A 57059-nucleotide genomic window follows, 5' to 3' on the forward strand; every position below is an offset into this window, starting at 1 on the left:
TTAACCAGTCCGGCGATACGTCTACGAGACCGGTTTCCTTTTTTTCGGGATCGACTATCCTCCTGTTATCCGCGAGGGACCGCGATCAGCGACCGGCGCGCGGCCGAGGGGAGCCATGAGCAGGAACGTGACATCGTCCGTCTCGCCGCCATCCGCCAAAACTCCCAGCCTTTTGTCTTTTCCAGCCGCTTCAATTCTCGCCTGCACGGCCCTGGCGCTGCTCGCCGGTTGCCAAAAGCAGGCGGCGGCGGACAAGAAGCTGCCGGTCATGGTGCGCACCGAAACGGTGGCGATGGCCGACTATGCGCCGAGAACCTCGCTGACCGGGGTGATCGCGGCGCGCACGCTGAACAATCTTTCGTTCCGGGTTGGCGGACGCGTCGCCGAGCGGCTTGTCGATGTCGGCCAGCATGTCGATCAGGGGACAGTGCTTGCCCGCATCGATCCGCAGGAGCAGGAATCCGATCTGCGATCGGCGCAGGCCGATCTCGATGCCGCGCAGGCGCAACTGACCCAGGCCGCGGCCACTTTCGAGCGGCAAAAGACGCTGCTTGCCCAGGGCTTCACCACCAGGCGCGATTATGACGCGGCCGACCAGGCACTGAAGGTGGCGCAAGGCAGCGTCGATGCCGCGCAGAGCGCACTCGCCAATGCCCGGCAGAACCTGTCTTTCACCGAACTCAAGGCCGGTGCCGCCGGCGTGATCACCGCCCGCCAGGTCGAAGCCGGCCAGGTGGTGCAGGCGGCGCAGACCGTCTTCACCGTTGCCGAGGACGGTGACCGCGACGCCGTGTTCAACGTGCAGGAGACGCTGGTTGCCAGGACGCCGGCCTCGCCGGCGGTGACGATCACGCTGTTATCCGATCCGCAGGTCAGAGCAACGGGCAAGGTGCGCGAGATCTCACCGGCGGTCGACCCGGGTTCGGGCTCGATAAGGGTCAAGGTAGCCATTCCCGAGACGCCCGCCGGCATGCCGCTTGGGGCGGCCGTCATCGGCTCGGTCGGCGCCAAGCCGGCGAAGGCGATCCTGTTGCCCTGGCAGGCCCTGACATCCAGCTCCGGCAAGCCGGCGGTCTGGATCGTCGATCCCGCGACCAAGGCAGTCGCGACGACGCCGGTCGAGGTGCTGGCGTTCGATTCGGGTACCGTCGTCATTGCCAAGGGACTTAACGAAGGCCAGAGCGTCGTTACATCAGGCGGGCAATTGCTCAGCCCCGGCCAGATAGTCGAAATATCGGGAGCGGCGCAATGAAGCGGCTCCTGCTTGGCCTTGCCGCGCTTGGCACGCTCGCAGCCTGTTCGAAATCGGAGGAAAAACCGCCGGAGATCGTCCGGCCGGTGCTGTCGGTCGTGGTCGAGCCGCGCACCACCCAGATCTTCGGTTTCGCCGGCTCGGTCGAACCGCAGGTCAGTGCCGATCTTGCCTTCCGACTGCTCGGTCGCGTCGTCTCGCGCGACGTCAAGGTCGGCGACATCGTCAGCAAGGGCACGACGATCGCGGCACTCGACCCGACCGCGCTGGAGCTGGCCGTCCAGGCGGCCAGGGCCGAACTCTCCAATGCGCAGGCGCAGTTCGCCAATGCCGCGGCCAGCGAGGAGCGCCAGCGCCAGTTGCTCACCTCGGCCAATACGTCGCAGTCCGTCTTCGATGCCGCGCAGCAGGCACGCAAAGCCGCGGAAGCCAGCGTCGAGCGGGCCAAGGCTTCGCTGGCCAAGTCCCAGGAGCAGCTCGGCTACGCCAGGCTGTTCTCGGATTTCGACGGCGTCGTCACCGCCGTCGGCGCGGAGGTCGGCCAAACCGTCTCGCCGGGCCAGACGGTCGTCACCGTGGCACGTTCGGACCCGCGTGAAGCGGTTGTCGATATTCCCGACCAGTTGACCGGCGATCTCTCGGCCGGCACGCCCTTCCAGGTCATCTTGCAGTCGCTGCCGACAATCCAGACAGAGGCCAAGCTGCGCGAGATCGCGCCCCAGTCCGAAGGCTCGACCCGCACCCGGCGCGTCAAGCTGACGCTCACCAATCCGCCGCAAGCCTTCAGGCTCGGTTCGACGGTAACCGCGACCCGGATGACCAAGGTCGTACCAACGATCGAACTGCCCATCTCGGCGCTGCTCGAAAAAAACGGTTCTGAAAAAGTGTGGATCGTCGATCCAAAGACGTCGAGCGTGAGCGCACGCGATATCAAGGTCGCGTGGAAGGCTGGCGCCACCTTCACCGTGGCGGAAGGGCTCGAAGCCGGCATGCGCGTCGTCACCGCCGGCGTTCACAGCCTCGTCGACGGCCAGAAGGTCAAAGTCCCCGCGGGAGGGGCCTCATGAAGGGCTTCAACCTCTCCGACTGGGCGCTCAACCACCGCTCGCTGGTCTGGTATTTCATGCTGGTCTTCGTGGTGGCCGGCGTATTTTCCTATCTCAATCTCGGCCGCGAGGAAGATCCCAACTTCACCATCAAGACCATGATCATCCAGGCCAACTGGCCGGGTGCCTCGGTCAAGGAGACGGTGCAGCAGGTGACCGATCGCATCGAGAAAAAGCTCGAGGAACTCGACAGCCTCGACTTCACCAGATCCGTCACCACCGCCGGCCAGACCGTCATCTTCGTGAACCTGAAGGACACCACCAAGGCACGCGACGTCGTGCCGAACTGGCTTCAGGTGCGCAACATGGTCAACGACATCAAGGCGCAGTTTCCGCAAGGCGTGCAGGGACCGTTCTTCAACGACCGCTTCGGCGATGTCTACGGCAACATCTATGCCTTCACGTCAGACGGGCTGACGCCACGCCAGTTGCGCGACTATGTGGAGGATGTCAGGACCAAGATCCTGACCGTGCCCAATGCCGGCAAGGTCGATCTGGTCGGCGCGCAGGACGAGGCCATCTATCTCGAATTCTCGACGCGCCAGATAGCGGCGCTTGGCCTCAACCAGCAGCAAATCGTCGCCAGCCTGCAGGCCCAGAATGCGATCACCCCGTCCGGCGTCATTCAGTCCGGGCCGGAGCGCATCAGCGTGCGCGTCGGCGGCCAGTTCACCTCCGAGGAGAGCCTGCGCGCCATCAACCTGCGCGTCAACGATCGGTTCTTCCGGCTGAGCGACGTGGCGACGATCACGCGCGGTTATGCCGACCCGCCGACGGCCTTGTTCCGCTTCAACGGCCAGAACGCGATCGGGCTTGCCATCGGCATGAAGCCCAACGCCAATCTGCTCAAATTCGGCGAGGCGCTGCATGAGGAGATGAACAAGGTGCTGGCCGACCTGCCGGTCGGCGTCGGCGTGCATCTGGTGGCCGACCAGCCTGTCATCGTCGAGGAGGCGGTCTCAGGGTTTACGCGTGCGCTGTTCGAGGCGGTGGCGATCGTGCTTGCCGTCTCGTTCATCAGCCTTGGCATGCGCGCCGGCTTCGTGGTGGCGCTGTCGATCCCGCTGGTGCTGGCCATCACCTTCACGGTCATGGAGTATCTGGGGATATCGCTGCAGCGCATTTCGCTCGGCGCTCTGATCATCGCGCTCGGGCTGCTGGTCGACGACGCGATGATCGCGGTCGAAATGATGGTAGCGCGGCTGGAGGTCGGCGACAGCCTGCGCAAGGCGGCGACCTATGTCTACACCTCGACCGCCTTCCCGATGCTGACCGGCACGCTGGTGACGGTCGCGGGCTTCATCCCGATCGGGCTCAACTCGAGTGCTGCCGGCGAATACACCTTCACCTTATTCGTCGTCATCGCGGTGTCGCTGCTGGTGTCATGGATCGTGGCGGTGCTGTTCGCGCCGCTGCTCGGCGTGACCATCCTGCCGGCGACGATGAAGACCAAGCATCATGACCAGCCAGGACGCTTCACGTCGCTGTTCCGGCGCGTCCTTGTCGGCTCGGTGCGCCATCACTGGCTGACGATCATCGTGACCGTGCTTCTGTTCGCCGCCTCGATCGCCGGCTTCGGCCTGGTGCAGCAGCAGTTCTTCCCACCTTCCGACCGGCCGGAGCTGATCGTCGATTGGAACCTGCCACAGAACTCCTCGATTACCGAGACGCGCGACCAGATGGAGCGCTTCGAACAGCGGGCGCTGGTCGGCAATCCCGACATCGACCACTTTTCCTCCTATATCGGTCAGGGCGCCGTGCGCTTCGTACTGGCCTATGACGTGCAGCCCGCCAATCCCTATTTCGGCCAGACGGTGATCGTCACCAAGAGCATCGAGGCGCGCAACCGGGTGAAGCCGGCGCTGGAGAAGCTGCTGCGCGCGGAGTTTGTCGGCACCGACGCTTTTGTCAAGCCGCTTGAACTCGGACCGCCGGTCGGGCGGCCTGTGCAGTACCGCGTCGGCGGCCCCGACATCCAGACGGTGCGAGAACTGGCGCAGCAATTCGCCGGCGTGATCTCGGTCAATCCGAAACTCGCGGCGCCGACTTTCGACTGGAACGAACCGCAGCGTGTGCTGAGGGTCGACGTGCTGCAGGACAAGGCGCGCCAACTCGGCATCACCTCGTCCGACATCGCCAGCACACTGAACAGCACGGTGGGCGGCGCGACGATCACGCAGGTGCGTGACGCGACGTACCTGATCAACGTCGTGGCTCGCTCGCGCGAGGCCGAACGCGGCTCGATCGAGACGCTGCAAAACATCCAATTGCCGACCGGAAATGGCGAGGCGATCCCACTCGCCGCGGTGGCCAATTTTCGCTACGATCTGGAGCAGCCCACCGTATGGCGACGCGACCGCATCCCGACCATCACCGTGCGCGCCGGCTTGGTCGGCGACGTGCTGCCGGCGACCGTCGTCAACGAGTTGAAACCGTCGGTCGACGCCTTTATCGCCAAGCTGCCGGCCGGCTATTCGGTCGAGACCGCCGGCTCCGTCGAGGAAAGCGCCAAGAGCCAGGGGCCGATCGCGGCCGTGGTGCCGCTGATGCTGTTCGTCATGGCGACCATCCTGATGGTGCAGTTGCAGAGCTTCCAGCGCCTGTTCCTGGTGGTGGCGGTGGCGCCACTCGGGCTGATCGGCGTGGTCGCGGCCCTGGTGCCGAGCGGAGCGCCGCTCGGCTTCGTCGCCATTCTCGGCGTCTTGGCGCTGATCGGCATCCTGATCCGCAACTCGGTCATCCTGATCGTGCAGATCGAGGACCTTGTCGCCGAGGGCAGGGATCGCTGGGCCGCGGTCATCGAGGCAACGGAGCACCGCATGCGGCCGATCGCGCTGACGGCGGCCGCGGCCAGCCTGGCGCTGATCCCGATCGCGCGCGAAGTGTTCTGGGGGCCGATGGCGTATGCGATGATGGGCGGCATCATAGCGGGTACCGCGATCACGCTCTTGTTCCTGCCGGCGCTTTATGTGACGTGGTTCAGGATCAAGGAGCCGAAGCGGGAACAGGGCGGCGAAGTAGACCTCGCCGCTGTTGCGGAAACTTAAGGCGAGGTCGAGCTCCCTGGCGTGACGCGGAGAACTATCGTCAGATCTGCTTCGGAGCCGTCCTCACAAACCCGTCACTGGCCCGCAACAGGTTGCGCGTATAATCCTTCGTCACACGGCGCTCGACGAGATCGTTGGCCACCAGATTCTCCACCGCCTCGCCGCCCTGCATCACCATCAGCCGCTCGCACATATGGGTGATGATTGCGAGGTCGTGGCTGACCATCAGGAAGGTCAGCTTGCGCCGCCGGCGGACTTCCTCCAGCAGGTTGAGGACTTCCGCCTGCACCGAGGCGTCGAGGGCCGAGGTCGGCTCGTCGAGCAGCAGGATCGAGGGCTCGAGGATAAGCGCGCGCGCGATCGCCACGCGCTGGCGCTGACCGCCGGAAAGCTGGTGCGCGTAACGGAAACGAAAGCCGTTGCCGAGGCCGACCTCGTCGAGCGCGCGTTCGATCCGCTTTTCGCCATCGGCAAAACCATGGATGGCGAGCGGCTCCTGCAGCAGGCGGTCGACGGTCTGGCGCGGGTGCAGCGAGCCGTAAGGATCCTGAAAGACCATCTGCACTTCGCGGTAAAAGGCCTTGTCGCGGCGCGCGCCGAGCGTCTTGCCATTGACTGTGATGCTGCCCGAGGCGACCGGCGCGAGGCCGGCTATGGCCCGCAGCAATGTCGATTTGCCCGAGCCGGATTCGCCGACCAGGCCGAAGGATTCGCCCTGCTGCACGTCGAGGCTGACGCCCTTCAGCGCGCGGAAGCGGTCGAAGATCACCTCCAGCCTGTCGACGGCAATCGCAGAAGTCATGCCGCCCACTCCGGCTTGCGGTCGAGCACCGGCAGCGGGTGACGGTCGGCGCCGATTTTTGGCATGCAGTTGAGCAGCCCCCGCGTGTAGGGATGCTGGGCCTGACTCAATTCCGACGCCTTGAGCTGCTCGACGACCTTGCCGGCATACATGACGATGACGCGGTCGCAGAAGGACGAGACCAGGCGCAGATCGTGCGAGATGAAGATCAGGCCCATGCCGCGCTCCGCGACCAGCCTATCGAGGATGCCGAGCACGTCGAGTTGCACCGTGACGTCGAGCGCCGAGGTCGGCTCGTCGGCGATCATCATTTCCGGTCCGGCGATCAGCATCATGGCGATCATGGCGCGCTGGCCCATGCCGCCCGACACTTCGTGCGGATGCAGGTCGAAGATGCGTTTGGGATCGCGGATCTGCACCGCCTCGAGCATGGCCAGCGCGCGCTCGCGCGCCTCGGCCTTGCCGACCTTTTCGTGGGTGCGCAGCGTCTCGACGATCTGGCGGCCGATGCTCATCACCGGATCGAGCGAATATTTCGGGTCCTGCAGGATCATGGCGATGCGGTTGCCCCGCAGCGCCCGGCGTTGGCGCGGCGAGATGCCGAGCAGGTCGATGCCGTCGAAAGTCAATCTATTGGCCGATATCCGGGCCTGCGGCGGTGTCAGGCCCATGATGGCGCGGCCCGTCTGCGACTTGCCGGAACCGGACTCGCCGACGATGCCGAGGCGTTCGCGGCCAAGCGAAAAGGAAACGCCGCGCACCGCCTCGATCATGCCGGTGCGGGTCGGAAAGGTGACGCGCAGACCCTCGACGTCGAGAAGCGTGCTCTTGGATCGCTGCTGATCAGGGGGGTCACTCATTGGTCACCGCTGCGGGGATCGAGTGCGTCGCGCAGGCCGTCGCCAAGCAGGTTGAAGCCAAGGCTGACGATGAGGATGGCGAAGCCCGGCGCACCAGCCACCCACCATTGGTCGAGGATGAAGCGGCGACCCGAAGCGATCATGGTGCCCCATTCCGGCAGCGGCGGCTGCGCGCCAAGGCCGAGGAAGCCGAGGCCTGCGGCCGTCAGGATGATGCCCGCCATGTCGAGCGTCACGCGGACGATCAGCGAGGAGATGCACAATGGCATGATGTGGCGAAGCACGATGCGGAAAGGCGAGGCGCCCATCAATTGCACGGCCTTGATGTAGTCCGAGTTGCGCACGGTGAGCGTCTCGGCGCGGGCGATGCGCGCATAGGGCGGCCAGGAGGTGATGGCGATCGCCAGCACGGCGTTCTCGATGCCGGGGCCAAGGGCGGCGACGAAGGCCAGCGCCAGCACCAGCTTGGGGAAGGCAAGGAAGATGTCGGTGATGCGCATCAGTATGGCATCGGTCCAGCCGCCGGCATAGCCGGCGACGGTGCCGACCAGGAGACCGATGGGAGCGGCGATGATGGCGACCAGGACGACGACATAAAGCGTCCAGCGGGAGCCGTAGAGGATGCGCGAATAGATGTCACGGCCGAGGTCGTCGGTGCCGAACCAGTGCTGCGCACTCGGCGCCAGCAGCCGCGCGTTCTTCAGGTCACCGAAGGTCGGCGAATACGGCGCCAGCATACCGGCAAGGACGGCGACGAGCAGCAGCGCGATGATGATCAGCAGGCCGACAAAGGCCAGCCGGTTGGCGGAAAAGCGCCGCCACGCGACATAGGCGCGGCCGAGCCTTGCCTGCAAGCGCGATGCCGGCCGCTCCGACAGCAACCATTCGCGACGGGAGAAGGTGCGGGCGTCGGAGGCGGTCATGACGATGCCTCTTTAAGCTGTCGACCCCCACTCCGGTCTGCTTCGCAGACCACCTCTCCCCCGTTCGACGGGGGAGAGGAAAGGCGCCAAGCCTGCGACCGCGTTTTCCTCTCCCCCGGGCAGGGGGAGAGGTGGCCCGAAGGGCCGGAGTGGGGGTGACTAGCGGCAGCCAAGCCCGAAAGTGCAATACCTCTACTCATCCTGTCTTCGTCCTCGGGTCGAGCACACGGTAGAGCAGGTCGGACAGAAGATTGATGGCGATGAACACCGAGCCGATGACGATGGTACCGCCGAGAACGGCGTTCATGTCGGCGTTCTGCAGCGAGTTGGTGATGTAGAGGCCGATGCCCGGCCAGGAGAAGACGGTCTCGGTCAGCACCGAGCCCTCGAGCAGCCCGGCATAGGACAACGCGATCACGGTCACCATCGGCACGGCGGCATTGCGCAGCGCGTGGCCCCAGATGATGCGGGTTTCCGACAGGCCCTTGGCGCGCGCGGCGACGACATATTCCTGGGCGAGTTCGTTGAGCATGAACGAGCGCGTCATGCGGCTGATGTAGGCCAGCGAGAAATAGCCGAGCAGCGAGGCCGGCAGGATGATGTGACGGAAGGCGTCGTAAAAGACGTCCCACTGTCCCTGCATCGCGGAGTCGAGCAGGTAGAAACCGGTGATCGGCGTGAACGTGTATTCGTAGACGACGTCGAGCCGTGCAGGGAAGGCCACCCATTGCAGCTTCGCGTAGAACAGCACCAGGGCCAGCAGACCCAGCCAGAAGATAGGTACGGAATAGCCGATCAGGCCGATGATGCGCACGATCTGATCGACGAAGCTGCCGCGTTTGACCGCGGCCAGTACCCCGAGCGGCACACCGAACAGCGCGCCGATCAGTGTCCCCAATGTCGCCAGTTCCGTGGTTGCCGGAAGAGCGCGGCGGATATCGGTCATGACAGGGTTGGTGGTCAGCACCGAGGTGCCGAAATCGCCGCTCAGCGCATGTTTCACATAGATGTAGAACTGCTCGATCAACGGCAGGTCGAGGCCCATCTCGCGGCGCGTGCGCTCCACGACATTGGCGGGTGCCCGGTCGCCGAGAACGGCCAGCACCGGGTCGATCGGGATGACACGGCCAATGAAGAAGGTGACCGCGAGAAGACCAAGATAGGTCGTCACCGCAATGACCAGGAATCGGCCAAGCGAAGATGCAAGGGCTACGGCGCGGGCGCTGCCGCGCCCGCCCTCGTTTTCAATCGCGCTCATGCGGGCGTGTCCGCGAACGCTATTCCTTGGAGACCGGCCCGACGAAGTTGGTATCGAAGCTCGGACCAAGCGCGAAGCCCTTGAGGTTCTTGCGCAGACCGGCGACTTCCAACTGCTGGTGGATGACGACGAAGGGGCTGGTGTCGAGGATCTTCTTTTCGAGATCCTTGTACATATCGGCGCGCTTGCCAGAATCCTTCTCGAGCAGGGCTGCTTCCGTCTGCTTGGTCAGGTCCGGAATGTCCCAGGCATTGCGCCATGCCAGCGTCTTCGACTTGCCAGCATCCGAATTGTCCGGGTTCGAGGCAAAGGTCTGGGCATTGGAATTCGGATCGAAATAGTCCTGGCCCCACTGGCCAATATAGATGTCGTGGTTGCGGGCACGGTATTTGGTCAGCGTCTGCTTGCCGTCGCCGGGGATGATCTCCAGCTTGATGCCGGCCTGGCCAAGCGTCTGCTGGATGGATTCCGCCATGCCGGTGGTCGGCTGGCCGGTGCGTACGTCCATGGTTACGCTGAAGCCGTCGGGCAGGCCGGCCTTGGCCAGCAGCTCCTTGGCCTTGGCGACATCGAGCTTGAACGGGTTCTCGTCCAGTTCGCCCAGAACGCCCTTGGGCAGGAAGGTCTGGTGGATCTCGCCGATGCCCTTGAGGATGGTCGTGCTCAAGGCATCATAGTCGACAAGGTATTTGAAGGCCTGGCGCACCTCGGGCTTGGCGAGGTTCGGGTTCTTCTGGTTGAGGCTGATATAGTAGACGGTGCCTTTCGGCGCGCTGGTGGTGGTGAGGTCGGCATTCTTGGCGATGGCGTCGAGGTCGTTCGGCTCGAGGTTGCGGGCAACGTCGATGTCGCCGGCTTCGAGCGCCAGGCGCTGCGCCGAGCTTTCCTTCATGTTGCGGTAGATGACGCGGGCGAGCTTGGCCTTTTCGCCGTAATAATTGTCGTTGCGCTCCATGACGACCGCCTCGTTGGCACGCCATTCACGCAGCTTGTAGACGCCCGAGCCGGCGTAGCCCGTCTTCAGCCAGGCGTTGCCGAAGTCGTTGTCCCATTTGTAGTCGGCGCTCGGCGTCACCGCCGCGACGTGTTCCTTGACCAGCTTGGCGTCGACGATGGAAGCGACGGTGGCCGACAGGCAGTTCAGCACGAAACTTGGCGCATAGGCCTTGTCGACGGTGAACTGGAAGGTTGTGTCGTCGACCGCCTTGGCCTTCTCGGTGACGTTGTCGCCGCTGATGCCGAACTGATCGATGATGAAGGCCGGGCTCTTGTCCAGCTTGACGGCGCGCTCGAACGACCAGGCGACATCGGCGGCGGTGATCGGGTTGCCGGAGGCAAATTTCAGGCCCGGCTTGAGCTTGAACGTATAGGTCAGGCCATCGTCGGAGACGGTCCAGCTTTCGGCGAGATCGGGCTTGACCTTGGAAGTGTCGCTGAGGTCGAGGCGGACAAGAAGATCATAGGTGTTGCCGGTGACTTCGGCGGTCGACAGCTCGAACGCCTCGCCCGGATCCATCGAGATGATGTCGTCGATGGCAAAACCTTCGACAAGCGTATCGGCGGGGGTGACCGCGCCAGCCGGCGCTCCGGCCAGAAGCAGCGCCGACATGGCGGCGCCCGCAAGCAGGATACGGGATCGTAGAGCAAGCTTTTCCATCATCATGATGATTGTTCCCTGTTTTGTTGTTGGTTGACCTGAGTTCCCGGCTCAGGGTTACGGTGTTCTTTCAAGGCTCGACGAGAGCCTCTGCCCCACTAACGTCGTGGTTTTTGTCCAGTTGGTCAACAGCATATCCGGCGGCCCAGCGGTGGGCAACGAGCATTTATGCGATGGTTCATTGGACCAGAATGGCGGGCGGGCGTGTCGAGGCATACATCAGCCAATCGAGGCACCGATCGAGAAAAAATCTGCTAAATTAGAAGCTATTTCAGCGCCGCGACGAGGCCGGCATCGGGAAAACAGGTGGCGGCCTGGCCATTCTTTTCCTGCCATCTACCGATTGAGCGGCGGGTCTTGAAGCCAGGCAGGCCGTCGGCGCTGCCGACATCGTAGCCCTTGGCTTCCAAGGCACGCTGCAGGGCGGCGATATCGGACCGGTGGACATCGCCGACCGGACCCCAGCCACCGGTAAAATTCTGATCGCCATGGGCGATGCGGTCGGCGCCATGGCCGATGAACAGCGCATAGAGGTCGCTGGTGTTGTATTCCTTCAGCACGTAGAAATTGGGGGTCGCGATGAAGGCCGGACCTCTGCGCCCGGCCGGCATCAGCAGGAAACCTTCCGCCTTCAGCTCGCTTGCCGGGAACGCCTTGCCGCCGACGCGCTCGACGCCCATGGCAGCCCATTGTGCAATCTTTTTGCCTTGGTCCGGGCCCTCCAGCGAACAGGAGACGCTCTGGGGCACCATCACCTCGAAACCCCAGCTGCGTCCCCTCACCCAGCCGTAGTGGACAAGATAATTGGCGATCGAGGCCAGCACATCGGGCGTCGAATTCCAGATGTCGACGCGGCCGTCGCCGTCGAAATCGACGGCATGCTTGAGCAACGAGGTCGGCATGAATTGCGGCTGGCCGAGCGCGCCGGCCCAGGACGATTTCATCGCGCCGACCGGCGCCAGCCCACGCTCGACGATTTCCAGCGCCGCCAGCAGTTCTGTGCGGAAGAAATCCTTTTTCGTCGACATGAACGCCTTGGTGCCCAGCACCTCGAAGGCGTCGTAGGGCATCTTCGCCGCGCCGAAGCCGGTTTCGCGGCCCCAGATCGCCAGAAGGATTTCGCCCGGCACGCCATAGCGCTTCTCGATCGAGGCAAGCGTGCGGGCGTTGGCGGCTTCGCGGGCGCGTCCACCCGATGTCACCGCACGAACCGTCTTCTCGGCGAAATAGGCGCCGGGCGATCCGAACTCGGCCTGATGCTGCTTCTGCGGCGTCTTCGGCTTCTCGCCCGGCATGACAAGGTCGGGGAGTTTGAGATTGGGCTTCACGCCGTCGAAGGCGGCGTCGAAGGTGTTTTTGGAAATGCCTTTGGTTTTGGCTTCCGGCCAGAGGTCGTTTTGCAGCCAGGCGCGGAACTGGTCGTCAATGGGGGCGGCGTGGGTGGGGACGGTGAGGACCATCCCCACTAGAGCAGCCAGAAAAAATGCAAGGCTGAATTTGCGAAAGTCGCGTTCCGTCGCACCCCCCTCTGTCCTGCCGGACATCTCCCCCGCAAGGGGGGAGATCGGCTGTCGGCTCGGCTTTCGCCAATCACCAACGTTGAAAGGAGTTCGCCGACGCCGAAGCTGCCAATTTCCCCCCTTGCGGGGGAGATGTCCGGCAGGACAGAGGGGGGTGCCTGGCACAGACAGGTGAATGACGGCCATAGAATGCACCTTCCCCACCAATAACGTTAAAACGCCGTCCGCGAGCGCAGTGCCGCGGCCAGCGTGCCTTCGTCGAGATAGTCGAGTTCGCCACCGACCGGCACGCCGTGCGCCAGCCGCGTTATCTTGACCTCGAAACCGGAGAGCTGATCGGTGAGGTAGTGCGCGGTGGTCTGGCCCTCGACCGTCGCGTTGACGGCGAGGATGATTTCCTTGATTTCGCCGCCGGCGACGCGATCGATCAGCGAGCGGATGTTGAGCTGGTCCGGGCCGATGCCGTCGAGCGGCGACAGCGTGCCGCCGAGCACATGGTAGCGCACGTTCATCGCCGCCGCCCGCTCCAGCGCCCAGAGATCAGAGACGTCCTCGACGATGATCAGGGTGGCGGCATCGCGGCGTGGGTCCGTGCAGATCATGCAGGGGTCCGAGGTGTCGACATTGCCGCAGGTCGAGCAGATGCGCACCTTGTCGGCGGCCTCGCCCATGGCGGCGGCCAGCGGCGAAAGCAGCTGTTCCTTCTTCTTAATCAGGTGCAGCGCGGCGCGCCTGGCCGAACGGGGGCCAAGCCCCGGCACCTTGGCCAGGAGCTGGATCAGGCGTTCGATCTCGGGACCGGCGATTCGCTTGGACATCGCTCTGATCTAGGATTTTTCAGAGCGCTTTGAAACATCCCCCGTCGACGCACGGTTCGCCATGCTGCCATGCGAGAATTAGTTTGTTTCGAGCGGGCGGCCCTGGCTGACAATCATCGCGCCTATGGCATCGGTGTTTTCAGGCGTCGACTGGAATCCCATCGAGGCTTCCTGTGGAGCGTCCTGGATCGAGGAGATGACCCGTTTGTTCGAGGTTCCGCTGTTCAGGGTTCCGCCAAAACGGGCGGCATCCGGCTCTTCCATCGGCTCCTGCATGGCAACTTCCACCGGCTTCGCCGAGACCCGCGCGGATTTTGCCGTCGGCGCCGCGGCCGCGGTCAGATAGGTCTGCTGCGCGGGGGCGGTACGGACGGGCTCCGGCTTGGCCGCCGGTTCCGCCGCGGCGGTCATGTAGACTTGCTGGGCTGGAGCGTTGCGAACTGATGCCTTGGCCGGGCGCACTGTCTCGATGGATGCGACCCGTGTCGCGGGTACCCCCGGCAACGCCGCCGGCTGCTCGGCCGAGGCAATCATCGGCTCATCCGGCAGCGGCTGCCAGTTGCGGCCGCGCTTCTCGTAGAAGGCGTTGCCGCCGGCTACCATGGTGTAGTGCATGTTCTTGTAGGGGAAGCGCAGGCCGGCGGTGTGGAAATACATCGTGTTCTTGAGCTTGGTCTTGCGCTCGCCCTTGAGCACGGCGTCGGCGGCCTCTTCGACATCGGGCATTGCGCGCGAATTCATCGATCTGGTCATGACGCCCGGCGCGAATTGCCCGGGCTCACCGACCACTTGGCAGATGGTGCTGCCATGGTTGCCCGAGCGCAGCCGGTTCATCACCACCGTGCCGACCGCGATCATGCCGTCGCGGCTCGACCGGTTGGATTCGAAGAACATCGCCCGTTCCAGGCATTCCCTGTCCTTCGGCGTGTGACTGTAGGCGCGCGAACTCAGAAAGCTCGGCGTGATGGCGTCGGTCAGGCTGGCGACGGACATGCCGTGCGAGGTTGTCTGGCTGCAAGCGGCCAAGAAAAGGGGAGACGTAATGACGCCGAGCAACAGCGGCGTCTTCCATCGCATCGCGATCAACAGGTAACCCTCTCACTTCAACGCCCGCCCCCAGGCTGCGGCAAGAATGAGACACTTTCGGGCAAAATGATGGCCAAAACGTTATTAACGGCATACTGTTGCCGAATTGACACAAAATCGAGGCTTTCCAGATAGATCGAGCCATCGTTTCACATGGATGATGACCGTTCTCTCTTCGTTTTGCCGCAATTCCCTTGGGGAAACGCCAAGTGCTTTTCCCGGCAAGACCGCGCCATGCGTTCCAAAACGGCCTATTGCCCGGCGGCGATTGCTGCCGGCCGGCCGGGCTCGATCTCTTCGATCTTCTCTGAAAACAGGCCGCGCCTGAGAAACAGCGCACGCGCCTCCCTGGCCGTCGGCGCGATCTTGCCCGGCCAGTCGCTGTCGATGAACTCGGCCTTGGTGAAATCAGGATTTGTTTCGGAGGCCGCCTCCAGGAATTCGGCGATTTCCAGCACGATCGCGCGTTCGTCCCTTGAAAGCGCCGACGTGCCGGCCTCGATCGACGGCCGATGCACGAAATCCTCGAACAGGTTGAAGTAGCCCTTGATGCCGACGAGATCGACACCGGCGTCGCAATTGGCGAGGATTTCCAGAATCTCGTAGATCCTGTTGCGGATACGCTGCTCGATCAGTCTTTCGGACGGCTCGTCGATCATGGGCGCCGGTCTCAGCTTTCATGCATATCGTTGCCTGCGCACCTCAGGGCCGAGCCCGTGGGCATGCTTTTGGGCGACATGCATCAGAAAGGCAGTTTCATTCCCGGGGGAATGGGCAGGCCGGCGGTCAGCGCCTTGGTCTTTTCCTGCATGATCTGCTCGACCTTGGCCTTGGCGTCATTGTGCGCGGCAAGAATCAAATCCTCGAGGATTTCGACGTCGTCCTCCTTGAACAAGGACGGGTCGATCTTCAGCGACTTGATATCGAATTTTCCGCTCAGCGTGACGCTGACCAGGCCGCCGCCGGCCTGGCCGAGGGCTTCGACCGTCGCAATCTCATCCTGCATGGCCTGGAACTTGGCCTGCATTTCCTTCGCCTTGCCCATCAGGCCGAGAAGATCTTTCATGGTCCGATCCTTTGCGGATTAGTGCTGGATATCAGGGTTCGTCGTCATCGGCCGGCGGCTCGACCGGCATTTCGGCCTCGCTCGCGTCGGCGTCGGGCGTGTCGGGAATGCGCACATCAATGATCTTGGCACCGGGAAAGCGGGCCAGGATGGAGGCCACGGTCGGGTCGTTCCTGGCATCGAGGAAAGCGTTTTCACGCTTCGTCGATTCCATCTCGGCCAGCGTCTGGCCGCCCTCCTCCTTCGACAGCGACACCAGCCAGTTGCGGCCGGTCCAGGCGCGCAGCTTGGTCGTCAGGTCGTTGAGCAGCATCTTGGGCGCATCGTCGGTCAGGCTTACGTCGATGCGGCCCGGTTCGATGCGCACGAGACGGATGCAGCTCTTGATCAGCACCTTGAAGGCGATGTCGCGTTTCGCGTCGGCAAGGGCAACGATGTCGGCCAGCGATTTCAGCGGTACGGCTTGCGTCTCCGGCGCCGGTTGCGGGGGCGCGACGAAGGCAGTCGGAGTAGGCGTGGCCTCGACCAGCCGCATGGTCTGGGCGCCGCCCGAGCCGCCAGGCATGCGCGCCTGCGCCAGGGCGCCGGCGCCATTGCCGCCATTCACGGGGCCGGGGCTCATCGGCGCGCCGTTCGGGCGCGGCGCGGCGCCAGTTGCCGAGGCGCCGCTCTCCAGCGATCTCAGCGCCTCGTCCAATGTCGGGAGGTCGGCGGCATGCGCCAGCCGGATCAACACCATTTCGGCGGCACTGACCGGCCTGTTGGAGGACTGCACCTCGGGAATGCCCTTGAGCAGCATCTGCCAGGTCCGCGACAGCACCCTGACCGACAACGCCCGGGCGAAATCGGCACCGCGCTGACGCTCGTCCTGCGACAGCGAGGCATCGTCCATCGCGGTCGGCACGAAGCGCAGCCTGGTGACGAGATGGTTGAACTCGGCAAGATCGGTGAGCACGGCGGCCGGATCGGCGCCGGTATCGTATTGCGCGCGAAACTCCCCAAGCGCTGCCGCCACATCGCCCTTCATCACATGTTCGAACAGATCGACGATACGGGCGCGGTCGGCCAGCCCCAGCATGGCGCGCACGGCCTCGGCGCTGACCGAGCCGGCGCCATGGGCGATCGCCTGGTCGAGAATGGAGAGCGAATCGCGGGCGGAACCTTCCGCCGCGCGCGCGATCATCGCCAGCGCGTCGTCGTCGACCGAAATGCCTTCCTTGCCGGCGATCGAGGAGAGATGCGAGACGAGCGCGCCGGCGTCGATGCGCCTCAGGTCGAATCGCTGGCAGCGCGACAGGACGGTGATCGGAACCTTGCGGATTTCGGTGGTGGCGAAGATGAACTTGACGTGCGGCGGCGGCTCTTCCAGCGTCTTCAGCAGGCCATTGAAGGCCTGCGTCGACAGCATGTGCACTTCGTCGATGATGTAGACCTTGTAGCGGGCCGAGACCGGCGCATAGCGCACGCGCTCGATGATGTCCCTGATATCGTCGATGCCGGTGTGCGAGGCGGCGTCCATCTCGATGACGTCGACATGGCGGCCTTCCATGATCGCCTGGCAGTGCTCGCCAAGCACGGCGAGGTCGACCGAGGGCTGATCCGTGGTCGCGGTTTTATAATTCAGGGCACGCGCCAAAATGCGCGCGGTGGTGGTCTTGCCGACGCCCCGCACGCCGGTCAGCATCCAGGCCTGGGCAATGCGGCCGGTGGCAAAGGCATTGGTGAGGGTGCGCACCATCGGCTCCTGGCCGACGAGTTCGGAAAAATTCGACGGACGGTATTTGCGCGCCAGCACGCGGTAGGCAGCGGCCTTGCCCGTCGCCAGACTATCGGGGCCCGAATTTCCGGCTTCGCTCATTCGCCCGTTAAGCTCCAAAAGGCCGCGCCCACAGGCGCCGATTCCTGCGCATAGTCTCGCCCGCGCTGCAATGCGTCGTCAATGTCGCGAGGAGGGCCGATGAGGTGGGAGGCTGGAACAATGACCCGTTCCGGGCTCGTTAGGGCTGCTTCCTTCCGGACCTGACCCGGTTGGCGAGTGGATCGTCCACCACCAACCTCCCGCTGTCCATATCGGCAATTGCGCGACGAAATGCAAGTGCGCAGGCAAATCGGCACCGCGAACGACCAGATTCGCTTGCAGCACCGGTGCAGCCGCTCTAGCGTCCATGGTTTGAGGAAACCAAGAAAAGCAAGGGAAACGCCGATGCTGCCGGGCCTGAAGGCCGGATTCACGCTGGATGCCCGGCTGGAGGCCGACAGCGAGCAATTGATGTGGCTGGGGCTGTGCGAATTGCGGGTGATGAACGACCGCCGTTGGCCATGGCTGCTCCTGGTGCCGCAGCGGCCGGGCGCGGAGGAGATCCATGACATGACGCCGCTCGACCAGGCGATGCTGACCTTCGAGACCAATATGGTGGCGCAGGCGCTGAAGAAAGTGAGCGGCTGCACCAAGATCAACACCGGTGCGCTCGGCAACATCGTGCGCCAACTGCATGTCCACATCATCGCACGGTCCGAGGGCGATCCCGGCTGGCCCGGCCCCGTCTGGGGGCATGGCCTGCGCGAGCCCTATCAGCGTTCCGACCTGCGCCGGTTTGCCGAAACGATAAGGGCAGCGCTATAAGCCTTGCCGTGTCCATCCCAAGCGTGTCCATCCCAAAGCACCAGAGTCCACATGACCTTCCGCCTGTTTGACGCGCCCGTGCGCGAGCCGAGCCAGTTCGTCGGCTTTGCCGGCAACACGATCGACCGGCAATCCGAGAACCGCGCCGACGATTCGGTCGACAAGGCGCTGGCCGACCCGACGACGCGGCTGCTGTTGATGAATGGCGGCAGGCTCCTGCTGAAGCCCGGCGAGGGCGGCCGCCTCGACCCATGGTTCGGCATCGCCGAAAGCGAGCCCTTCAGCCCTTCGGTCGACCAGGGCGTGCTGCTCGGCTTTTCCGAACAGGGGCCGGTGCTGGCGGTGCTGGCGGGCATCGATGCCGAACAGCTGCCCGAAACCGTCAAGGCGATCGATTACCGCTCCGTCTATATGCAAGGGCTGATCGACGAGGCCGCCGCCGGCGCGATGGCGCAGGGCGCCGCCCTGCTTGCCTGGCACGCCAGTCACCGCTTCTGCAGCAAATGCGGCACCCAATCGCAGATGCGGGCAGGCGGCTACAAGCGGCATTGCCCCAATTGCGGCACCGAGCATTTTCCGCGCACCGACCCGGTGGCGATCATGCTGACGACGACGCGGGAGAAATGCCTGCTCGGGCGCGGCCGGCATTTCGCGCCGGGCATGTATTCGGCGCTTGCCGGCTTCATCGAGCCGGGCGAGACGATCGAGGCGGCGGTGCGCCGCGAAACGCTGGAAGAGGCGGGCATCCGGCTCGGCCGCGTCGTCTACCACGCCAGCCAGCCCTGGCCGTTCCCCTATTCGCTGATGATCGGATGCTTCGGCGAGCCGCTCAACGAGGACATCCAGGCCGATCTCGACGAACTGGAGGACTGCCGCTGGTTTTTGCGCGACGAGGTGCGCCTGATGCTGGACCGAACGCATCCCGACAATCTGGTCACGCCGCCGAAAGGCGCCATTGCGCACCACCTCATCCGCGCCTGGGTCGACAGCGAATAACGAATATCGAAGTCATTGCAGGAGAGACAAATGATCCGTCACACCGTCGTCTTCACGCTGAAGCACCCACCGCATTCGCTGGAGGAAAAGCGGTTCCTCGTCGACGCCAGGAAAATCCTGTCGGCGATCCGGGGCGTCACGCATTTCGAGCAATTGCGGCAGGTCAGCCCGAAGAACGACTATCAGTTCGGCTTCTCGATGGAGTTCGCCGACCAGGCCGCCTACACCAGGTACAACGACCATCCCGACCATGTCGCCTTCGTGCGCGACCGCTGGGTGCCGGAGGTCGAGGCCTTCATGGAGATCGATTACGTGCCGTTGGGCTGGTAGCTCAATCCGCGACCTTCCACTGCTCGCGTGACTCGCTGGCTGGATAGACGCCGAGGATCCGCACTTCGCGCGAAAAGAACCGCAGCTCGTCGAGCGCCAGCTTGACCAGCGGATCGTCGGGGTGGCCCTCGATGTCGGCGTAGAACAGCGTCGCCGTGAAGGCGCCGAGCTGGTAGCTTTCGAGCTTGGTCATGTTGATGCCGTTGGTGGCGAAGCCGCCCATGGCCTTATAGAGCGCGGCCGGCACGTTGCGGACGCGAAAGATGAAGGTCGTCATCATCTTGACGTCGGGTGACGGGCGCTCGGCCCATTGCTTGCTCTTGGTCAGGACGACGAAGCGGGTGACGTTGCTGTCGGTGTCCTCGACATTTTCCTCGATGATGTCGAGCCCGTAGAGCGCTGCTGCCAACGCCGGCGACAGCGCGGCCATGGTGCGGTCCTTGACCTCGGAGACCATCTTGGCGGCGCCCGCCGTGTCGCCGGCGACCACTCCCTTCCACCCGTTCTTGCGGATGTATTTGCGGCATTGGCCGAGGGCGTGGATGTGGGTGTGCACGGTCTTGATCTCGTCGCGCCTGACGCCCGGCAGCACCATCAGCTGGAAATGGATCGGCAGGAAATATTCGCCGACGATGTGCAGCTTCGATTCCGGCAGAAGGTGGTGGATGTCGGCGACGCGCCCGGCGATGGTGTTCTCGATCGGGATCATGGCAAGATCGGCCTTGCCGGTCTCCACGGCATTGAACGCGTCCTCGAAGGTCGGGCACGGCAACGGCTCCATAGAGGGATAGACGTTGCGGCTGGCGGTGTCGGAATTGGCGCCGGGCTCGCCCTGGAAGGATATTCTATTGGTCTTTTCAGGCATGCTGATATCTCAGTTGGAAAGGATTTGCCTGGCACGGTCCAGGTCTTCAGGGGTGTCGACACCAAGCGGCAGCGACTGCACGATCTCGGCGTCGATGCGCATGCCGGCTTCCAGGGCCCGCAGCTGCTCCAGCCGCTCGCGGCGCTCAAGCGGCGACGGCTTCAGCGCGACGAAACGCTCGAGTGCCGCGCGTCGATAGGCGTATAGGCCGACGTGGTGATAGAGCGGCCCCTCGCCCCAGGGTGCCGTGGCGCGGGTGAAGTAAAGCGCCCGCAACCGCGTGCCGGTGAGCGGCGACCCGACGATCTTGACGACGTTAGGATTGGTCTTTTCCCCCTCGCGGACGATCTCGACACCGAGCGTGGCGATATCCACCAAGGGGTCGTCGAACGGCCTGAGCGAAGCGGCGATGATGCCGGGATCGATGGTCGGCAGGTCGCCCTGCACATTGACGATCGTTTCGACTTCGCCCCGGGGATCGAGTGCCAACAGTGCCTCGTGGATGCGATCCGAACCCGACTCATGATCCAAGCGCGTCATCACCGCCTCGAAACCATGCGCCCGCACCGCTTCGGCCACGCTTTGCGTGTCGGTCGCCACCACCACACGACCAAGCCCGGCCTCGGCGGCGCGGCGCGCTACGTGGACGATCATCGGGGCGCCGGATATGTCGGCCAGCGGCTTGCCCGGGAGCCGGGTCGAGGCCATGCGGGCGGGGATCAGGATCAAGGTTGACATCGGTCTGGCAAGGCGTTCGAAACGAGGAGGGGAAAAGTGGCAAAAGGTCTCACTGGAAGCGCCCTTATAGGTGTTGCAACGCCGGAGCAAAAGACCTAGTTTCCGCCCGATTTGACCGGCTCTGGAGGGCAGGTCTCGATACCGACGGACGGAGTGGACGGATCGGTCCGCCGGAAAAGGGAGCAAGGGGCGTATGGATTCCAACGAAGTCAACAAGCTGCTCGCCGGATTGCTCGGAACCATTTTCGTGGTCTTCTCGGTCGGCATCGTGTCGGACGCGCTGTTTGCCTCGCCCGCTCCGGAAAAGCCCGGCTTCGCCATCGAGGCCGCCGAGCCCGCCGAGGGCGGCCCCGCCGGGCCGGCAGCAGCCGAAAAGCCGATCGCAGATCTTCTGGCCAGCGCAAGTGTCGAACAGGGCGCCGCCATCTTCAAGAAATGCCAGGCCTGCCACTCCGGCGAGAAGGGCGGCCCCAACAAGGTCGGCCCGGATTTGTGGGATCTCATCGACCGCCCCGTCGCCGCGCATGAGGGCTTCGCCTATTCGGCCGGCATGAAGGAGTTTTCCAAGGGCGGCGCCGAGAAGTGGACCTACGACAACATCAACCACTTCATCACCTCGCCGAAGAAATTCGTGAAAGGCACGGCGATGGGCTTCGCCGGCCTGCCCAAGGAAGAGGACCGCGCCAACGTCATCGCCTATCTGCGCACGCTGTCGGACAATCCCAAGCCGCTGCCCGCGCCGGGCGCTGCCGCCGACGCGACGGCGCCGGCCAAGCCGGCTGAAGGTGCCGCACCGGCCAAGCCGGCCGAAGGGGCTGCTCCCGCCAAGCCGGCGGCACCTGCGGCTCCCGCCGCACCAGCTCCGGCCGCCCCAGCACCGGCGCCTGCTCAATAACCCAAATATCGTCTCGACGACCTTGAAAAAGCCGGGTTCAGCCCGGCTTTTTCGTTAGGAAAATCGCATATGCGGCGACAAAGCCGCGCATGGCGGTTTTCACGCGCGACAAATCATCTAGATTGCCTTTCTGGATGATGGCACGCATCGCGAAGAGGACAGTGGATGACGCTTGGCCGGGTGCTTCTCAAATCATTGCTGGCGGCGGCCCTGCTGGCCGCGGGGTTGCAGGCGGCCCTGGCCGACGAGTGGCGCACGACATCATCGCTGATCGGCGAATCCAAATATGGCGACAACTTCCAGCACTATGATTACGTCAATCCGAACGCGCCCAAAGGCGGCACGCTGAATTCGGTGGTGCTGGGCACTTTCGACAGCTTCAATCCCTATATCGTGCAGGGTTCGCCGGCCGCCGGCCTGGTCGGCTTCGGCGGCGGCCTGCTCTATGACACGCTGATGGAGCAGGCGACCGATGAGGGCAGCGTCAGCCATCCTCTGATCGCCGACGCCTACAAATTCCCGGCCGACTATTCCTCGGCGACTTACCGGCTCGACCCCCGCGCCAAATGGCATGACGATCAGCCGATCACCGTCGACGACGTGATCTGGTCGTTCCAGATGCTGAAGGCGAACAGCCCGCAATACAGCCGTTATTTCGAGAACGTCACCGATGCGGTGGCGATCTCCGACCGCGAGGTCGAGTTCCATTTCAACCAGAAGGGCAACCGCGAACTGCCGAAGATCCTTGGGGATCTCGCCGTGCTGCCGAAGCATTGGTGGGAAGGCACGGACGCCAATGGCAAGAAGCGCGACGTCACCAGGCCGACGCTGGAAATTCCGCTCGGTTCGGCTGCCTACAAGATCGCCAGCTTCAAGCCGGGCTCGGAGATCGTCTGGCAGCGCGTGCCCGACTACTGGGCGGCCAAGCTGCCGGTGAAGATCGGCCGCGAGAATTTCAACACGCGCCGATACACCTACATTCTCGACGACAATGCCGCCTGGCTTGCCTTCACCAAGGGTGGGCTGGAAGACATCAACCGCGAATACAGCTCCCGCAAATGGGCTACAGCCTATAATTTCCCGGCCATTCAGGCTGGCGACGTCATCAAGAAGGACTTCCAGACCCGGTCGCCGCAGCCGATGCAGGGCTTTGTGCTAAATCAGAGGCGGCCGCTGTTCCAGGACCGACTGGTCCGCGAGGCATTGACCATACCCTTCGATTTCGAGAGCATGAATCGCACCTTGTTCTTCGGCTTCAACACACGCACATCGAGCTATTTCCAAGGTACCGAACTGGCGTCCAGCGGATTGCCGCAGGGCAAGGAACTGGAAATCCTGGAAAAGTATCGCGACAAGCTGCCGCCAGAACTCTTCTCTCAGGAGTTCAAGCTGCCCGTCTACGACTCGCCGCAAGCGGAACGAAAGTATCTGAAGCAGGCCGTCGATCTCTTCGCCAAGGCCGGATGGATCATCAAGGGCGGCAAGATGCTCAACGCCAAGACAGGCGCACCGTTCAAGTTCGAGATCCTCGGCTGGAACGACACAGACCAGGTGATCGCCAGCCCCTACATCGCCAACCTGCGCAAGATCGGCGTCGACGCTACCCTGCGTATCATCGACCAGACGCAGTATATCAACCGCGTCAACAATTTCGATTTCGATGTCGTGACGGGTCTGTTCGGCCAGTCGGAGTCGCCCGGCAACGAGCAGCGCGATTTCTGGAGTTCCAAGGCCGCCGATGCGCCTGGTTCGCGCAACCTGATGGGTATCAAGGATCCAGTCGTCGACGCGCTTGTCGATCGCATCATCTTCGCCACCGATCGCGATGATCTCGTCGCCGCCACCCACGCACTCGACCGCATCCTGCTGTGGAACTTCTACGTCGTGCCGCAATATTACCGTTCAGCGGTATGGCTGGCCTATTGGAACAAGTTCAAGTTCCCCGACAAACAGCCTGCCTATGTCGGCGCCGACATCGATTCATGGTGGATCGACCCGGACAAGGAAAAAACGCTGGCGGCCAAATACAAGGGCGGCAATTGATGGGGCGGCAATTGATGGCGGCCCTGCCCCGCCGCGATTTCCTGGCTTTGGGTGGCGCTGCCGCTGCAGCAGCGCTGATGCCGGGCAAAGCCTTTGCAAACGTTGCGACCGGCACCAAGCTGCACGGCCTTTCCGCCTTCGGCGACCTCAAATACAAGCCTGATTTCCCGCATTTCGACTATGTCAAAGTCGATGCGCCCAAGGGCGGCATCTTCAATTTCTCGCCGCCGAATTGGGGTTACAACCAGGATACGCAGACTTTCAACACGCTGAACTCCTTCGCCAACAAGGGCGATGCGCCGCCACGCATGGAGATGTGTTTCGACGCGCTGATGGTGCGGGCGCTCGATGAACCCGACGCGGTATATGGCCAGATCGCGGATGGCGTGACGCTCTCCGACGACCGCAATGGCTTCACCTTCTCGCTTCGACCCGAGGCGCGTTTCCATGACGGCACGCCGCTGACGGCGCAGGATGCTGCCTTCACCTTCAAGCTCTACAAGGAGAAGGGCCATCCCGACCTATCGCTGTCGCTGACGCACATGGTCGATGCCGTTGCCGTCGATGACCGCACACTGCGGCTTACTTTTTCCGGCAAGCAATCCGCCCGGACCGTGCTCAACGTGGTGGAATTCCCGATCCTGTCCAAGGCCTTCTACACGGCAAATCCCTTCGATTCCTCGCAATTGAACCCGCCGCTCGGGTCCGGCGCCTACAAGGTCGGGCGTTTCTCGGCCGGCGCATGGATCGAGTACGATCGGGTGGCGGACTATTGGGGTCGCGACCTCGCGTTCAATCGCGGCCAGAACAATTTCGATCGTATCCGCATCGAGTTCTACCAGAACCGCAACGCCGGATTCGAAGCCTTCAAGAAGGGTGAGATCGCTTATCGCGAGGAATTCGTGTCTCGCGTTTGGGCCACCGCCTATGACTTCCCTGCAATGACCGCGGGCAAAGTGGCCAAGCATGAATTCCCGGCCGAAAAGCGACCCTCGATGCAGGCCACCGCGGTCAATCAGCGGCGAGAGCAGTTTCGCGACCCTAGGGTGAGGCGGGCGCTCGCGCTATGTTTCGATTTCGAGTGGACGCGCCGCAACTTCTTCTACGGCTCGTACGAGCGTTCGCAATCCTGCTTCGAGAAATCGGACTTTCGCGCCGAAGGGACACCGTCGCCGCAAGAACTGGCTCTGCTGGAGCCGCTGCGAAGCCAGTTGCCGGCAGAGGTCTTCGGCGAGGCAGTGACCCAGCCCGCATCCGACGGCTCCGGTCGCGACCGCAAGCTGCTTGGCCAAGCGGCAAAACTTCTGTCCGCCGCCGGGTGGAAGCGATCAGGCGACTTTGTCGTTAACGACAAGGGAGGCCGGCTTTCAGCCGAGTTCATGGTCGATGACGACACCTTCGTCCAGGTCTATTCGCCCTGGGTCGCCAACATGAAGGCGATCGGCATCGACGCCACGATACGGTTGGTGGATTCGGCGCAATACCAGTCCAGGCAGGCGAGTTTCGACTTCGACCTCTTGTCTGCTGCCTTTTCGTTCAGCGCGACGCCGACTCGGGATGATCTCGAAGTCTTCTTCCATTCGAGCACCGCCGGCGTCTCCGGCTCCCGCAACTTGCCGGGTATCTCCGATCCCGCTGTCGACACGCTGATCAATGCCGTGGGCGCGGCAAAGGACCGTGAAAACCTGACGGTGGCGATGCGGGCGCTCGACCGGGTCTTGCGTGCGCGATGCGATTGGATTCCTAGTTGGTTCCTGGCGAATCATCGCGTTGCCTATTGGGACATGTTCGGCTTTCCCGAACAAAAGCCCGATTTCGGCTTTCCGGTCGAGACGCTGTGGTGGTTCGATAAAGGCAAGGCGGCAAAAATTGGCAAAGGCTGAATTCCTTGGGGGTGTTGGCGCTGCCCCTCACCTGCCTGCCGGCATCCTCTCCCCGTATAGTGAAGGGGAGAAGGGCGCTCTCATCGATAGTTTCGTCAACTACAAGCGTTGCAATAAAAGCGCCGAGATCGCGGCCAGCCCCTTTCTCCCCGTTACTATACGGGGAGAAATGTCCGGCAGGACAATGAGGGGCGGCGCCCGCGCCGACAATTGGCCTGAAGCGATTGCCTTGGGGGTGTTGCCGGACGCGGTGGCTCTCCTCGAGGAGGATGACACCTGATGGGCGCCTATATACTGCGCCGCATCCTTTTGATGATCCCGACCCTGTTCGGCATCATGGCGATATCGTTCGCCGTCATCCAGTTCGCGCCTGGCGGGCCGGTCGAGCAGGTCATCGCCAAGCTGACCAACCAGGGCGGCAGCGACCGCCTCGGCGGTGGCGGCGGCGATGCAGGCGGCTCCAATTTCGACGTCGCCGGCGATGTCAGCTCGAAATATCGCGGCGCCCAGGGCCTCGATCCGGAATTCATCAAGAAGCTGGAGAAGCAGTTCGGTTTCGACAAGCCGCCGCTCGAGCGCTTCGGCATGATGCTGTGGAATTATGCCAGGTTCGATTTCGGCAACAGCTATTTCCGCGATATCTCGGTGCTCGACCTGATCCTGGAAAAGATGCCCGTATCGATTTCGATCGGGCTCTGGATCACCTTGTTGTCCTATCTGATCTCGATCCCGCTCGGCATTCGCAAGGCGGTGAAGGACGGCACGCCCTTCGACGTCTGGACCAGTGGGGTCGTCATCGTCGGCTATGCCATTCCAGGCTTCCTGTTCGGCATCCTTTTGATGGTGCTGTTCGCCGGCGGCTCGTTCTGGGACTGGTTCCCGTTGCGCGGCATCGTCTCGGACAATTGGGACCAATTGTCGTGGCCGGCCAAGATCGTCGATTATTTCTGGCACATGACGCTGCCGCTGACGGCGCTGGTGTTGTCGGCCTTCGCAACGACCACGCTTCTGACCAAGAACTCCTTCCTGGAGGAAATCCGCAAGCAGTATGTGGTGACGGCGCGCGCCAAGGGCCTGTCGGAACGGCAGGTGCTTTATGGCCACGTTTTCCGCAACGCCATGCTGATCGTCATCGCCGGCTTCCCGGGTGCCTTCATCTCGGCCTTCTTCACGGGATCGCTGCTGATCGAGAACATCTTTTCGCTCGACGGGCTCGGCCTGCTCGGCTTCCGGTCCGTGGTCGAGCGCGACTATCCGGTGGTGTTCGCCAACCTTTATATCTTCTCGCTGCTTGGCCTCTTCGTCGGGCTCCTGTCCGACCTGATGTACACCTGGGTCGATCCGCGCATCGATTTCGAGCGGAGAGACATCTGATGTCGGAGGCAAGCGTGACCGCCGGTGTCTTGCCGGAGCGGCTCCCACGGCCGTTCCTGTCGCCGCTCAACAAGCGCCGCCTGCAGAATTTCAAAGCCAACCGCCGCGGCTACTGGTCGCTGTGGATTTTCCTCGTCCTGTTCGTGCTGTCGCTGTTTGCCGAATTCATCGCCAACGACAAACCGATCATCGCTTCCTACAAGGGCGAGATCCTTTTCCCGGTGATGGTTGCGTATCCCGAGGAAAAATTCGGCGGTTTCTATGCCGTCACGGATTATCGCGACCCGGTCATCCAGGACGAGATCAACGCCCATGGCTGGATGATCTGGCCGCCGATCCGCTATTCCTACCAGACCGTCAATAACGCCATTCCGGAAGCAGCGCCGGCCAAGCCATCATGGGAATATGACGCCAAGACGCGCTGCAACCAATATCCACGAGGAGCCGATGACCCGGCCTGCAATGTCGGCAACTGGAACTGGTTCGGCACCGACGACCAGGCGCGCGACGTGCTGGCGCGCGTCATTTACGGCTTCCGCATTTCGGTGCTGTTCGGCCTGATCCTGACCGCGGGTTCGGCGCTGATCGGCGTCGGCGCCGGTGCCTTGCAGGGCTATTTCGGCGGCTGGACGGATCTGCTGTTCCAGCGCTTCATCGAGATCTGGTCGGCCATTCCCGTGCTCTATCTGCTGCTCATCGTCGCCGCCATCCTGCCGCCGGGCTTCTTCATCCTGCTCGGCCTGATGCTGCTGTTTTCCTGGGTGGCGCTGGTCGGGGTGGTGCGGGCGGAGTTCCTGCGCGCCCGCAACTTCGAATATGTCAACGCGGCGCGCGCGCTCGGCGTGCCCAACCGCACCATCATGTTCCGGCATCTGCTGCCCAACGCCATGGTGGCGACATTGACCTTCCTGCCCTTTTTGCTGAGCGGCTCGATCTCGACGCTGACCTCGCTAGACTATCTCGGCTTCGGCCTGCCGCCCGGCTCCGCCTCGCTCGGTGAACTGCTCAAGCAGGCGCAGCGCAATCTCAACGCGCCCTGGCTCGGCATTTCCGGCTTCGTCGTCATCTCGCTGATGCTGTCGCTGCTGGTATTTGTCGGCGAGGCGACGCGCGACGCCTTCGATCCGCGCAAGACGTTCAAATGAGCGATGCTCCCTTGCTCAGCGTGCAGGACCTCAGCGTCTCCTTCAGCCAGGGTGGCGGCCAGTCTGTCGCCGTCGACCACATCTCGTTCGACATCGCCAAGGGCGAGACGGTGGCGCTGGTCGGCGAATCCGGCTCCGGCAAATCGGTCTCGGCGCTGTCGGTGCTGAAGCTCTTGCCCTATCCCAGCGCCAGCCACCCCTCAGGCAAGATCCTGTTCCAGGGTGCCGACCTGCTCGCCATGAGCGAGAAGCAATTGCGCCAGGTGCGCGGCAACAAGATCACCATGATCTTCCAGGAGCCGATGACCTCGCTCAATCCGTTGCACACGATCGAGCACCAGATCGTCGAAATCCTGAAGCTGCATCAAGGCATGGGCGACCGTCCGGCCAAGGCGCGCACGCTGGCCCTGCTCAACGAGGTCGGCATTCGCGATCCGCAGAAGCGTCTGGACGCCTATCCGCATCAGCTGTCCGGCGGCCAGCGCCAGCGCGTCATGATCGCCATGGCGCTCGCCAACGAGCCGGAACTGTTAATCGCGGACGAGCCGACGACCGCGCTCGACGTCACGGTGCAGGCACAGATCCTCGAACTGCTCGCGGGCCTCAAAAGCCGCAAGGGCATGTCGATGCTGTTCATCACCCATGACCTCGGCATCGTGCGCAAGATCGCCGACCGGGTCTGCGTGATGACCAAGGGCAAGATCGTCGAGACCGGACCGACCAAGGACATCTTCGCCAACCCGCAGCACCCCTATACGCGCCATCTTCTGGCCGCCGAGCCGAAAGGCAAGCCGCCGGCCGCCAATGCCGACGCCAAGCCTGTCATGACCGGCAAGGACATCAAGGTGTGGTTTCCGATCAAGCAGGGGTTCTTCCGACGCACGATCGATCATGTGAAGGCGGTCGACGGCATCGACGTCACCGTGCGCGCCGGCCAGACGCTGGGCGTGGTCGGCGAATCCGGTTCGGGCAAGACGACGCTCGGCCTGGCGCTGGCGCGCATGATCTCGTCGACCGGGACGATCCAGTTCAACGGCCGCGACATCAACCAGCTCACCTTCAACGCGATGCGACCGCTCAGGCGCGAATTGCAGATCGTCTTCCAGGATCCGTTCGGCTCGCTCAGCCCGCGCATGTCGATCGCCGAGATCATCGAGGAAGGGCTTAAGATCCACGAGCCGAAGCTGTCGCCCGACGAGCGCGACGACAAGGTGGCCGCCGTGCTGAAGGAAGTCGGGCTCGATCCGGCGACCCGCAACCGCTATCCGCACGAGTTTTCCGGCGGCCAGCGCCAACGTGTCGCCATCGCCCGCGCCATGGTGCTCAACCCGCGCTTCGTCATGCTGGACGAGCCGACATCGGCGCTCGACATGAGCGTGCAGGCACAGGTCGTCGATCTGCTGCGCAATTTGCAGGCCAAGCACGACCTCGCCTATCTTTTCATCAGCCACGACCTCAAGGTCATCCGGGCGCTGGCCAACGATGTCATCGTCATGCGCAACGGCCAGATCGTCGAAGCCGGCCCTTCCGAACAGATTTTTGGAAATCCGCAAACCGACTATACTCGGGCGCTGATCTCGGCCGCCTTCAAGATCGAGACGGCGCCGACAGGGGTGGTCAGCGAGTGATCCGCACAAGGAAGGACTGAACGAACCGCGATGGAAAAAGGCCGCATCCTGCTTGCCGTCACCGGCTTTCATCCGCAGCGCTGGCGCGACCTGCTGTCGGCCGAACGCGAGGTGGTGCTGGAACCGGACGGAGCCAAGGATCCCTCGATCACCTATGCGGTGGTGTGGAAGCAGAAGCCCAATTTGATGTCGTCGCTGCCCAATCTGCGCGCCATCTTCTCGATCGGCGCCGGCGTCGACCATATCTTCGCCGATCCCGGCCTGCCCGACGTGCCGATCGTCAAGGTCGTCGCCGACAACCTCACCCAGTACATGACCGAGTACGTCGTCTGGCGGGTGCTCGATCACCATCGCCAGGGCCTGCTCTACCGGTCGCAGCAGCCAAAGAAGATCTGGCACGAGCCACAGCAGAGGCCGGCCGGTGACATTTCCGTCGGCATCATGGGACTTGGCAGTCTCGGCCGCGCGGCAGCCTCGGCGCTGCTGTCGCTGGGCTTTGCGGTCAATGGCTGGTCGCGCACGGACCGGCCAATGGAAAGGGTGGCGACGTATGGCGGCGAAGCCGGGCTGATCCCATTCCTCAACGCCACCGACATTCTGGTCGTGCTTCTGCCGCTGACGCCGGACACGCAAGGCATCATCAACTACGGCGTGCTGAAGGAATTGAGGAAACGCAACGGCCTCGGCGGCTCGGTGCTGATCAATGCCGGACGCGGCCGCCTGCAGAAGGACGCCGACATCGTGCGCGCGCTGGATGACGGCATGCTGAAGGAGGCGAGCCTCGATGTGTTCGAGGTGGAACCACTGCCGAAGACCAGCCCGTTGTGGAACCACCCGAAGGTGTTCGTGACGCCGCATGCCGCGGCGACTTCCGATCCAGCCCATCTGGCGCCGCTCATGCTGCGCCAGATGGACGCTTTCGAACGCGGCGAAAGGCTCGACAATCTGGTGGACCGCAAGGCAGGATACTAGAGCGGTTCAGCGTTTTATGGAATCGCCGACCCGCTCTAATTCTTTGTTTTTACGCAATTCCGGACGGAAAACCGCTACGCACTTTTCCTGGAGTTGCTCTAGCCAGACGTCCCCGTCACCTGGCCAAATCCCAGTCCTGAAAACATTTCTTGATCGCATTGGCGGACGACAGTTGCAGCTTCGGCAGGTTGACCTGCTCGAACGTCACCCGGTATCTCGAGCGGTTTTTCGGCGTGGTCACGGCAATGTGGTGGATCATGTCCCATTTGATGCTGTCGCGCCCACCCTCCAAGGCTCCGCGTCTCTCCTTCTCGAACAAGGTACGCCTGAAATAGCGCAGCAGACTTGCCGGGGTGGAAATGTCCAGCAGGATCAATCCGGTCGCGCGCTGGAAGCGTTGCGGCATGCAAACCGAGTAATTTCCGTCCATCACCCACCGTTCGCTGGCGATCGCTGCGTCATGCAAGGCAATGAATTCGTCCCTCGGACGCTGCAGCCAATCCGTGTTGGGCAGGTGAAAGAGCAGATCAAGATGAATGGGTGTCAGGCCACGCTTGCGCGCGATCGCGTCGGCAAGCGTCGACTTGCCGCTGTTCGACGGGCCCAGGATACAGATGCGGTCGCCGAAGTCCGAGAGCTTCATTTGGGCAACACGCATCAGCCAGGCAGCGCGAACTTCTTCTGCTTGTCCGGTTTGCCGCAGTCGCGGCGATCGATCGACCGGTTCATGGCATCGATTTCGCCTGACGCCTTGTCGCTGTCGCGCCGAGCCTTGGAACGCATGTCGGGCGTGAACGGGCCAAAACCCATGGCAGGATTGGAAAAAGTCGGCTTGGCGGTCGTGGGGAGACTATATTGCTGCGCCAATCCGTTGCGCCGCGACAGCAACTGATCGCATGGCACGCTGTCATATTGCAGCGAGGACTCGACGTTGGCGTCCTGCCGCTCGGACGCTGAATTGCCCACGCAGCCGGTGGTTACGAGGCAAGACGCCAAAATCATCACGTTCCAGCGCATAGAAGTGCTCCTCCTGATATCCCGCCCTGATGCGACCAGATCGCAAATATCAGTCGCGCACGCAAATCGGACTTTTTCGCAGCAGCGCAAAGAGTTGCCCTCACAGGGGACCGGCTTTCCATGCCACGACGGCCAGGCCTTTGACAGGCTCGCGGCGATCCCAGCGGATGGTTGTCGGCTCCAGCGCGAGGACCGAGAGGCCGTTGGCCTCGAGGGTCCGTACGACATAGCCATCCGAATGGGCGTAGCGCCGGGAGGGCTGCAGCGCGAACTCGCCACCGCCTTCCGCCAGGCTCTCGACTGAAAAGGCAAACAGGCCACCCTCGGCGAGCAGGCCGGCGACCGTTCCCACGAGCCCTTCGAGGCCGCCGATGTAGATCAGCACGTCGGCTGACGTCACCAGATCGGCCTTGTCGCCTGAATAGGAAAAATCCTGCAAATCCGCTTTCGTCAACGCGTCGTAGATGCCTTTTGCCCGCGCCTTCTTCAGCATCCTTGCCGAGATGTCGATCCCCTCCAGCCGGTCGACGATCGGCCTCAGCTTCTCGCCCACCAGCCCAGTGCCGCAACCCAGGTCGAGCGCCAGGCGGAAGCGGCCCGGCCTTGCCTTGCGGATGGCCGCGTCGAGCACCTCGGGCAGCCGGTAGTCGAGTTTGCCGACCAGCATCGCCTCGAAGGTCTCGGCATAGTGGTCGAACAGCGTTTCGACAAAGGCGCTGGGCGGCGCCATAAAGACCGGACCTTTGCCGATCAGCTGCAATTTGAGAGCCGCGCCCTGACGATCGGCCGGATCCAATTTCAACGCCGTCCTCCAGGCCTGCGCCGCCAGGTCGAGCCTGCCTGATGCCTCCTGCATCTCGCCCAGGCGAAACCAGCCCATTGCCCATTGCGGCGCCAGTTCCAGGCCGCCGAGCAGCAACTCGGCGGCAGCGGCATGATCGCCGGAGGCAACGAGCATTTCGGCATAGTCCGCACGGCGATCGGCGTTCGGGTCGCCCGACGAGGTCTGAAGCGGTTTCATGATGATGGTTTCCACCTGCAGGGAGCCGGCCGCCCATCTCTGTAGAGCAAGGAATGCCGAAGCTGAACCGAATTGGACAGGCTTTGCCCGGGAGTCAGCAGTCTCGGCCAACAGGCTTTCCCCAGCGGAATTATATCCTATCTTGGCATCATGCGCGCCAGCGACCTGCTTCATCCCCGGCCCGAAGGCCTCTACTGCCCGCCGGGCGATTTCTTCATCGACCCGGTGCGGCCGGTGAACCGGGCGCTGATCACGCACGGCCATTCCGACCATGCGCGTTCCGGCCACGGCTCGGTGCTTGCGACACAGCAGACGCTCGACATCATGGGACTTCGCTACGGCGAGGATTTCGCGGGGACGACGCAGACAGCCAGGCTCGGCGAGACGATTGCCCTCAACGGCGTCGATGTCAGCTTTCATCCGGCCGGCCATGTGCTGGGTTCGGCGCAGATATCGGTCGAGCACCAGGGCAGGCGCATCGTCGCCTCCGGCGACTACAAGCGGCAGAAGGATGCGACCTGCGCGCCCTTCGAGCCGATCCGCTGCGACATCTTCATCACCGAGGCGACTTTCGGCCTGCCGGTGTTTCGCCATCCGCCAGACACGGAAGAGATCGCCCGGCTGCTGAAATCGGCGGCGCAATTCCCGGAGCGCTCGCACCTGGTCGGGGCTTACGCGCTGGGCAAGGCGCAACGCGTGATGCGGCTGTTGCGCGACGCCGGTTACGACAAGCCGCTCTACATCCATGGCGCGCTGGCCAGGCTCAGCGCGTATTACCAGAGCCAGGGCATCGATCTCGGCGATCTCGAGCCGGCGACGGTGGAGAGCGGGGCCAAGCAAGATTTCGCCGGCGCCATCGTGGTCGGCCCGCCATCGGCCTTCGCCGACCGCTGGGCGCGGCGCTTTCCCGATCCGATCTCGTGCTTCGCGTCGGGCTGGATGCGCATCCGCCAGCGCGCCAGGCAAGGCGGCGTCGAACTGCCGCTGATCATCTCGGACCATGCCGACTGGGACGAACTCACCGCCACCATCAAGGAGACCGGAGCCGCCGAAATCTGGGTCACGCACGGCCGCGAGGAAGCGCTGGTGCGCTGGTGCGAACTGGAAGGCATCGCCGCCCGCCCGCTGCATCTGGTGGGCTATGAGGATGAGGGCGATTGACGGCATGAACCGCTTCGCCGAGCTTCTCGACCGCCTGGTGCTGACGCCGTCGCGCAACGGCAAGCTGACCCTTTTGACCGACTATTTCCGCAGCGTGGAGGATCCCGATCGCGGCCTGGCGCTGGCCGCCATCACCGGCGATCTCAGGATTGCCGCGGTCAAGCCGGCCATGCTGCGCACGCTGGTCACCGAACGCATGGACCCGGTGCTGTTCGGCTATTCCTACGATTATGTCGGCGACCTCGCCGAGACGGTGTCGCTGGTCTGGCCGCGAACGCCTGGCAGGATCGCCAACCGCGAGCCGACGCTTGGCGAGGTGGTGGCCAAGCTGCAGGCGGCAAGCCGCTCCGATGGACCGAAGGTGCTGACGGGGCTGCTCGACAGCGCCGGCATCTCGGCACGCTTTGCCATCATCAAGCTGGTCACCGGCGGCCTGCGCATCGGCGTCTCGGCGCGGCTGGCCAAGCAGGCGCTGGCCGATTTCGGCAAGGTCGACGTCGCCGAGATCGAGGAGCTCTGGCATGGGCTATCGCCGCCCTACACGGCGCTGTTCGCCTGGCTGGAAGGCAAGGACGAGAAACCGCGCAGCACCGTGATGGCGCTGTTTCGCCCGGTCATGCTGTCGAACCCGGTCGGTGACGGCGACCTCGAAAAGCTCGATCCCGCCGACTACGCGGCGGAGTGGAAATGGGACGGGATCCGCGTCCAGGCGGTGGCCGAAGGCGGCATCCGCCGGCTCTATTCGCGCACCGGCGATGATGTCTCAGGGGCCTTTCCAGACCTCGCCGACGCCATGCATTTTTCCGCCGCGCTCGATGGCGAATTGCTTGTCGGCGATCCGCGAGAAGCGACGGGAAGCTTCTCGGACCTGCAGCAGCGGCTGAACCGCAAGACGGTGACGCCGAAGATGCAGCAGCAATATCCAGCCTTCATGCGCTGTTACGACGTGCTTCAAATCGGTGCCGAGGATCTGCGCGGACTGTCCTTCCGCGAGCGACGCGGCCGGCTCGAAGCCTTCATCGGGACGCTCGACCCGAGCCGCTTCGATCTCTCCCCCTTCGTCGCGTTCACGGATTGGCGGTCGCTCGAGGACCTGCGCCGCGCGCCGCCGCATCCGATCATCGAAGGCGTGATGCTGAAGCGCTGGGATTCGCCCTATGTCGCCGGCCGGCCGAAGGGTCCATGGTTCAAATGGAAGCGCGATCCGCACACGGTGGACGCGGTGCTGATGTATGCCCAACGGGGCCACGGCAAGCGCTCGAGCTTCTATTCCGACTACACGTTCGGCGTCTGGTCCGGAGCCGAGGGCGAGGAGGAACTCGTGCCGGTCGGCAAGGCCTATTTCGGATTCACCGATGAAGAGCTGAAGCAGATCGACAAATATGTCCGTGACAACACCGTCGAGCGTTTTGGACCGGTGCGCTCGGTGCGCGCCGACCGCGACAATGGCCTGGTGCTGGAAGTCGCCTTCGAGGGACTCAATCGTTCGACCCGGCACAAATCGGGTGTGGCCATGCGTTTCCCCAGGATTTCACGATTGCGCTGGGACAAGCCGGCCAACGAGGCCGATCGGATAGAAACCCTGCAGGCGCTGCTCGACCGCTAGGGACCGTCAATGTGTCAGTCGCAACGAATTCAGTTCAGGGTTCGACCGAGACACGGATCTCGTAGACGTCGACCGCCTTGCCCTGCTTGTCGAAATCGGAATTGATGGCGATGGTTCCGGCCGAGCCCGGATGCTTGTCGGGAAACTTCACGTCGAACAGATATTCGTTCTTCTGCTGGCCGACCGCGTAACGCTTGCGGCCGCAATCGCCGAGTTCGCCAAAATTGCAGTCGACGGATATCTGCGTGTCCTTGCCGTCCTCGGCCCGGGCGATGATGTCGAACACGGCGTGCTTGCCGGCGAGTTTTTCCAGCACGCCCTGTCCGACATCGAAGGCGATCGCCGAGCCGGAGGCGCCGGACTGGATGCGCAGGAACGGCCCGCTGTCGTCCTTCATCACCTCGGCCTTGGCGTCGGACGGAGCGGCGACATGCGTCGGGTCGGACGGTGAAAACACATTGATCCAGTCGCGCGACAGGTCCGCGGCACCGGGCTTTGCCGGCGCGTTGGCGCCATCGGCCGGGGTGAAATCGTCGTCCTCGACGGTCGGCGGCGCTTCCGGCGGCGCGGTATTGAGCTGCGCGGCGGTCTTGAACACACCGGTTTGCATGGCAAAGTACAGTCCGATGCCAATCGCCGCGAGCAGCGTCACCGTGAAGAAAATGGCGGTCAGCGGCAGCCGCCGGCCTCGAATGCGCCGCTCATCGCGATCGGGCGCGACTTCCGTGGCGGCACCGGAAGAGGCTGGAACCGACATGTCGATGGCTGGCGCACCGGGCAGGGTCGCATCCGGCATGATGTCGGGAACCACCGGCAGCACGCGCGAACGCGGTGCGTCGGAAGCGGGCTGCCCGGGACCGTCGACGGTCACAGCGGGCGATGACGCCCTTGGGCCCGCCTCGACCGCGGGCGCCGCGCCGGCCGCGGCCTCGACCGCCGGCGCGTCGATCTGCGGGGCAACACCGGGCACCGCCGGCAGGTACTCGGATTCGATTTCGGTGATTTTTGCCTGGATTGCCTTGCGGCGCTTGATGGCGACTTCCACGGTCACGCCGGGATTGGCCTGGAGCGCGCGGTCGAGCGCGGCGAAGGCCGAACGATAGACCCTCTCGCGGAACGCACGGTCCTCGGCATTGCCCTTTTCCAGGGCGTTCCGGATCGCTTTTTCGATCGCGTCCAAGCGAGATCCCTCTGCAAATTGTCCCAAGCTTTCATGATGGTTAGCCGCAGGCGACCAATCAATCAACGGGCGGGCAGCCGCATTCTGCCTCGACAGACCGTCCAAAGTCTATTTTCACGATGTTCCGGCAAACAAAATCGGAACATGTCGGCGATTCCGGGCATGCAGGGACGCCAGAACGCCGGTTTCGATCGGGGCGCGGCTCTTGCATGATTTGCCAAGTCGCATCTTGAATTCGCGGCCGGTTGAGTCTATCACCCTGCCCATCTTGGAGGCCTTGGCCTCCCGGGCCGCTTTAGCTCAGTTGGTAGAGCACATCATTCGTAATGATGGGGTCAGGTGTTCGAGTCACCTAAGCGGCACCAGTTTTTCAAACCGATGGTCGAAGCTGCCTGGACGCGCGGAAGAGGCCCGAATCCCCGGCCGTTTGCGTTTGCCATGGATGCAAGGATCTGCCCGTCGATCGACAACAACTCGGGAGCGGTGCAGATCTGGCCGAAGACCCGCGAGGCAAGTCGCGACTTGCTCCGGGCTTGGAAAACTCGCGAAAGCGAGCAATCCGGGATTTTCAAATCTCAATAACAAATGATGGACCGCGCATTTCTATTTTTTTGGAACAGACACTTGGGTTGCACATTTCCTGCCGACAGTTCCATGACAGGAGGTTTTGAATTGCCAAGGCGTGTCGACAAGGAAAAGCTGGCAAGAGCGGACCGCGAGGCGAGGCTGGTGCTGGATGCCGAGCGTCACGCAAGGGACGCCAAGACAACCCGCCTGAGGGAGCAGAGACTGCAGCAGGAGGCATTGGCGGACAAGGCCCCGCCTGCGCGCCGACGGGAGCCGACTGGGAAGCCGGCCAGGCGTGTGATCGAGGTGGACTGACCTGTTGGGGGGGTGCCCGGTTCGCCCCGATGGCGCGTCAGCGATGTCTCCGCGTTGCCGCATAAGACAGTAGCCCAGAAGACCCATATGCCATTGTCGGGACCCCCGTTTTGGTATGAAATGTCGGGTGTCAGCATGGGAGGTCCAAATGCCCAACACTTTCAAGACCGGAGACGTCGTCAAGCTGAGGTCGGGAGGCCCGAAGATGACGGTCAGCGACGGCGCCGCTTCCGGCATGTATCTGTGCCACTGGTTCAACAAAGACGGCGACGTGTGGACCCCCCAGCATGCCGGCTTCAAATCGGATCAGTTGATAGCCGCCGACCAATCGACGTAATTCCCGCCTTCGCCAACGAGCCGGCCCGGCGCAATTCAGATGCGCCGGACGAGGTGTTCTGCCGTACCCTGGGCCGCCAAGGTCCATCATCGCCGGCAAGCGGCGTGATAGGCATGGCGACCGACGGATTTCTGCGATCACGACGTTTAACGGTTGAAGCATGACCATGGCATCGGGCCATGGCAATGCGCCAACCGGAGACGTGAAGCATGATACGCCGTTCGATCCTTGCCGCTGCCCTGAGCCTGCTGACCACCGCGGCTCTGGCCCAGACAGGGACACAGCCACCGGCCGCCACACCGCCCGCCGCGACTTCGTCGGCCGCCAAGTCCGACATCACGGTGGCCAAGTTCCAGAAACGGCGAGAGAAGGCGATCATGGCCGCCGACACGGACGGCGACGGCAAGATCAGCCTGCTGGAATGGGAGGCCTTTCAGGCCAAGCGCAACGTCAAAGGCGATCCCGCCAAATCCTTCGCGCGCATTGATTCCAACCATGACGGCTTCATCGACCGGGCCGAGCTCGATGCGTTATTCGCCAAGCGCTTTGCCAGGCTGGACAAGAATGGCGACGGCATTCTGACGGGCGACGAGATGCCGGGCCACAAATCCGCTCCCAAGCCGGAGCAATGACCAAGAGGCTATGACGCATGATGGACATTGGGTGTGCGCCAACCCATGAGCCCCGACCCGGACGAGGAGCTGGTTCGCCGGGTCGGCACCGGCGACCCCGCGGCGGTGCGGACGCTCGTCGCGCGCAAGCTGCCGCGCATCCTTTCGCTGGCCGCGCGCATGCTCGGCGATGCGGCGGAGGCCGAGGACGTCGCACAGGAAACCTTTATGCGCATCTGGCGTCACGCATCGGGCTGGCGGCGCGGCAACGCACGCTTCGACAGCTGGATCCACCGGGTGACGCTAAACCTTTGTTACGACCGGCTGCGCCGGCGCCGCGAGCTGGTGACCGACGACCTGCCGGACATTGTCGATCCCGCCCCGCTTCCCGATGCCCATCCCGGCAAGGAGGCGCATCGGGTCGAGCAGGCCTTGCAGGCAATCGCGCCGCGCCAGCGCGAGGCGATCCTCCTGGTCTACTATCAGGAGATGTCCAACATAGAGGCGGCCGCGATCCTGGAGATCAGCGTCGATGCCCTGGAAAGCCTGCTTTCGCGCGGCCGGCGGGCGCTGCAGGTGATCCTGGCCAAGGATAGTGTCGATGAATGAGAAAGCCGCGATCAAAGGACAGACCGATGTCTGATGGGTCCAGGAACGAACCGGCAGTGGATGCAGAGCGCTTTGCGGCTCTGGCGGCGGCCTATGGCGGCGACTTGCGGCGGTGGCCTCAGGCCAACCGCACGACCGGCGCGACGTTCGCAAGGACCGAGATGGGCGCGGCCATATTGGGGCAGGCAGGCAAACTCGACGCCTTGCTCGACAGCTATGACGTCATGGCGCCTGGCGCGGCACTGCACGGCGGCATCCTGCGAATGGCCGACCGGCTGCTCGTCCAGCGCCGGCGCCGGCGGATCTGGTGGCTGGGTCTTGGACTCGCCGGCATCGGCCTGGCCGGCGCCATCGCCGGATTGGCCCTGGTGAGCGTCGTCACGCCAGAGTTTCAGCCCGACCGCTATCTCCTCGATGCCAATGCGACGGCGTTCGGCGATGCCGGGTCCGATGGCGAGACGATGGAGGAGGACCTATGAGCACGGGCCGCTACCTCGTCATCGCATCCGTGGTGCTGAATGTCTTCCTGGCCGGCGCGCTTGCGGGCGGAGCCGTCTGGATAAGAAGCGGCAAGCCCGGCCAGGGCTATTCGCTGGAAGCCGCCGGGAGCCGGCTTCCCAACCAGGAACGTGTGCTGTTTCGAAAGGCGCTGCGCGACGTGCGGCGCGAATCCCGCCAGGTCATCCTCGATGGCCAGCAGGCCAGGCGCGAGGCAGCCGACCTGCTGCGCCAGCCCGTCCTCGACACGACGGCCCTGTCGGCCGCGCTGGAAAGGGCGCGCAATGCCGATATCGCCGTGCGCACACGGCTTGAGCAGCGCATCGTCGAGTTCGCGACGGCGGGTTCGGCCGGGGATCGCGCCGTGCTCGCGGACGGGCTGGCCAGGCGGGCCGGGCCGCCACCGGCGGCAGAGCCGAAAAAATCGCCGTGACCGCCGACGGAAAACGACCGCGAGGCCGTTTAACAAGAGGAAGGGCAAGCCTGCCGGACCAATCGGTACGCACAGGTTTTCATTCTCGGATAACATTCGGAGTAACGTCATGAACCGTCTGACACAGTATGCGGCGGCAGCCGTCCTCGCCTTCACCGGAACCGCCGCGACCGTCGCGACCTCTGCCGCCATGCCGCTGGTGGCGCAGCCGGCCGCCCCGGCGCTGATCGATCACGTGGCCTGGGGTTGCGGGCCTGGATGGCATCCCAATCGCTGGGGGCGCTGCGTTCCCAACCGTGTCGTGGTGTATCCGCGCTACCGCTATTGGCACGGCCCGGCCTACTACGGCTGGCATCCGCACCGCCACTGGCACCGCTGGCACCGCTGGTAAGCGCGCGCGGGGGCCGGGCGGCATCCGCCTGCCCGGCCGCCTGTCCCCGTTTTGAGCTGGGGAAACAGCCCGATCGGGCGTCGCGCGCCTCGCGTGAGATCCAACGATGGAGCGTTGACATGGCTGTCGCGACCAAAGTGCCCATGGCGCCAGATCCCGCCCTGCCAGATCCCGCTTTGATAGCCTTCAACCGCTTCGGCCTTGGAGCCCGGCCGGGTGACCACGAAAGACTGGCCGGCGACCCTCGCGGTTATCTCAAGGCGGAGCTGCGGCGGCCCGACGTCGCCATGATACAACTCGACGATCCCGCCTATGCCGACCTCAGGGGGAGCACGCCGGCCATCCAGGCCAGCATGGCGGCAAATCTCCAGCGCAAGCCAGACCGGCAGCGAATGGCGACGGAGCAGCCGCCAGCGGGCACGCCAGCCGCGGCCTCGGTCATGCCGCCACCCGCCGCACCGGCCATGTCGCCGCCCGTCGCCCCGGCCGCGGCCGAACCCGCCGTGCCGCCTGTCGAGGTTATGTTGTTCCGGGCGGAGGCACAGGCGCGCTTCGACAAGGCGATGCAGGCAGAGGCCGGCTTCGTCGAGCGCCTGGTCTATTTCTGGTCGAACCATTTCTGCGTCTCCGTCGCCAAGGACAACATCGTGCGCGCCAGCGCCGGGGCGTTCGAACGGGAGGCCATCCGGCCTTTCGTGCTCGGGCGCTTCGCCGACATGCTCATGGCGGTGGAGCGGCATCCGGCCATGCTGTTCTATCTCGACAACCAGCAGTCGATCGGCCCGGACTCCCGCGCCGGCAAGAACCGCCAGCGCGGCCTCAACGAGAACCTCGCCCGCGAAATCCTGGAACTGCACACGCTCGGTGTCGGCAGCGGCTACAGCCAAGCCGACGTGACCAGCTTCGCGCGCATCCTGACCGGCTGGATGATGGCCGGACGGGAAGGACGGCTGGGCGAACCCGGCAGTTCCGTTTTCAACGCCAATGCGCATGAGCCGGGTGACGCGGTGCTGCTCGGCAAGACCTATCCGGCTGGCGGCATGGGCCAGGCCGAGGCCGCGCTCAATGACATCGCCCGTCATCCGGCGACCGCGCAACACATCGCCACGCAACTTGCCCGCCATTTCATAGCCGACGAGCCGCCGTCGGCGGCGGTCGCCCGCCTCGCCAAGGTGTTCACCAGGAGCGACGGCAATCTCAGGACACTGGCGGCGGCGCTCGTCGACATGCCGGAAGCGTGGTCGACGCCATTGGCCAAGATGCGCTCCCCCTTCGACTATATCGCGGCCATCCGCCGGGCAGCCGGTCCTGGCCCGACGAACGACCCTGGCCAGTCGCTCAACTGGCTCAACGCGCTGGGCGAGCCGCTCTGGCGGCCGCCGGGACCGAACGGCTTTTCCGACCAGGCGGACAGCTGGGCATCGGCGGAAGGCATGAAGATCCGCCTCGACATCGCATGGCAGGCCGCCCGGCAAGTGAAGGACATCGGCCACCCCAACGGCATGCTCGACGCGGTCGTCGGTCCCTCCGCCTCGCCCGAAACACGGCAGGCGGTCGCCCGCGCGGAGTCCAAGCAGCAAGGCCTGGCGCTGCTGCTGATGGCGCCCGAATTCCAGCGACGATAGATCGAACGATAGGTCCGGCGCCGACAACTCCCATGGAGACGAAGTCATGAGCCTGCTGTGCGAAACCCCTCACCCTTCCCGCCGCGCCGTGCTGACGACCGGCGGCGCGCTGTTTGCCTGGGCCTATCTGCCGCGCTTCGCCCGTGCCGCCGACAACCGCGACCCGCGCCTGATCGTCATCGTGCTGCGCGGTGCGCTGGACGGCCTGTCGACCGTCGGTCCGGTCGGCGATCCCGACTATGCCGGCCTTCATGGCGACATCGCCCTGTCGCTCACCGGCCCGCACGCGGCACTGCCGCTCGATGCTTTCTTCGCGGTCAATCCGGCGATGCCGGTGTTTGCGCGGTTGTTCAAGAACAAGCAGGCGGCTGTCGTGCACGCCGCCGCGACCGGCTATCGCGAGCGCTCGCATTTCGATGGCCAGGATGTGCTGGAAAGCGGCTTTGCCGGTCCCGGCCATGTCGCCACCGGCTGGCTCAATCGGGCGCTGGAGAACCTGCCGGCGGGCGACCGCGTGGCGACACTCGGCGGCCTGGCCGTCGGACCGTCGACGCCGCTGGTGATCCGTGGCGCGGCTCCCGTGCTCGGCTGGGCGCCGCAATCGCTGCCGGCGCCGGCCGGCGACCTCGCGGCGCGCGTTCTCGATCTCTACCAGCATCGCGATCCGGTTCTGGCCGTCGCGCTGCAAAAAGGTCTCGACGCCGATCGCATGGCGCTTGACGACCAGATGGGCGCCAAGACGATGAAGCCGAAAGGCGGCCTCGACAGCGCCGCCGGCATGCGGCAGGCCGCGCAAGGCGCCGCCAGGCTGATCGCCGCCGATGACGGGCCGCGTGTCGCGGCACTCGCCTTCGACGGCTGGGACACGCATGTCAACGAAGGCGGCGCGACCGGCCGCCTCGCCAGCCTGCTCGGCGGCCTCGACGGTGCCTTCGAGGAATTCAAAAAAGGTCTCGGCGAGCGCTGGAAGGATACGGCAATCGTCACCATCACCGAATTCGGCCGCACCGCGCGGGTCAACGGCACGGTCGGCACCGACCACGGCACCGGCACCGTGGTGCTGCTCGCCGGAGGCGCCATCAAGGGCGGCCGCGTCATCGCCGACTGGCCGGGGCTGAAGCCCGCGCAACTTTACCAGCAGCGCGACCTTGCGCCGACCAGCGACGTCAGGGCGGTGCTGAAAGGCCTGCTCGCCGACCAGTTCGGACTTTCGGCCTCGGTGCTCGGCGAGAAAGTGTTTCCGGACTCAGGTGCTGTGAAGCCGATGATGAACCTGATCGCCTGAAGGTCTGGCGGCGCCGCGTCTCCTACCGTGGCGCCGTCTCGCTGTCGCCGGCGATCAGGCGGCCTCGACCTTGGCTGCCTGCAAGGCTTCGCCGCGTACCAGCCTGGTCACGCCGACGAAGTCGATCTTGCCCGAGCCAAGCACCGGCACATGCGCCACGACGCGCACTTCAGCCGGCACCATCAGGTCCATGGCGCCATTTGCCTTGGCGAACGCCAGAAACTCGGCGCGCGTCGCTTTCTCGGCCTCGGTGACGAGCACCAGTTTTTCGCCCTTGCGCGGGTCCGGTACGGTCGCGACCGCCGAGAGCGAACCTTTCCACAGCTCGCCCGCCAGCGCTTCCACCGCAGCCAGCGAAATCATCTCGCCGCCGATTTTCGCGAAACGCTTGGCGCGGCCGCGAATGCTGACGAAACCGGCATCGTCGATGCTGACGATGTCGCCGGTGTCGTGCCAGCCATCTTGCAGCGGTTCGAGCACGCCCGGCTTTTCGGCCCTGAGATAGCCCGCCATGACGTTGGGGCCGCGCACGAACAGCCGGCCACCGCCCTCGACGCCGATCACCGGTTCCAGACGATATTCCATGCCGGGCATGATTTTTCCGACCGTGCCCGATTTGTTGTACATCGGCGTGTTGATGGAGATCACCGGCGCCGTCTCGGTAACGCCGTAGCCTTCGAGAATGCGCAGGCCGAACTTCTCCATGTAGGTTTCGCGGGTCGAGGCCTTGACCGGCTCCGCACCGGAAAAGCAATAGCGCACCGAGCGGAAATCATAGGGATGCGCTGTACGCGCATAGCCGCTGAGGAAGGTGTCGGTGCCGAAGATGATTGTCGCATTCGAGGCATAGACCAGTTCCGGCACGATGCGGTAGTGCAGCGGCGACGGGTAGAAATAGACCGGGACGCCGGACACCAGCGGCAGCACCGTGCCCGCCGTCAGGCCGAAGGAATGGAAGATCGGCAGAACGTTAAACACCTTGTCGCCCGAATGGAAATCGATGCGCGAGGCGGCTTGCGCGGCGTTGGCCAGGATGTTGCGGTGGGTGAGCACGACGCCCTTCGGCGTCCCTTCGGAGCCCGAGGTGAACAGGACCACGGCCGGGTCGGTGGCCTTGCGGGCAACCCTGGGCGTACTTTTGCGCAGCAGGCCGAGCAGCTTGTCCTTGAGGCCGATGGTCGCGCGCAAATCATCGAGCCAGACAATGTTGAGCGAGCGACCGATCTCCTCGACGATCGCGCCAAGCTTGGCCTGCTCGACAAAGGCCCGCGAGGTCAGAATGGTGGTTACCTGCGCCGCCTTGCAAGCGGACAGGATGTTGGCGGCACCGGCGGTGAAGTTGATCATCGCGGGGACCTTGCCGGCGGAGATGACGCCGAGCAGCGCGGCACAGGCGCCATTGGCGTTGGGCAGCATGATGCCGAGCGTGTCCTGTCCGGCATAGAGCGTCTCAAACTTCTCGCCGAGCACGGCGACAGCCGTGAGCAGCTTGCCGTAGCTCAGCGAACCGGCGACCGGATCCTGCACGGCAAGTTGCTTCATGCCGCGCTCGGTCGCCGTCTCGATGATCCTTTCGAGCACGGTCTTGTCGATATGCTGGGTGCGGAAGACGAGGTCGGACATCACCTGGTAGAGCGCGGCACCGGCGGCGGCGCGCCGCTTGCGTCCCTTCAGCTCGTCGTCGACCTTGAGCCTGACCGGCGGCAGTATGGTCACCTTGACCTTCGGGAACAGGCGGCGGCGCACGTGCTGCGCCGTCAGCCGCGAGAAGGGGCTTTTCTCCAGCCCCTCGATGCGGATCGGCACCACCATCGAGCCGGTCTTGTCGGCCACCATGGCGGCACCGTCATAGACCTTCATCAGCCCGCCGGTGACGGTGATGCGGCCCTCGGGGAAGATGACCAGCGGGTCGCCGTTCTGCACGATCTTGATCAGCGTGCGTGTCGACATCGGCTTGGACGGATTGAGCGGCAGCGCGCGGGTCAGCTTTAAAAACGGCTTCATCCACCAGGCCTGCGCAATGGTGTAGTCGATGGCGAAGACCGGCTCCTCATTGGTCAGCGTCAGAGCCAGCGGTCCATCGAGGAAGCTGACATGGTTCAGCGCCAGGATGGGTGCCGGGCCCGCGGCCTTGAGATTGTCCAGGCCTTCGACTTCCAGCCGATGGAAGGCGCGGAAAAGAATGGAGACAAAATCGCGGAAGGCATTGGTCGGCAGGTATTTCAGCATCAGCCAGGCGGCGACGGCATTGGCCAGGGCGAGGCCGAACAGGATGCCTCCCGTCGAGACGCCGGCTGCCTGGATGATGGCGACGAGCAAGCCGCCGACGGTCATGAAGCCGGCGTTGACGATGCTGACCGCGGCGACGACCCGGGCGCGGCGCGCCTCGGGCGACCAGGCCTGCACGGCGGCAAAGGTCGGCACCACGAGGAAGGCGCTGGAAATGGCCATGCCGGCGAGGTCGATCCCAACACGGATCGTGTTTGGCCCGGCGAAGAAGAGGCCAAGGGTTTCGGATCTGGGCGAAGGCTGCATGCTCCAGATGGTCCATGCGAGCTCGAGGCCGAACAGCGCCAGCAGCGCCGTGCCGACCGGTGCGGGCAAGAGCACGATGCGTCCCTGCGACATCCACGCGGCGATTGCCGAGCCAATGGCGATCGAGATAGCGAACACCGCGAGATAGGCGGTGACCGCGATCTCGCCACCGCCGAGCTGATCCTTGACCAGCGTCGGCAGGATCGAAAGCACAATGGCGCCGATCAGCCAGAACCAGGACGTCATCAGGCCGGCGCGCCAGATCCGTGAGTCCGTGCGCAATTCGCTGACCTGGCGCCAGGTCGAGCGAAAGACATTCCTGTCGATGACGAGGTCGGGCGCCGCGGACCCGGTTGAAGGGATGTAGCAGCTGACGAACCAGCAGCCGACGGCGAGGATCATCATGATCGGCCCGAAGACCGAGACGCCGATGCCATCGGCCGAGACCACGCCCCCGGCGATGGTGCCGCCGAGGATGGCGGCGAAAGTCGCGGACTCGATCCAGGCGTTGGCGCCCGGCAATTCCTTGCGTTCGAGGTGATCGGGCAGGATGCCGTATTTGATCGGCCCGAACAGCGCCGAGATGATGCCGAACATCAACAGCGCGGTCATCAGCACGGGGATGGAGGACAGCGCGATGCCGACGACCGCCACGGCAGCGGCGCCGATCTCGGCAAATTTCAGCCGGCGGGCGATGAGCGCCTTGTCGAAGCGATCGGCGATCTCGCCGCCCAGCGCCGACAGGAGCAGGAATGGAGCCATGAACACGGCGCCGGCCAAAGTGACCAGCGAGGCCGCCTGATCGGCGGCCAGTGTGAAGAGGATCAGGAACACCAGCGTGTTCTTGAGGAAATTGTCGTTGAAGGCGGACAGGAACTGCGTCCAGAAAAGTGGCGCGAAGCGCCGCGAAAGCATGAGATGCGTGTTCATGGCGATTTCCATCTGGCGGAATCCTTCGACAGTGTGCCGATAGGCCCTGCGGGTTGCAGGCGCTGTTCAGTTTTAGTGATAGTCCTGAGCTGGTTAAACTTTCTTGCTGCGCTTTTGCCCATCCGCGGCTTTCGGCCGCTGCGAAATGAACGTCGTTCACAATCGCACTCTATCACGCTTTGAACATCGTTCAAGGGGAAAAATGAACAGCGTTCACCAAACCGGTTGATGGTCCGAATGTCGAAACCAGCCCTCGCAGGACCGAGGGCGCCACGGGGTGACCCTCCGAGGCTTCGAGCATACCAACGGGGCCGATGGCCCGGTGAAGTCTGTCGGGACGTGCGGCTCAGTTGCCCGTTGCCGGGCCCAAGGTCGCCACGGTCTTCAACGCGCCGTCGAGCATGTCGCCCTTCTCGTCCTTCAGCGCCGCCTCGCGCAGGCGGCGGATCCAGTCGGCGGCGTCGGCCCTGCCCTCGAGCAGATCAAGCGCCGACAGCACGCGGTCGAATTTCGAGTGGGCGCGCACATGCGTGTCGCTGTAGCCCTTGATCAGCCGGCGGCAATTGAGGATTTCGACGGCAAGCGCGTAATCCGCCGGCACGTAGCCAAGCGCGAGCGTGTACCATTGGTCAAGATGCGCGGTCTCGACCTTGTGGCGCAGCAGGCGGCGGCGCCAGCGGCGCAGGCCGCCGATGAACCACAAAGCGGCGAAGCCGGCAAAGCTGTCGGTGCGGATGCGGCGGCCCCGGTTGATGCGGCGGTCGAGGAAGGCTGCCAATTTCGGCCGGTCCTCGATGTAGCTGCCCAGCCTCGCCGGCAGCGTGCCGCAGAACTCCTCGATGCGCGGATGGAAGTACTCGGTCACTTGCAGGACCGAACCATCCTTGACGCCAACCTCCTTGCGCACCCGCCTGTCGCGGGTCGAGCGCGTCTTCAGATCGGCGACGCGGATCATGTCGTCATAGCACATGGCGTTGGCCAGATGCTTGGCGGCCGCGATTGACAGCGCATGGGTTGGATCCAAGCTGTCAATCGCGACGGCCTTGTCCAGCCGGTCGAGATATTCGCGCCCATAGGCGATGTCCTGGTAGTCGACGACCTTTCTCAGGCCCCTGAGCGCCATGTCGCGCACGGCAACCGGCAGCAGGTCGATGCGAGCGGCAAGCGCCTGCCATCCCTGCAACAGGTTTCGCGGGCCACTCACATGTCCCGAACCCAAGGCAGATCCGACAATCGCCGGGTTCGCCGTCGGCGCCGCCGTGCCGCGCGCACGATCATACGCAGCCGCGAAGGCGGCGAGGCTGGCCTTGACGCCACGGCCGCCGGTGCCAATCGCCTGCTCGTAGCTTTCACGGGTAAACGGCAGCGCGTCGGAGCCGGCCAGCGCGCCAAGCAGGCTGGCCGAGATCATCGAGCCGTTGTCGGCGGCGATCTTTTCCATGTCGAATGCGATGAAGCGCTTCGATGCGGCCTCGGCCGTGGCGTGGACTTTGGACGACGAAGCGCGGCCATCACCCGGTTCGATCTTTTCCGACACGGCGGCGATGCGGTGCGAGGAAGCGATCAGCGTCGTGCGGTTGGGGGTGACGAAGCCCCTGATGATGGCTCGGCCGGCTTCCATCAATTCGGCGGCGATCAGGATATCGACATCGCCCTGCGAGGGCGACAGCGCGAAGACCGGCAGGCGGCCGGTGTCGCGGGCCATTTCGATATAGTAGATGGTGGCGCCGGTGCGCTGCGCGACGCCGGCGACCGAGGTCGATTGCGCGACAAAGCCATTGCGCTCGGCGACGTCGGTGATCCAGTCGGCGAGCACGCCGCCGCCCTGGCCGCCGACGGCCAGAACGGCGAGCTTGATCACCGGCTCATCGGCAGCACCGGACCGGGGGCGCGAGGAAGGAACAGGATCAAGCATCGGCGAATATCAGGCGCCGGCCTTCGCGCCGCCTCTGCAGAAAGCCGATCGTCGCGCGGCGCGCCGTCTCCAGGAAACGGTCCCAGCGGCTTGGATTGTGCACGACGTCGGCACGGTAGAAGGACGGGCACAGCACCGCCGCATCGGCGACCTCGCCGCAATTGCCGCAGCCGACACAGTTCTGGTCGATCGATGCGACCGGATCGTCGCGCAGCGGATCGTCGAGCGACTTGACCGACAGCGATGGGCAGCCGGAGAGCCGCATGCAAGCATGATCGCCAGTGCAGATGTCCTCGTCGACGCCAAATTTCGGCTTGACGACACGCTCGCCGCCTTTGATCGCCTTGTCGACCAGCGGCTTTTCGCGGCGCTGGCGATTGAGCATGCATTCCGACGAAGCGACGATGACTTTTGGCCCCTTCTCGTCAGTCGTCAGCGCCTCGCGCAGCGTGTCCTGCATCTTGCCGACATCGTAGGTGCGGTCGACATGGCGCAGCCATTTTACGCCCATGCCTTTCACCGCCTCGGCGATCGGATGCTTGGTCGACTTGGTCTTGTTGCCCGCGCGCGACGACAGGATGTCCTGCCCGCCAGTGGCGGCCGAGTAAAAATTATCGACGATGACGATGACGCCATCATTCTTGTTGAACACCGCATTGCCGATCGATGAGGTCAGGCCGTTGTGCCAGAAGCCGCCGTCGCCGACGAAGGAGATCGAACGGCGCTTGGCATCGGGCGCGTTGAACGCCGAGGCCGATGCCGGCCCCAGCCCGTAGCCCATGGTGGTCGCGCCAAGCTCGAAGGGCGGCATGATCGAGAACAGATGGCAGCCGATGTCGGAGGCGATGTGGTGCTTGCCGAGTTCCTGCTCGACCAGCTTGGTCGCGGCGAAGATCGGCCGCTCCGGGCAGCCGATGCAGAAACCGGGCGGTCGTCCTGGAACGACATTGATCAGGTCCGCCGTATCGAGGCCATCGCCGACTTTGTTTGGCGCGCGCACTTCGCCGGGCAACAGGTGCGGCGCCTCGGCGCGCAGGAAGGCGCCGATGCCGTCGAGCATGACCTGGCCGGTATATTCACCGGCCATCGGCAGATGCTCCTTGCCCACCAGACGGGTGCCACGCCCGGCCTTGTGCAGCATGGCGGCGAAAGCCTGTTCGATGTAGTTGGGCTGGCCTTCCTCGACGACCAGCACCGACTGCTTGCCCTCGCAGAACGACAGGAACTCATCGTCGATCAGGGGATAGACGGCGTTCAGCACGTAGAGTGGCACGTCGGTCTCGCCATAGGTGTCGGCAAGGCCGAGACGCTGCAGCGCACGGATGACCGAATTGTACATGCCGCCCTGCATGACAATGCCGATCGAGCCGTGATCCGAGCCGAAGATCTCGTTGATCTTGCGGCTCTTGATGAAATCGACCGCGGCCGGCCAGCGCTTGGCGACCTTCTCCTTCTCATGCAGGAAAGAAGCCGGCGGCAGAACGATACGGCCGGTGTCGCGGCGCGGCGCTTCGAGCGCATCGGCGACCGTCATCGGCGGACGCTTGTTGTCCTTGGCGATGAAATGGCCATGCACGTGGCAGCAGCGGATGCGCACCTGCAGCATGACCGGCGTGTTGGAGATTTCCGACAGTTCGAAACCATCCTCCACCGCCTTGACGATCGACGGCAGGTTCGGACGCGGGTCGAGCAGCCAGACCTGGCTCTTCATGGCGAAGGCATGGCTGCGCTCCTGCATGATCGAGGAGCCCTCGCCATAATCCTCGCCGACGATGATCAGCGCTCCGCCGGTGACGCCGCCGGACGCGAGGTTGGCCAGCGCGTCTGAAGCCACATTGGTGCCGACGGTCGACTTGAACGTCGCCGCGCCCCGGATCGGGTAATGCACCGAAGCGGCGAGCATGGCGGTGGCGGTGGCTTCCGAGGCGCTGGCCTCGAAATGCACGCCGAGTTCGCCCAGAATGTCCTGCGCGTCGGCCAGCACGTCCATCAGATGGCTGATCGGCGCGCCCTGGTAGCCGCCGACATAGCCGACGCCGCACTGCAGCAGCGCCTTGGTGATGGCGAGGATGCCCTCGCCGGCGAATTCCTCGCCGGCGCCAAGCCTCAGTTTTTCGACTTCCTTGGCAAAAGACCGTTCGGCCATGTCTGCCTCCTTCCGTTGCCGCCGACAGCTGGCGGCGCCTAGATGTCGTGCTTGCGAATGTTTTTGAGCATCTTCAAAAGCGTTGCGATGAGTGCTGCATATTCGGCGTCGTCGATATCGTCGAACATCGCCTCGAAGGCGTCATGCATGGCCGGCCAGGCGCGGGTGAACTCGGCGCGGCCGTCGTCGGTCAGGAACACGTGGCGGATGCGGCTGTCGGTGACGCCTTGCTCGCGCCGCACGAAGCCCTGGCCCTCCAGCGTGTCGAGCGTGCGGCTCAGGGTAGACTGCTCGATGACCGTATAGACCGAGAGGTCATTGACGGTGACGCCATCGGTGACCGACAGCACCGCCAGCGTGCGCACCTGCGAAATGGTCAGGCCCTGCTTGCGGAAGTCGTCACGCAAGGTGGCGTTGTAGCGGCCCATGATGCGGTTCATCAGATAGGGCGCGAATTGCTGCAGGCCGATCTGGCCGAGGGTGGAAATGCGCTGGCGTTTTTCGACGACCTTCTGTTCCATCACAGCCTCCCTGCCAGCAGGAAGCCGGAGCCACCGCCGAGGCCCGCACCGGGATGGGTCGAGGCGCCGATATGGTAGAGGCCCTTGACGCCGGTCTGATGGTTGCGGCTGGTCTTGAACGGCCGCCACAGGAACGACTGGTCGACAACAGAGGAGCCGCCGTAAGGGTCGCCGCCGACCAGGTTGATGTTCATCGCCTCGAGATCGGCCGGCGAATAGGCGCGGCGCGCGATCACGCTGTCCTTGAAGCCGTCGATATGGCCGGCGAGTATCGCTTCAGCGCGATCGGCATAGGCCTCGCGCAGCGCCTCGGTCCATAGTCCGTCGGCAGGCGCATCGAGCTTGCCGGCGGCGTCGCCCTTGATGTAGCGGGGCGCCTCGGGGAGTTGCAGCCACAGGATCGCCTGGCCTTCCGGACAGCGTGATGGGTCGAGCGCGTGCGGCTGGCCGACGCAGATGGTCGGCACCTCCGGCAGCATGCCGCGCGCCGCCTCGTTGCAGGCTTTCGAAACGCCATCCAGTCCGGGCGTCAGATGCAGCAGCGCCACCTTGCCGAGGCCCTCGCCGCGCCAGGACGGCGGCTTGGTCAGCGCGTAATGGATCTGAAAATTGCCCTTTCCATAGCGGTATTTCCGCGTCGCTTCGACGTCGTCCTTCGAAGCGTCCTTGCCGAGCAGACGGCCGTAAAGCTGCGTCGGCGTGACCGAGCAGATGACGCTCTTGTTCGCCGTGATCGTTTCGCCCGACGCCAGCCGCACACCGGCTGCGCGGCCACCCGCCTGGACGACCGAAGCGACGTCGGCGCCGGTGCGGATGTCGCCGCCGCGTTCCCTGATCAGCGCTTCGAAGGCGGCAAGCAGGTTCTTCGCCCCGCCCTTGACGATCGGCGCACCGGCAGCCTCCAGCGCGAAGGCGATCACCTTGGCGATCTGGCCGGAAAACGCATCTTCCGGGCCAAGCCCGGCATGCAGCACCCAGGGCGCCCAGAGCGCCCTGACGGTCTCGGACCGATAGCTGCTCTCCAGCCAGCCGCGCGCCGGCACCAGCGCTTCGCCAAGAAAGGCGGCTAGGCCACGCGGACCATGCCGCCAGGTATCGCCGGCCAGCAGCTTCGCCGTCGGGTATGACCAAAGCGCGCCGCCGAGCAGACCGAACAGCAAGCCGGCATTGCGCTCAATGCCGCCGACATCTTCCGCATGCCGGTCACCGTCGCCGGCCGCGATCGCGTTCAGCGCAGCGACATTGGCGGCGCGGCCGGTGCTGAGCACGGCATGGCTGCCGTCGGGCATGAGCACGCCGGTCGGCGTGCTGGTGTGGCAGAATTCCAGCCCGTGCCGGGCGAGGTCGCCGCCCAATGCTGCAAAGGCCGGCGAGGTGATGAACAGCACGAAGGTCGTCGCCATCACGTCGTGGACAAAGCCCGGCGCGGTGATCTCCTCGGTGCGCATGCAACCGCCGATACGGTCGTTGCGCTCCAACACGAGCACCTTGGCGCCCTTGTCGCCGAGCATTGCGGCGCAGACCAGCGCGTTGATGCCGCTGCCGACGATGATGTGATCGGGGGCGGTCATCGAGGGGCGCTCCCCCGCTTTGGTGGATGATGTTCAATTGCGCGCGGTAGCGTTCCTTGGCGTAGAGCGGCAACCTCACCAGGTCGCCGCGCCCACTTCGTCATCGCGGTACCATTTGCAGCCATGATCTTCTCCCGAAGACCGCCTCGCTCTATTTCCCCGGCACCAGCGCCAGCGCGCGGATCGGGCTGCCGGTGCCGTGCTCGATCTTGAGCGGTGCAGCGATCAGGATGGCGCCTTTCGGCGGCAGCTGGTCGAGATTGCAGAGGCTGGCGAGGCCATAACGGTTGGCCTTGTGCATCAGCGTGTGCGCCGGGAATGGCGGCTCCATGCCGCCGGCCTTGCCGGCATCGGTGCCGATCGTCTCCGAGCCCCAGCCCTTGATGTCCTTGCCGATCAGGAACTGGATGGCTTCCGCCGTCGGGCCGGGTGTGTGCGGGCCGGTCTCGTTGGCGTTGAGGAACTCGGCTTCCGAGCCGTTGCGCTTGTACCAGTCGGTGCGCATCACCACCCACTCGCCGGCATTGATCGCGCCATGCTTGGCCTCCCAGGCCTTGATGTGGTCGACGGTGAGCAGGAAATCGTGATCGGCGGCGGCCTCTTTCGAACAGTCGATGACATTGACCGGCCCGATAAAATTCTGCGCCGGAATGGTATCGGTGGCGCCGTCCGGATAATCCTTGCCGCTGATCCAATGCTGCGGCGCGTCGAAATGCGTGCCGGAATGCTCGCCGAGCTTCAGCCAGTTCCACGCCCACCATGGACCGTTCTTGTCATAGCGGGAGATCGAGTGGATCTCGACCTTCGGCGTGTCGACGGCAAGCTCCGGCGGCAGCTTGATCAGCGGTGTGTCGGGCCCGAGCGGCGCCGTCAGGTCGACCACCTTGATGGCGCCGGAAAGGAGCTGGCCGGCAACTTCGCCGAGGAGTTTCTGGGTATCCATGGTCTCTGTTCCCTCTTGTCTGACATGATCAAGGCTCGTCTCGGCCCTTAATATCCTACTAGACGAAAACATATGCATCTGCAATTATCTTTAAGCATAAAGGAAATGGGAACGGGGCGTGAGCGAGTTCGACGCCATCTTTGTCGGGGCGGGCCACAACACTCTGGCATGCGCCGCGCATCTGGCGCTCAAGGGCTGGAAAACCGGGGTTTTCGAGCGCAATACAACAATCGGTGGAGCCGTCCAGACCCGCGAATTCACGCTTCCGGGCTTCCGCCACGATTTCGGCGCGATGAATCTGAGCCTGTTCGCCGGCTCCGCCTTCCACCGGAAATATGCAAATGAATTGAAAGCGCAGGGGCTGGAATTCGCGCCTGTCGCCGACTGTTTCGCCAGCGCCTTTCCGGATGGTCGCTGGTTCGGGGTCAGCAACGACCTGGAAAAGACCGCCAGCCGCATGGCGGCCTTCTCAGCCGCCGATGCCGCGACGTGGCGAGGGCTGGTTGCTGGCTTCCCCGCCGAAGCCGAGCATTTGTTCAAGCTGCTGGGCTCGCCCATGAGCGCCCTGGCGCTTGCAAGCACCGCCTGGAATCTGTGGCGCAAAAAAGGTGTTTCCGGCGCGCTCGACACCGGCCGGCTGTTGCTGTCGTCGCCGCGTGCCTGGCTGGAGGAAAATTTCGAGTCTCCACACATCAGGGCGACGCTCGCCACCTGGGGCATGCATCTCGACTTCGCGCCCGACATCGCCGGCGGCGCGGTGTTTCCCTATCTGGAATCGATGGCCAACCAGAGTTTTGGCATGGTGCTGGGCAAGGGTGGCGCCGACACGATCATCCGGGCGCTGGCCGGCATTGTCACATCGGCCGGCGGCAGGATCGTCACCGGCGCCGATGTCGCCGAGATAACCGTTTCCGGTGGCAAGGCGACCGGTGTGCGGCTTGCTTCCGGCGAGACGCATACGGCCACCAAGGCGGTCATTGCCGGCGTTGCACCCAAGGCGTTGGCCGGCACGCTTTTGCCGAACGGTTCCGGCGACGCCGGCTTCGACACGGCGATGCAAAAATTCCGGCATGCACCCGGCACGATGATGATCCACCTGGCGCTGGACGACCTGCCGGACTGGCGCGCCGGGGCAGAGCTTCGGCGGTTCGCCTATGTGCATCTAGCGCCATCGCTCGAGCAGATGTCGCGCACCTATCAGCAGGCGACATCAGGCATGTTGCCGGACGAACCGGTGCTGGTCGTCGGCCAGCCGACGGCGGTCGATCCTTCCCGGGCACCTCCAGGCAAACATGTTCTGTGGGTGCAGGTGCGCATGCTGCCCGCCGAAATCGTGGGCGACGCCTCGGGCAAGATCGCAGCAGCCCATTGGGACCAGGTCAAGGAGGCCTATGCCGACCGCGTGCTCGACATCATCGAGACCTACGCACCTGGGCTGCGTGCGAAGATCCTCGGCCGCGCCGTGTTTTCGCCGATCGACCTCGAGCGCGAGAACCCGAACCTCGTCGGCGGCGACCAGGTCTGCGGCAGCCATCATCTGGCGCAGAACTTCTTGTTCCGTCCGGCGCGCGGCTATGCCGGCTGGGACACGCCGATCAGCAATCTGCATCTCACCGGCGCCGCGACATGGCCCGGTGCCGGCACGGGTGCCGCCTCGGGCTTCATGCTCGCGCAACAGCTTGGCGGGAGGTAGGCCAGACGATTTCATGAAGGCGACGAGAGGCAAGTGCTGCTGCCGACGAAGCCCTAACCAATGACCGGACGAAGCCGCGCAAAAGACAAATAAACCAACAAGGGGAACGACCATGACAATAAACAGACGCGAATTACTGGGATACAGTGCCGCGGCACTTGGTGTGGCCGCTGTCGGCCTGCCCAAGATGGCCAATGCCGCCGCCGGCGAGTTGACCATCGCCTATAATGTCAACCTGCCGTCCTGGGACCCGACCACCGGACCGTCGGCCGTCAACCCGACCATCCAGGGCCTCTACCAGTCGGTGTTCGACCAGTTCATCCCGCAGAAGCCGGACCTGTCCTTCGCGCCGGGCCTGCTCACCGAATGGGGCTGGAACGAGGACCGCACCAAGATCATGATGACGGTGCGCGAGGGTGTAACCTGGCATGACGGCTCGCCGTTCACGCCCGAGGACGTGGTCTGGTCGTTGCAGCGGGCGGGCGATGAAAAGACCGGCAACCCGATCCAGTTCGTGTGGAAGAACGTCAACAATTTCAAGATCGACGGCAACAAGATCACGGGCGATGTCGTGCAGTTCGACCCGGTCTATTTCAAATGGATGTCGTTCCTCACCGGCTACATCATGCCGAAAGCCTATTACGAGAAAGTCGGCGCCGAGGGTTTCGAGAAGGCGCCGATCGGCACCGGTCCCTACATGGTCGAAAAGTTCGAGCGCAACGCCTTCCTACGGCTGAAGGCCAATCCCACCTATTGGGGCGGCAAGCCGGCTTTCGAGAATGTGACGATCAAATTCGTCACCGACGCGGCAAGCCGCGTGGCCGAGATCGAATCCGGTTCCTCGCAGGTGACGCTCGAAATCCCCTATGAAGAGTACGACCGGCTGATCGCCAAGGATGGGCTTGCCGGGTCGATCAAGAATGTTTCCGACATCGGCATGATCTTCTTCAACGACATCGAAGCGATGCTGGACAAGAACGTGCGCCAGGCAGCCGTCATGGCGGTCGACAAGGAGCTTCTGGTCAAGCGGCTGCTGCGCGGCTACGGCCAGCCGCTCGCCACGCTGGAAACGCCGGAATACGCGGCCTACGATGCCTCGATCAAGGTCGAGCACAATCCGGAAAAGGCCAAGGAACTGCTGGCCGCGTCCGGCTACTCGCCGGAGAAGCCGGTCAAGTTCACCATCCAGACGACCAAGGGCTTCAAGCCCAAGGACTATGAAATGATCCAGGCGATCGTCGGCATGTGGCGCAAGGTCGGCA

The 57059-nt window shown here is 64.1% G+C and carries 50 protein-coding genes, 1 tRNA gene and 1 other RNA gene (1 of these 52 cut by a window edge); 28 read left to right on the plus strand and 24 right to left on the minus strand.

From position 1 onward, the window contains the following. The first annotated feature begins 115 nt into the window (after positions 1 to 115). From LB555_RS15910 to LB555_RS15920, 3 genes are read left to right on the plus strand one after another with little or no spacing between them, the layout of a single operon-like run. A complete protein-coding gene (locus LB555_RS15910; RefSeq protein ID WP_224683228.1) occupies positions 116 to 1252 on the plus strand; it encodes an efflux RND transporter periplasmic adaptor subunit in 1137 nt (378 codons plus the stop codon). Next, complete coding sequence (locus LB555_RS15915; RefSeq protein ID WP_224683229.1) at positions 1249 to 2319, plus strand: efflux RND transporter periplasmic adaptor subunit; 1071 nt, start codon at positions 1249 to 1251, stop codon at positions 2317 to 2319. The genes LB555_RS15910 and LB555_RS15915 overlap by 4 nt, the downstream gene beginning before the upstream one ends. Next, the gene (locus LB555_RS15920; RefSeq protein WP_140878308.1) at positions 2316 to 5405 is read left to right on the plus strand and encodes an efflux RND transporter permease subunit; all 3090 of its coding nucleotides are present in this window, start codon (positions 2316 to 2318) and stop codon (positions 5403 to 5405) included. Before LB555_RS15915 ends, LB555_RS15920 begins: the two co-directional genes overlap by 4 nt. Before the next feature lie 40 nt (positions 5406 to 5445). Here LB555_RS15920 and LB555_RS15925 read toward each other — a convergent pair whose 3' ends face one another. The 12 genes from LB555_RS15925 to ffs all read right to left on the minus strand — a co-directional run bounded on the left by LB555_RS15925 (position 5446) and on the right by ffs (position 17454). Then, entirely contained in the window at positions 5446 to 6207 is a 762-nt protein-coding gene (locus tag LB555_RS15925; RefSeq protein WP_140787105.1) for an ABC transporter ATP-binding protein, read from the minus strand. Further along, the gene (locus LB555_RS15930) at positions 6204 to 7067 is read right to left on the minus strand and encodes an ABC transporter ATP-binding protein (protein WP_224683230.1); all 864 of its coding nucleotides are present in this window, start codon (positions 7065 to 7067) and stop codon (positions 6204 to 6206) included. Before LB555_RS15930 ends, LB555_RS15925 begins: the two co-directional genes overlap by 4 nt. After that, complete coding sequence (gene nikC, locus LB555_RS15935) at positions 7064 to 7990, minus strand: nickel transporter permease (RefSeq protein ID WP_015314038.1); 927 nt, start codon at positions 7988 to 7990, stop codon at positions 7064 to 7066. The genes LB555_RS15930 and nikC overlap by 4 nt, the downstream gene beginning before the upstream one ends. Positions 7991 to 8186: 196 nt before the next feature. Then, a complete protein-coding gene (locus tag LB555_RS15940) occupies positions 8187 to 9248 on the minus strand; it encodes an ABC transporter permease (RefSeq protein WP_224683231.1) in 1062 nt (353 codons plus the stop codon). Positions 9249 to 9267: 19 nt separating this feature from the next. Then, a complete protein-coding gene (locus tag LB555_RS15945) occupies positions 9268 to 10911 on the minus strand; it encodes an ABC transporter substrate-binding protein (protein ID WP_140614797.1) in 1644 nt (547 codons plus the stop codon). 260 nt (positions 10912 to 11171) lie between these two features. Next, the gene (locus tag LB555_RS15950; protein WP_224683232.1) at positions 11172 to 12449 is read right to left on the minus strand and encodes a lytic murein transglycosylase; all 1278 of its coding nucleotides are present in this window, start codon (positions 12447 to 12449) and stop codon (positions 11172 to 11174) included. 188 nt (positions 12450 to 12637) lie between these two features. Then, complete coding sequence (gene recR / locus LB555_RS15955; protein WP_015314042.1) at positions 12638 to 13243, minus strand: recombination mediator RecR; 606 nt, start codon at positions 13241 to 13243, stop codon at positions 12638 to 12640. A gap of 78 nt (positions 13244 to 13321) precedes the next feature. After that, positions 13322 to 14329, minus strand: coding sequence for a cell wall hydrolase (locus tag LB555_RS15960; protein WP_015314043.1), 1008 nt, complete (start codon positions 14327 to 14329; stop codon positions 13322 to 13324). A 251-nt stretch (positions 14330 to 14580) separates the two neighbouring features. Next, a complete protein-coding gene (locus LB555_RS15965; RefSeq protein WP_224683233.1) occupies positions 14581 to 14988 on the minus strand; it encodes a hypothetical protein in 408 nt (135 codons plus the stop codon). Positions 14989 to 15071: 83 nt separating this feature from the next. After that, positions 15072 to 15395 (minus strand): YbaB/EbfC family nucleoid-associated protein, encoded by a 324-nt coding sequence (locus LB555_RS15970; RefSeq protein ID WP_015314045.1) that lies wholly within the window; start codon positions 15393 to 15395, stop codon positions 15072 to 15074. A 31-nt stretch (positions 15396 to 15426) separates the two neighbouring features. Further along, the gene (locus LB555_RS15975) at positions 15427 to 17253 is read right to left on the minus strand and encodes a DNA polymerase III subunit gamma/tau (RefSeq protein ID WP_224683234.1); all 1827 of its coding nucleotides are present in this window, start codon (positions 17251 to 17253) and stop codon (positions 15427 to 15429) included. 104 nt (positions 17254 to 17357) lie between these two features. After that, positions 17358 to 17454: signal recognition particle sRNA small type (gene ffs, locus LB555_RS15980), an RNA gene on the minus strand. 144 nt (positions 17455 to 17598) lie between these two features. On the opposite strand from ffs, the gene LB555_RS15985 reads away from it, so the two are divergent. From LB555_RS15985 to LB555_RS15995, 3 genes are read left to right on the plus strand one after another with little or no spacing between them, the layout of a single operon-like run. Then, positions 17599 to 18018, plus strand: coding sequence for an HIT domain-containing protein (locus tag LB555_RS15985; protein ID WP_015314047.1), 420 nt, complete (start codon positions 17599 to 17601; stop codon positions 18016 to 18018). A gap of 51 nt (positions 18019 to 18069) precedes the next feature. After that, complete coding sequence (gene nudC, locus LB555_RS15990) at positions 18070 to 19014, plus strand: NAD(+) diphosphatase (RefSeq protein ID WP_224683235.1); 945 nt, start codon at positions 18070 to 18072, stop codon at positions 19012 to 19014. Positions 19015 to 19044: 30 nt separating this feature from the next. Then, positions 19045 to 19344: a Dabb family protein gene (locus LB555_RS15995; protein WP_140723014.1), complete on the plus strand. Its 300-nt coding sequence runs from the start codon at positions 19045 to 19047 to the stop codon at positions 19342 to 19344. A gap of 1 nt (position 19345) precedes the next feature. On the opposite strand, the gene LB555_RS16000 is transcribed toward LB555_RS15995, so the two are convergent. Continuing rightward, the gene (locus tag LB555_RS16000) at positions 19346 to 20209 is read right to left on the minus strand and encodes a prephenate dehydratase (protein ID WP_140714083.1); all 864 of its coding nucleotides are present in this window, start codon (positions 20207 to 20209) and stop codon (positions 19346 to 19348) included. A gap of 9 nt (positions 20210 to 20218) precedes the next feature. Next, complete coding sequence (locus tag LB555_RS16005) at positions 20219 to 20947, minus strand: 3-deoxy-manno-octulosonate cytidylyltransferase (RefSeq protein ID WP_140660621.1); 729 nt, start codon at positions 20945 to 20947, stop codon at positions 20219 to 20221. A gap of 193 nt (positions 20948 to 21140) precedes the next feature. Here LB555_RS16005 and LB555_RS16010 point away from each other — a divergent pair, with 193 nt between their 5' ends. From LB555_RS16010 to LB555_RS16045, 8 genes are all read left to right on the plus strand, one after another. Further along, the gene (locus tag LB555_RS16010) at positions 21141 to 21842 is read left to right on the plus strand and encodes a c-type cytochrome (RefSeq protein WP_140660620.1); all 702 of its coding nucleotides are present in this window, start codon (positions 21141 to 21143) and stop codon (positions 21840 to 21842) included. Between the two features lie 165 nt (positions 21843 to 22007). After that, entirely contained in the window at positions 22008 to 23885 is a 1878-nt protein-coding gene (locus LB555_RS16015; protein WP_140614807.1) for an extracellular solute-binding protein, read from the plus strand. Between the two features lie 14 nt (positions 23886 to 23899). Further along, positions 23900 to 25768, plus strand: coding sequence for an extracellular solute-binding protein (locus tag LB555_RS16020; RefSeq protein ID WP_224683236.1), 1869 nt, complete (start codon positions 23900 to 23902; stop codon positions 25766 to 25768). Then, positions 25755 to 26048 (plus strand): hypothetical protein, encoded by a 294-nt coding sequence (locus LB555_RS16025; protein ID WP_224683237.1) that lies wholly within the window; start codon positions 25755 to 25757, stop codon positions 26046 to 26048. Before LB555_RS16020 ends, LB555_RS16025 begins: the two co-directional genes overlap by 14 nt. Beyond that, entirely contained in the window at positions 26048 to 27142 is a 1095-nt protein-coding gene (locus LB555_RS16030; RefSeq protein ID WP_015314055.1) for a microcin C ABC transporter permease YejB, read from the plus strand. The genes LB555_RS16025 and LB555_RS16030 overlap by 1 nt, the downstream gene beginning before the upstream one ends. Next, complete coding sequence (locus LB555_RS16035) at positions 27142 to 28287, plus strand: ABC transporter permease (RefSeq protein ID WP_015314056.1); 1146 nt, start codon at positions 27142 to 27144, stop codon at positions 28285 to 28287. The genes LB555_RS16030 and LB555_RS16035 overlap by 1 nt, the downstream gene beginning before the upstream one ends. Next, positions 28284 to 29915, plus strand: coding sequence for an ABC transporter ATP-binding protein (locus LB555_RS16040; RefSeq protein ID WP_224683238.1), 1632 nt, complete (start codon positions 28284 to 28286; stop codon positions 29913 to 29915). The genes LB555_RS16035 and LB555_RS16040 overlap by 4 nt, the downstream gene beginning before the upstream one ends. Positions 29916 to 29945: 30 nt before the next feature. Then, positions 29946 to 30887, plus strand: coding sequence for a 2-hydroxyacid dehydrogenase (locus LB555_RS16045; RefSeq protein ID WP_224683239.1), 942 nt, complete (start codon positions 29946 to 29948; stop codon positions 30885 to 30887). Between the two features lie 115 nt (positions 30888 to 31002). On the opposite strand, the gene LB555_RS16050 is transcribed toward LB555_RS16045, so the two are convergent. From LB555_RS16050 to LB555_RS16060, 3 genes are all read right to left on the minus strand, one after another. Beyond that, entirely contained in the window at positions 31003 to 31530 is a 528-nt protein-coding gene (locus LB555_RS16050; protein WP_140878336.1) for an AAA family ATPase, read from the minus strand. Positions 31531 to 31544: 14 nt separating this feature from the next. After that, on the minus strand, positions 31545 to 31904 hold the full coding sequence (locus tag LB555_RS16055) for a hypothetical protein (RefSeq protein WP_224683240.1): 360 nt from the start codon (positions 31902 to 31904) through the stop codon (positions 31545 to 31547). A gap of 100 nt (positions 31905 to 32004) precedes the next feature. Then, positions 32005 to 32925, minus strand: a complete 921-nt coding sequence (locus tag LB555_RS16060) for a methyltransferase domain-containing protein (RefSeq protein ID WP_224683241.1) — start codon at positions 32923 to 32925, stop codon at positions 32005 to 32007. A gap of 150 nt (positions 32926 to 33075) precedes the next feature. Here LB555_RS16060 and LB555_RS16065 point away from each other — a divergent pair, with 150 nt between their 5' ends. Next, positions 33076 to 34086, plus strand: a complete 1011-nt coding sequence (locus tag LB555_RS16065; RefSeq protein ID WP_224683242.1) for a ligase-associated DNA damage response exonuclease — start codon at positions 33076 to 33078, stop codon at positions 34084 to 34086. Positions 34087 to 34090: 4 nt separating this feature from the next. Continuing rightward, complete coding sequence (locus LB555_RS16070; RefSeq protein ID WP_224683265.1) at positions 34091 to 35692, plus strand: cisplatin damage response ATP-dependent DNA ligase; 1602 nt, start codon at positions 34091 to 34093, stop codon at positions 35690 to 35692. 34 nt (positions 35693 to 35726) lie between these two features. On the opposite strand, the gene LB555_RS16075 is transcribed toward LB555_RS16070, so the two are convergent. Further along, positions 35727 to 36872: a hypothetical protein gene (locus tag LB555_RS16075; RefSeq protein ID WP_140714097.1), complete on the minus strand. Its 1146-nt coding sequence runs from the start codon at positions 36870 to 36872 to the stop codon at positions 35727 to 35729. A 289-nt stretch (positions 36873 to 37161) separates the two neighbouring features. Between LB555_RS16075 and LB555_RS16080 the strand changes: the two genes are divergently transcribed. The 10 genes from LB555_RS16080 to LB555_RS16125 all read left to right on the plus strand — a co-directional run bounded on the left by LB555_RS16080 (position 37162) and on the right by LB555_RS16125 (position 43543). Further along, a tRNA-Thr gene (locus LB555_RS16080) sits at positions 37162 to 37237 on the plus strand. Positions 37238 to 37544: 307 nt separating this feature from the next. Then, a complete protein-coding gene (locus LB555_RS16085; RefSeq protein ID WP_015314065.1) occupies positions 37545 to 37754 on the plus strand; it encodes a hypothetical protein in 210 nt (69 codons plus the stop codon). 148 nt (positions 37755 to 37902) lie between these two features. Beyond that, positions 37903 to 38091 (plus strand): YodC family protein, encoded by a 189-nt coding sequence (locus tag LB555_RS16090; protein ID WP_015314066.1) that lies wholly within the window; start codon positions 37903 to 37905, stop codon positions 38089 to 38091. Between the two features lie 209 nt (positions 38092 to 38300). Continuing rightward, on the plus strand, positions 38301 to 38723 hold the full coding sequence (locus tag LB555_RS16095; protein ID WP_224683243.1) for an EF-hand domain-containing protein: 423 nt from the start codon (positions 38301 to 38303) through the stop codon (positions 38721 to 38723). Between the two features lie 45 nt (positions 38724 to 38768). Then, entirely contained in the window at positions 38769 to 39311 is a 543-nt protein-coding gene (locus LB555_RS16100) for an RNA polymerase sigma factor (RefSeq protein WP_140714101.1), read from the plus strand. A gap of 26 nt (positions 39312 to 39337) precedes the next feature. Continuing rightward, positions 39338 to 39790, plus strand: coding sequence for a hypothetical protein (locus LB555_RS16105; RefSeq protein ID WP_224683244.1), 453 nt, complete (start codon positions 39338 to 39340; stop codon positions 39788 to 39790). Beyond that, positions 39787 to 40242, plus strand: a complete 456-nt coding sequence (locus LB555_RS16110; RefSeq protein ID WP_224683245.1) for a periplasmic heavy metal sensor — start codon at positions 39787 to 39789, stop codon at positions 40240 to 40242. The genes LB555_RS16105 and LB555_RS16110 overlap by 4 nt, the downstream gene beginning before the upstream one ends. A gap of 109 nt (positions 40243 to 40351) precedes the next feature. Continuing rightward, complete coding sequence (locus LB555_RS16115; RefSeq protein WP_224683246.1) at positions 40352 to 40633, plus strand: GCG_CRPN prefix-to-repeats domain-containing protein; 282 nt, start codon at positions 40352 to 40354, stop codon at positions 40631 to 40633. 119 nt (positions 40634 to 40752) lie between these two features. Then, entirely contained in the window at positions 40753 to 42258 is a 1506-nt protein-coding gene (locus LB555_RS16120) for a DUF1800 family protein (protein ID WP_224683247.1), read from the plus strand. 46 nt (positions 42259 to 42304) lie between these two features. After that, complete coding sequence (locus tag LB555_RS16125; protein WP_224683248.1) at positions 42305 to 43543, plus strand: DUF1501 domain-containing protein; 1239 nt, start codon at positions 42305 to 42307, stop codon at positions 43541 to 43543. Positions 43544 to 43597: 54 nt separating this feature from the next. On the opposite strand, the gene LB555_RS16130 is transcribed toward LB555_RS16125, so the two are convergent. The 6 genes from LB555_RS16130 to LB555_RS16155 form a co-directional block, all read right to left on the minus strand. Next, positions 43598 to 47008, minus strand: a complete 3411-nt coding sequence (locus LB555_RS16130) for an acyl-[ACP]--phospholipid O-acyltransferase (RefSeq protein WP_224683249.1) — start codon at positions 47006 to 47008, stop codon at positions 43598 to 43600. 346 nt (positions 47009 to 47354) lie between these two features. Then, positions 47355 to 48923, minus strand: coding sequence for an indolepyruvate oxidoreductase subunit beta family protein (locus LB555_RS16135; RefSeq protein WP_140723055.1), 1569 nt, complete (start codon positions 48921 to 48923; stop codon positions 47355 to 47357). Then, on the minus strand, positions 48916 to 51069 hold the full coding sequence (locus LB555_RS16140; RefSeq protein ID WP_140723058.1) for an indolepyruvate ferredoxin oxidoreductase subunit alpha: 2154 nt from the start codon (positions 51067 to 51069) through the stop codon (positions 48916 to 48918). The genes LB555_RS16135 and LB555_RS16140 overlap by 8 nt, the downstream gene beginning before the upstream one ends. 38 nt (positions 51070 to 51107) lie before the next feature. Further along, positions 51108 to 51590 carry a MarR family winged helix-turn-helix transcriptional regulator gene (locus LB555_RS16145; RefSeq protein WP_015314077.1) on the minus strand — a complete coding sequence of 161 codons (483 nt, stop codon included), beginning with the start codon at positions 51588 to 51590 and terminating at the stop codon, positions 51108 to 51110. Next, the gene (locus LB555_RS16150) at positions 51590 to 53161 is read right to left on the minus strand and encodes a phytoene desaturase family protein (protein ID WP_224683250.1); all 1572 of its coding nucleotides are present in this window, start codon (positions 53159 to 53161) and stop codon (positions 51590 to 51592) included. Before LB555_RS16150 ends, LB555_RS16145 begins: the two co-directional genes overlap by 1 nt. 151 nt (positions 53162 to 53312) lie before the next feature. Beyond that, complete coding sequence (locus LB555_RS16155; RefSeq protein WP_140660600.1) at positions 53313 to 54104, minus strand: cyclase family protein; 792 nt, start codon at positions 54102 to 54104, stop codon at positions 53313 to 53315. A 118-nt stretch (positions 54105 to 54222) separates the two neighbouring features. On the opposite strand from LB555_RS16155, the gene LB555_RS16160 reads away from it, so the two are divergent. Continuing rightward, complete coding sequence (locus LB555_RS16160; protein ID WP_224683251.1) at positions 54223 to 55797, plus strand: phytoene desaturase family protein; 1575 nt, start codon at positions 54223 to 54225, stop codon at positions 55795 to 55797. Between the two features lie 112 nt (positions 55798 to 55909). Further along, positions 55910 to 57059, plus strand: the 5' portion of a protein-coding gene (locus LB555_RS16165) for an ABC transporter substrate-binding protein (RefSeq protein WP_224643806.1). Its footprint extends 380 nt past the window's final position; the window shows 1150 of its 1530 coding nt (coding positions 1–1150); it begins with the start codon at positions 55910 to 55912; its stop codon lies off the right edge, out of view.

It is taken from the genome of Mesorhizobium sp. BR-1-1-10 (assembly GCF_020165595.1).
GTDB classification, from domain to species: Bacteria; Pseudomonadota; Alphaproteobacteria; order Rhizobiales; family Rhizobiaceae; genus Mesorhizobium; species Mesorhizobium australicum.

Excerpts from the sequence above, each read along its gene's own strand:
- LB555_RS15910 (WP_224683228.1), top strand. The coding sequence starts at position 116 with ATGAGCAGGAACGTGACATCGTCCGTCTCGCCGCCATCCGCCAAAACT.
- LB555_RS15915 (WP_224683229.1), top strand. The coding sequence starts at position 1,249 with ATGAAGCGGCTCCTGCTTGGCCTTGCCGCGCTTGGCACGCTCGCAGCC.
- LB555_RS15920 (WP_140878308.1), top strand. The coding sequence starts at position 2,316 with ATGAAGGGCTTCAACCTCTCCGACTGGGCGCTCAACCACCGCTCGCTG.
- LB555_RS15925 (WP_140787105.1), bottom strand. The coding sequence starts at position 6,207 with ATGACTTCTGCGATTGCCGTCGACAGGCTGGAGGTGATCTTCGACCGC.
- LB555_RS15930 (WP_224683230.1), bottom strand. The coding sequence starts at position 7,067 with ATGAGTGACCCCCCTGATCAGCAGCGATCCAAGAGCACGCTTCTCGAC.
- nikC (WP_015314038.1), bottom strand. The coding sequence starts at position 7,990 with ATGACCGCCTCCGACGCCCGCACCTTCTCCCGTCGCGAATGGTTGCTG.
- LB555_RS15940 (WP_224683231.1), bottom strand. The coding sequence starts at position 9,248 with ATGAGCGCGATTGAAAACGAGGGCGGGCGCGGCAGCGCCCGCGCCGTA.
- LB555_RS15945 (WP_140614797.1), bottom strand. The coding sequence starts at position 10,911 with ATGATGATGGAAAAGCTTGCTCTACGATCCCGTATCCTGCTTGCGGGC.
- LB555_RS15950 (WP_224683232.1), bottom strand. The coding sequence starts at position 12,449 with ATGTCCGGCAGGACAGAGGGGGGTGCGACGGAACGCGACTTTCGCAAA.
- recR (WP_015314042.1), bottom strand. The coding sequence starts at position 13,243 with ATGTCCAAGCGAATCGCCGGTCCCGAGATCGAACGCCTGATCCAGCTC.
- LB555_RS15965 (WP_224683233.1), bottom strand. The coding sequence starts at position 14,988 with ATGATCGACGAGCCGTCCGAAAGACTGATCGAGCAGCGTATCCGCAAC.
- LB555_RS15970 (WP_015314045.1), bottom strand. The coding sequence starts at position 15,395 with ATGAAAGATCTTCTCGGCCTGATGGGCAAGGCGAAGGAAATGCAGGCC.
- LB555_RS15975 (WP_224683234.1), bottom strand. The coding sequence starts at position 17,253 with ATGAGCGAAGCCGGAAATTCGGGCCCCGATAGTCTGGCGACGGGCAAG.
- LB555_RS15985 (WP_015314047.1), top strand. The coding sequence starts at position 17,599 with ATGCTGCCGGGCCTGAAGGCCGGATTCACGCTGGATGCCCGGCTGGAG.
- nudC (WP_224683235.1), top strand. The coding sequence starts at position 18,070 with ATGACCTTCCGCCTGTTTGACGCGCCCGTGCGCGAGCCGAGCCAGTTC.
- LB555_RS15995 (WP_140723014.1), top strand. The coding sequence starts at position 19,045 with ATGATCCGTCACACCGTCGTCTTCACGCTGAAGCACCCACCGCATTCG.
- LB555_RS16000 (WP_140714083.1), bottom strand. The coding sequence starts at position 20,209 with ATGCCTGAAAAGACCAATAGAATATCCTTCCAGGGCGAGCCCGGCGCC.
- LB555_RS16005 (WP_140660621.1), bottom strand. The coding sequence starts at position 20,947 with ATGTCAACCTTGATCCTGATCCCCGCCCGCATGGCCTCGACCCGGCTC.
- LB555_RS16010 (WP_140660620.1), top strand. The coding sequence starts at position 21,141 with ATGGATTCCAACGAAGTCAACAAGCTGCTCGCCGGATTGCTCGGAACC.
- LB555_RS16015 (WP_140614807.1), top strand. The coding sequence starts at position 22,008 with ATGACGCTTGGCCGGGTGCTTCTCAAATCATTGCTGGCGGCGGCCCTG.
- LB555_RS16020 (WP_224683236.1), top strand. The coding sequence starts at position 23,900 with ATGGCGGCCCTGCCCCGCCGCGATTTCCTGGCTTTGGGTGGCGCTGCC.
- LB555_RS16030 (WP_015314055.1), top strand. The coding sequence starts at position 26,048 with ATGGGCGCCTATATACTGCGCCGCATCCTTTTGATGATCCCGACCCTG.
- LB555_RS16035 (WP_015314056.1), top strand. The coding sequence starts at position 27,142 with ATGTCGGAGGCAAGCGTGACCGCCGGTGTCTTGCCGGAGCGGCTCCCA.
- LB555_RS16040 (WP_224683238.1), top strand. The coding sequence starts at position 28,284 with ATGAGCGATGCTCCCTTGCTCAGCGTGCAGGACCTCAGCGTCTCCTTC.
- LB555_RS16045 (WP_224683239.1), top strand. The coding sequence starts at position 29,946 with ATGGAAAAAGGCCGCATCCTGCTTGCCGTCACCGGCTTTCATCCGCAG.
- LB555_RS16050 (WP_140878336.1), bottom strand. The coding sequence starts at position 31,530 with ATGAAGCTCTCGGACTTCGGCGACCGCATCTGTATCCTGGGCCCGTCG.
- LB555_RS16055 (WP_224683240.1), bottom strand. The coding sequence starts at position 31,904 with ATGCGCTGGAACGTGATGATTTTGGCGTCTTGCCTCGTAACCACCGGC.
- LB555_RS16060 (WP_224683241.1), bottom strand. The coding sequence starts at position 32,925 with ATGAAACCGCTTCAGACCTCGTCGGGCGACCCGAACGCCGATCGCCGT.
- LB555_RS16065 (WP_224683242.1), top strand. The coding sequence starts at position 33,076 with ATGCGCGCCAGCGACCTGCTTCATCCCCGGCCCGAAGGCCTCTACTGC.
- LB555_RS16070 (WP_224683265.1), top strand. The coding sequence starts at position 34,091 with ATGAACCGCTTCGCCGAGCTTCTCGACCGCCTGGTGCTGACGCCGTCG.
- LB555_RS16090 (WP_015314066.1), top strand. The coding sequence starts at position 37,903 with ATGCCCAACACTTTCAAGACCGGAGACGTCGTCAAGCTGAGGTCGGGA.
- LB555_RS16095 (WP_224683243.1), top strand. The coding sequence starts at position 38,301 with ATGATACGCCGTTCGATCCTTGCCGCTGCCCTGAGCCTGCTGACCACC.
- LB555_RS16100 (WP_140714101.1), top strand. The coding sequence starts at position 38,769 with ATGAGCCCCGACCCGGACGAGGAGCTGGTTCGCCGGGTCGGCACCGGC.
- LB555_RS16105 (WP_224683244.1), top strand. The coding sequence starts at position 39,338 with ATGTCTGATGGGTCCAGGAACGAACCGGCAGTGGATGCAGAGCGCTTT.
- LB555_RS16110 (WP_224683245.1), top strand. The coding sequence starts at position 39,787 with ATGAGCACGGGCCGCTACCTCGTCATCGCATCCGTGGTGCTGAATGTC.
- LB555_RS16115 (WP_224683246.1), top strand. The coding sequence starts at position 40,352 with ATGAACCGTCTGACACAGTATGCGGCGGCAGCCGTCCTCGCCTTCACC.
- LB555_RS16120 (WP_224683247.1), top strand. The coding sequence starts at position 40,753 with ATGGCTGTCGCGACCAAAGTGCCCATGGCGCCAGATCCCGCCCTGCCA.
- LB555_RS16125 (WP_224683248.1), top strand. The coding sequence starts at position 42,305 with ATGAGCCTGCTGTGCGAAACCCCTCACCCTTCCCGCCGCGCCGTGCTG.
- LB555_RS16130 (WP_224683249.1), bottom strand. The coding sequence starts at position 47,008 with ATGAACACGCATCTCATGCTTTCGCGGCGCTTCGCGCCACTTTTCTGG.
- LB555_RS16135 (WP_140723055.1), bottom strand. The coding sequence starts at position 48,923 with ATGCTTGATCCTGTTCCTTCCTCGCGCCCCCGGTCCGGTGCTGCCGAT.
- LB555_RS16140 (WP_140723058.1), bottom strand. The coding sequence starts at position 51,069 with ATGGCCGAACGGTCTTTTGCCAAGGAAGTCGAAAAACTGAGGCTTGGC.
- LB555_RS16145 (WP_015314077.1), bottom strand. The coding sequence starts at position 51,590 with ATGGAACAGAAGGTCGTCGAAAAACGCCAGCGCATTTCCACCCTCGGC.
- LB555_RS16150 (WP_224683250.1), bottom strand. The coding sequence starts at position 53,161 with ATGACCGCCCCCGATCACATCATCGTCGGCAGCGGCATCAACGCGCTG.
- LB555_RS16155 (WP_140660600.1), bottom strand. The coding sequence starts at position 54,104 with ATGGATACCCAGAAACTCCTCGGCGAAGTTGCCGGCCAGCTCCTTTCC.